This window comes from Citrobacter sp. CK199 (assembly GCF_030333285.1).
GTDB lineage: Bacteria > Pseudomonadota > Gammaproteobacteria > Enterobacterales > Enterobacteriaceae > Citrobacter_B > Citrobacter_B koseri.
Genome location: NZ_JAOWGF010000025.1, coordinates 57,672 through 114,027, shown reverse-complemented (window position 1 = coordinate 114,027; position 56,356 = coordinate 57,672). Strand labels below are relative to the sequence as shown.

Here is a 56,356-nt window from a genome sequence, read left to right as displayed (position 1 = left end):
CAATCAGTACGGAGGTCGGCGTGCCGATCACCTGATAACGTTCCTGGGTAATGTTGAGCTGATCGCGCACCACCGGATAGGTTATCTGATGCTTTGCCAGCAGATCGTTAATCCTGACCGTTTCAGGGTCGGTATTGACCGCCACAACCACCACTTTATCGCCCCATTTTTTGCTCAGCGCTTCCAGCGTGTCCATTTCCGCCAGACACCCCCCGCATCCCGCAGACCAAAAATTCAGGTACACCGCCTTTCCTTGCCAGCGTTCAAGGCCTGACTCCTGGCCTTGCAGATCAAACGCCGCCAGCGCCGGGGCCGGTGCCCCGACCGCCAGCTTTTCTTCTTTACACCCGCTTATCAGGATCGCCGCCGCGAGTAGCAGCACATTATGCCAGCGCATGTTGATTGGCCTCCTCACCCAGATATTTACCATGTTGCAGCCGCAGAATACGATCGGCAAACTGCCCAAGCGCAGGGTTGTGCGTCACCATCACAATCGTGCGCCCCTGACGATGCAGATCGGTGAGCAGATCCAGCACCCGCTGCTCATTCTCTTCATCCAGGTTGCCCGTCGGTTCATCCGCGAAAATAACCGGCGGTTCGTTGACCAGCGCCCGGGCGATACACACACGCTGCTGCTCACCACCGGAAAGCTGGCTCGGCAGGTGCGTCACACGATGCCCAAGCCCTACCTGTTCCAGCACCTTCCTCGCCGCCGCTTCATCCACCACGCTGTGGTAATGCTGGGCAAGCATGATGTTTTCCAGCGCAGTTAAGAACGGGATCAAATGGAACTGCTGAAATACCAGGCCGATTTTCTCGGCGCGAAAGCGACGGCGCCCCTCTTCATCCAGCGCGGCGGCATCGGTGCCGTCAAGAAACACCTGCCCTTCCGTCGCCGTATCAAGGCACGTCAGAATATTCATCAGCGTGGTTTTACCAGAACCAGAAGCGCCCATAATGGCGACAAATTCACCCTGCGCAATGCGCAGATTAATGTCATCCAGGGCGGTAACGTCACCGAACCGTTTGTATAAGTGGCGGGTTTCGATCGCCACCTGAGGGATATGCGTAACGGACATGGCGCTACTCTCCTTTCAGCACTTTAGCAGGCTCGACGCTTACCGCGCGTCGCACCGGAACAATCGCCGCCAGAATGGCGACCAGTAAAGACAACACCAGAGTAATGGGCAACACCGGCAGACGCAGCGAAATGGCGGCATTAAACACCGTTAATCCCAACAGTTGCGCCAGCAAATATCCCAGTACCCAGCCGCACGCCACCGCCGCCAGCGCGATGATGCTGGTTTCCAGCAGAATTTGCCGCACGATATCGCCGTTGCTGGAACCAAGCGCTTTTTGCAGCGCAAACTCGCGCGCCCGCTCGCCGACAATCGCCATCAGCGTGGTATTCACGCACAGCGAAGAGAGCGCCAGAATCACGATCGAGACCAGTCCCATCAGACCTTTAATTTTATCCAGCACCTGCCCTTCGGAAGCAGAGACCTTACGCACCGGACGAATCTCCAGGTCAGGATACTGCGCCTGCAACCGGCTGGCGTAGTTCTCCACCTGGCCGACATCGTTACTGACGCTCAGCAAGCCGTGGCTGATTTTGCCCGGCTGATGCAGCCAGGCCTGCGCCACGTCGAGGCTGACGATCAGCATGTTGTCCGTCGCATCGCCAGACTCCACAATGCCTTTAATCTGCAAATTCTTACGCTGATTGTGATCCACCAGCGTGATGCTGTCGCCCGGCTGCACGTTGAGGCGTTCCGCCAGTTTGACGCCGATCATCGCGTTACGGTCGTCAAAACTGACGCCAATCCAGCTACCGGTGACCTGCCAGTACGGCACCAGTTTTTGCAGCGACTCGAACCACACGCCAACCATCACCACTTTTTCCAGCTCGGTACGCGCCATGCCGTACAACCACGGACTGGCGCCATGCACCAGTCCCTGCGGCGCCTGATCGAGAATGCTCTGCAACTCCTGCTGCGGCATACTGGAACCGTGCCCCGGCCCAATGTAAAAATTCGCGCCGAAGGTGCGCAGTTCTTCGCTCATTTTGGTGTTAATGTCGAACCAGACGGCAGAAAGCGCCGTCACGATGGTCGCCCCCACCATCAGCGCGGCAAACACCACGCTGACCCGCTGAAAACGCAGACGCAGCGCCCGCCACACCAGCAGCCAGAGCATGGTACGTTTAGCGGCCATACAGCACCTCCACAGGATACAGTCGGGCGATCCGCCGGGCCGGGAACCAGGTGCCGATCAACGCAATCAATACCGCAATCACCAGTACGCACGGCACCACAATCCAGGCAAAATTAAGCGGCGCGTCGAAGAGCATGACGCCAATCGCTTTCGCCAGCCCCCACCCGGCAATACATCCCAGCGCGCCGCCCGCCAGCCCGCTGGACGCCGCTTCCAGGTAGAACAGCAGCATGATTTGCCACTGTCGCGCACCCAGCGCCTTCATCAAACCGATCTCTTTGGCGCGCTCCATAATGGTGCTGGTCATCAGCGAGGCGATCCCCATTGCGGAAGCCGCCAGCGCCGCGACGGTAACGACCGCCATCAGCAGCTGAATTTTATCGATCACCACCCCTTCGGACGCCGCGACCTGCCATACCGGGCGCACTTCCGCGCCGGAAATCGCTTCTTCCAGCTGATGCGCGATCGACGACACATAGGCCGTGCAATACCAGAGGTCGTACTCTTCGGCATTGAGCGCGTCCAGGTTTTCCCGCGCGCGGCGGGACAGTTCGTTTTCCGGCACCGTCAGCGCCGAGACGCGAATCGCCTGCACTTTTCCGGGGAGCCCCAGCAGGTGCTGTACCGTGCTTAGCGGCATCACCAGTTGGTTATCTTCATCGCCGCCGCTGGAGAGGATACCGCTGACGGTGACCTGCGCCGCTTCGCCTTCGGTACGTAATGTCAGCTTATCACCAGGTTTCCAGCCCATTTGCCGCGCCAGCGCGTGCCCGACTAAGGTCTGCGGCTCTGCGCCTGCCGGTTCCTGCGGCCAGTCGCCGGTCACCTGCCAGTAAGGGCTGACCGTTTTCTGCCCCGTCTCATATCCCTCTTCATCAGGAATATCCACTGGCTGACTGAAGAAGGTGCCCAGAATCCGCACCGGTTCTCCCTCCACGCTGGCTTCGCCGCCGAGCATCGGCGCAAACCCGACAATGTTGTTTCGCCAGAAGATATCTTTGATGTTCGGCAGTTCGGCTTCATCAAGAAAATCCTGACCGGAAAGCGGATTACTGCTCTCACTAAACAGCGCGGGCAGCGCAGCCTGTCCGGCGGGTTCTATCAAAATGTTCGCGCCATAAGACTTCAGCTCTCTGGACATTTTATCGCCGATATCAATGGACACCGCCAGCAGCGCCGAGATCAGGCTGGAGGCCAGAAAAACGGTGATTATCGCCAGCACTTTGCGGCGTAAATTGCGCCCCCAGGATTGTCGTAACATCCGCCACAGCATGATTATTCCTCCCTCATGTCGGCAGGAACAAACTGCTCCGGCGTTTCACGGAAGCGTTCATAGTTAGCCTCTGACGAGAAGAACCAGGTCTTGCCGCCATAGCTGTATTTGTAATCGGCTGAGGTATTGGTCAACGTTGAACCATCGACCGGATCGGTCACTTTAATAGTCATGACCGTCGAGAAGTAGTTCACCCCTGTCGCCAGTTCTTTACCGGGGATCACCAGCTCTTTTTCATCATTGTGCCAGTTTTCAATCGGCACCGGGTTACAGCCACCGGCCTTGCCGATAGACGGAATAAAAATATGCACTCCGCAGGCGACGCAGATAACCTGATTGCCCTCCATGACATAACCCTGATCGCCGCACAGCAGGCAGGCGTCGAACACCACGCCAAAACGCAGCTTGTCGGGATAGCGGTTAATCACGAAGAAGCGCACCGCTTTGCCATCGTCCGCCACCCAAACGAAACGATGCAGTTTACCGTCACGAAGCTGTTCGACCGGCAGGCGCACCATGCCATCGCTCCCCAGCGTTACGGGCACGGCTTCAGAGAGTTGCGGCGGCTGCGAGGCCACTTTATCCCACCACAGCTGGCCTGCGATAACGACCACCGCGCAACCGATTGTGACCAGCCACAGCCGCAAAGCGTTGCGACGCTGCGCCAGCGCCAGACGGTGAGCGATCGGTTCTTCGGTTTCCCGCGTCTGTCGAAAAGCCCGCAACAGCGCCGGAAGCCAGCACAGCGCCAGGGCCAGCAGCAGCGCGGCTCCCGCCCAGTTATACAGCGCCGTGTTATTTGTGACTTTCGCCACGAAGCTCAGCAGTGATTTTCCCAGCGGAACAACCTGTAATTTCATCAGCAACAACAGCAGGTTGCCGCTCAGCGGCAGCCAGATCATCACCAGCAGAATCAGCGTTAACGGCCAGTACAGGCCGCGAATACGCCGCAGCAGCATCGCGCAGAGTACGCCCGCCAGACAGAGGATCGCAAAAGCGAGAACGACGGCCGTCAGGTTTAACAGCAGGTCAGTATTCAGCACATGCGTACTGGTCAGCCCGCCCAGATTAGGGTCCAGCGCCCAATGGCGGGCAGCGCCGAAAATCAGAATCCCCTGCCACAGATAGCGGATACGCGTTGAAGCCCACCAGAAACTGAGGACAAACAGCAGCGATACCATGACCTCCGCCCCAACCAGCAGCAGTTGTACCGGTTGGCTGCCGTGAATAAACAGTCCCGCCAGCACGCCGGCAATCAGCCCGGTCAGCAGCGTCCAGGTCAGCGGACGTAAAGAGGGAGGATCGTTTCGACTCCAGAGAACACCGGAAAGAAGCGCAATGCAGAAAAAGACCTGTAGCGTCGTGACGAAAAAGTAACTCATAACTTCGACTCTGTACGGCGGGTTGAATTAAGCGACGGGCATATGATCGGTCTGACCAACGCGCCAGAAGGGGGAATCCTCCTGGCGCGTTGGTTAGTCGGTTTTAGTTCAGACCGACATATTTAAACTCGTAGCTCACATCAAACGGTTTCCACCAGCGGCCTACGCCTGTTTCGCTGTCAGTATGGCGATGCATCCCGGCTTTTGACGGCGGTTCAATGTGGTAGGTCACTTTATAGTTGCCCACGCCCATCATTTTGATGTTCGCGCCATAGTGCGGGCCATCGCTGGCAACCATCGGCATGAAGGTGCCTTCCTGTTTTTCGCCCGTGTCGTTGTTGACCAGGGTGTAGCTGATGGTCAGGTACGGGATCCATTCCCCTGCGCCAAAGCCGTTTTTATTGCCTTCTACAGCGTGGATATCCGCTTCAAGGTGAACATCGGCTTTTGCTGCCGGTAAGCCCATGCCGCGCGGTTCCATATCAATCGGTTGCAGGTAAACGGCCGCCAGCTCCATTTCATTCATGGTGACAGGCTCGCCTGCCGGGTACTCTTTAAAAGCAAACGCGGCTGGCGCAGTGAAAATGCTGGCCATCACTGCGCTGGCAATCAGGGTTTTCTTCATGGTCATCAAACGTATCCTCTCGTCTAAAACAACGGCTATACAACGATTATGGGTTATTTTTTATCGTCTCCCCGGGAACCGCGCTTTTGCGCCGCATCACCCACAGCGCCACCAGCGCCGCGAGCAGCAATACGACCTGCGGTAACAACGTTTCCACGTAGGGATAAATCCCCAGCCAGCTGATTTCAGGGAAGCCGTTAATCAACGTAGGCTGGAACAGTTTGCCTTCCACCAGTTCCAGAACGCCTTTGCCCGCAAAGACGAAGGCCATCAGATACATGAAACTGCCGGTAAACATAAAGAAGGGTTTCAGCGGCAGGCGCACCACTGAGTAACGCATCACCAGCCAGGCGAGCAGCAGCACCACGCAGCCAATCACAAAACCGGCGCCAATCGCCATATGGCCGGATACCGTGTTTGCATCGCCAATCAGAGCGTAATAGAACAGCACCGTTTCCGCCCCTTCGCGGTACACCGCCAGGAAGCTGGTCAGCCATAGTCCGACCAGGGAGCCTCGCGACAGGGAATGAGACAGTTTGCCTTCCAGCCAGGCTTTCCAGTGGCGCGCTTCCACTTTGGACAGCAGCCAGTAACTCATAAAGAACAGCATCACGACGGCAATCAGCATCGTTATGCCTTCCAGCAGTTCACGGCTGGCGCCGGAGTTAGTAAACAGCATCTGGAAGATAGCGGCGGTGATGACGCTGGCGATCAGCGCCACAATTACCGACTGACGAATAAGCGGCAGCTTATCCTGATGGTTGTTTTTCACCATGTAGGCCACGATTGCCGCCACAATCAGCAGCGCTTCCAGCCCCTCGCGCACGATGATCATCAGACTATAGAGCAGCAGACTCCACTGGGTTTCTTCGCCTTCGCCCAGCATCGTCACGGCTTTTTGCAGATCCTGCGCCAGCGCGCTGGCCTCCGCATTCAGGCGCTCAACCGGCTGACCGGCCTTCATCAGACTGACCAGGCGGGTAAAATACGCCTCCAGCGTGGTTTTAAATGCCGAATCGCGAGAGCCGATTTTGTTTTCCATGCCGCTGGCTTCGAAGCGGTCGAAGTAGGTATCCTGGATATCCAGAATCGCATTCTTCGCATCGCCGCCCTGATAGCGCGCTATCGCGTCCTGAATGCTTTGGTTAATGCCCGTCGTCACCTCAGCCCAGTCGGTGCGGTTATTTCCCTCGTCCGCCGCCGGAATGTTGTCTGCGCTTTGCGCTGCGGCAACCTGCTGATCGTCACGGGTGGTTGGCAAGCCGGGTAAGATATCCTCGATATCCTGTAGCAGCGTAGTGACCTGATAAGAGACATCGTTGAGATGGTCAGGTTGCGCGGTCAGCGCAATCAGGGATGAGAATTGTTGGTTAATGGCGGCGGCATCTTTTGCAGAACGGTTTTGTCTGAGGGACATCTCCATCTCAGAGTTTTTAAAGCCCTGATAGTGCGCCTGTTGAACGTGCTGACTGGCAACGCTGTAATTCCCGGCCTGATATTCAGTGACCGCCTGCGCCAGCAGATCGTCGATCGTCCTGAAACTCTCCTGCCAGTGAACGGCAATGTCGTCTCTGGACAGCGCGTTGTGCTGCTCTTCGGCCACCAGACGATGTCCGCCATCCAGCACCGGTTCCACTTCGCGCAGTGCGGCTTTCAGCCAGTCAATGCGCGCCTGAACGTCAGCGAGCGGTTTTTTCTCGCCAATCATTCGACGGATCTCGCCGAATGCGCTCTCCATCTCGTAACTTTTGCGCGCGGAAATGTTGATGCGGATCGGCCCTTCCAGGTTCTCGAATACCTCGAAATAGGCCATTTGTACCGTGCGGCGCGCCTCGTCGGTATGCTGTTGCTGATAAAGTTCCGCTGTTTTATCAAGACGTTGTTCGATATCTTCAATCAAAGGCGCATAATTCGTCGACGCCCAGACACTCATGCTTATAAACAAGCCAAAGAGAGTAACCAACAAAGAGTTACGGAAGTTACGCACGTGCACACCGCCAAAGAATACAAATGATAATTATTATCATTATATCTTTTTGTCGCGTTGTACATGACCTGGATCATAAAAATGTCAGCAGACGACAAGTTATGTAAACTTATTTCATCAAATCGTGATGAACACACACATTATGCATTGATAAAAGGGACGTTATCTCCCTGTTTTTCTCATGGAATTAACGGCAAGGCAGGCGCGGTAACAGAGGAATAAATTCCCCTGCCGACAGTGATGTTATTCATTGTCGGCAGGCAGAAATAAAACGCGTTATTGCGTACAGCAATATTCAAAGATTAAGGTTATTTCGATCGCTGGCAAGACGCTGTAAGAATTGACCATATCCCTGCGGCCCCATCCAGTAGTTAATACTTTTCTCAACGCCGGTTGATGTCAACGTCGCACCGGAAATACCGTCAACGGTATATTCATCGGCATGTTCAGGTTTATCCTGTACTATTTTCAATGCAGGATGTCCGCTGTTATCTAATAATCGTTTCCCTGGCCACTGTTTGCGCCAGTTGGCGTCTTCCACCCTAGCCCCCAGAAACGGCGTTTCCCGTTGCTGATAATAATACAGATTTCTCACCGTACGACCGTCCAGCCCCAGAGCAAGAAACGCATGCATCATGGATTTCGCGCCTTTACCGGTAACCGGAATGATAACCTGCTGAATTTCATTATTTTTATCTTTCACAAAGAACACATCCGCCACCGTACAGCGCTGACGAACCTGCGCTGGGTCGCGTTCAGGGGCGAGTTTTTCACATTTCTGGCGCGCGGCGTCCGCGCTGCTTTCAGCCACCAGTTCGCCGGAATCTAAATTGACATGGCGTTGAATAATATAACGATGATAGAGCGTTTCGACTGATTTTTTATCCTGGGTCTCTGATTTCATCAGGCCCGCAGCGTGTAAAATCGCCGCCTGTTTTTCCTCCCCTGTCGGCTCCGTCATTTCTCCCTGGAACAGCATAAACCATGCTGCCGCCGCAACAAAAATAAGGACACAAAGCACCATCATTGATGCAACAATAATTTTACCCTTGCGCATTGAATTGTTATCCCTGTCAAAATGGAAATCGAAAAAATCGCCTGAACGTATCACAGACTTTCATTCAATTAAAACAGATATGCCATTATCAATTCAGGTTTGCAACGTCAGGCAGCGGTAAAAAATAATAACTGGCGTCAGTAAAAAAGCAGTAAAAATAACAAAAAACACGCTCTCCGCTCGTTTTACACATCCTGACAATGGGTTAAAAAATGCCGGGTTTCCCCGGCACGCTATCAAAACATGGCTGCCCGCCACAGACGTAACTTCATGCCCCAGTAGCTGGTCCAGCCGCTGGTCGTGGTTACCACCTGCCCCTTCGACACCACCACCAGCGTTGGCGTGACGCTGATTTCCCAGTTTCGTGATATCTCACCGCCGCTATCATTCACGACGGGGAACGTCACCCCTTTACGCGATAACCAGCGGGAAACCTCCCCGTCATTACCGGAACGCAGCGCGATGGTCATGACGCTCTCCCCTTCCGACTGCAAACGGGCGACATCCGGCGTGGTGAAACGGCAGATACCGCACCAGCTCGCCCAGAAGTAGAGCAGCACCGGGCGCTCTTCACTGATCGACGCCAGCGTTACGGTCTCCCCGTCCAGCGTATGCAGCGGCGTGCTGTCAAACATGGCCGGCATCTGCGGAGAACGCCAGACATCCAGCAGGATTATCACGCCAGCCAGCAGAACCAGTAAGATCGCGCCTTCACGCAGCCAGCGGCGCAGTTTACTGAGCATGGGCCACCGCCAGTTTTTCTTTCACCACCGCCTCAAGGGTCTCCCACGATACCGCGCCGGAGATCATCTCGTCGCCAATGATGGTTGCCGGCGTCCCCTGAACGCCAACCAGCCGGGCGAGTTGCAGATTGGTGCTCAACGTCTCCATGCTTTTCTCATCCAGCGTAACCGGCGTGGCGGCGGACTTTTCCTGCGCCTGTTTAATACTGGCGGCGGTGTGGTAGCCCTTTTTCTGCATCAGTTTCTCATGTAGCGCTAAAAACTGCTGCGGGTGCTCACGCCAGGTGGTTAACGCGGTACGCGCCGACAGTACCGAGCTTTCGCCCTTAAACGGCAGCGGCTTAATCACTACCGCGACCTGCGGATACTTTTGCACGATCTTCTCCAGCAACGGATCGAGCTGCTTGCAGTACGGGCAGTTGTAGTCCGTAAAATTGACGAGCGTCAGCGTCGCCTTCTCCGCGCCTATCCGTGGGCTGGCAGGATCGTTAAACAGCGCTTCCTGGATCAGCGCTTCAATTTGCTTTTCCTGCTCCGGCGTAAACGGCGCGGGTTCTTTCGCCGCGCTCAGACCGGTAAACAGCGCTAACAGCATGATCATCAGATATTTCATGGCGTAACTCCTTTCGCATCGCGCAACGTTTGCAGCACCGCATCGCGCGTCAGCAGCGTGGGCAATGACTGACCCTGCGGTAAACCGGGGCCATAAATCTGGTTAAACGGCACAGCCACCTGACCGCGTTTTTTCAAAAAGTCGGTGATGTCATCCGCAGGCAGCGTCCAGTCACCGCGCAATGCGACAACATCCGGCTGTTGCAGCGCATCCTGTATCTCTTCTCGCTGTAACACGTTGTACTTATTGACCTTGCAGGTAATGCACCACTCAGCGGTAACGTCAATGAATACGCGTTTGTGCTGCGCAAGCGCGTCCTGGATCGCCTGTTCGCTCAACGGCTGCCAGACGACGCGCTCTTTCGCCGGGCTGCTTGTCGCGTATCCCAGATGCGGCAGCAGGAGCGTCGCCAGCCAGATTGCCGAACCGAGCATCATAACGCCCAGTACGCGCCGCAATCCGTTCATCCAGCGTCCGGGACGCGGCAGGCGCAGCGCCAGACCAGGGCGTAGCGCGACAAACAGCCACGGCAGGCTCATCCCCACCCCGAGCGCCAGAAACAGCCCCCATAACACCGGGAAGGAGGCCGTCAACGCCACCGCAACGGCCGTCCCGAGAAACGGCGCGCTGCACGGCGTCGCCAGCAGCGTGGCAAACGCGCCCTGCCAGAAATGACCGGCCATCCCGTTGCCGCCGTGGGTGGCAAGTCGGGTCGTCATCGCGGAAGGCAGACGGAATTCAAACAGCCCGAACAGGCTGGCGCTGAAGATCAACATCACCAGCACCATAAACCCGATAAACCACGGGCTCTGGAACTGAATGCCCCACCCAAGCGCCTGATGGGTCAGCCGCAGAACGGTCATTAGCATCGCCAGCGCCATAAAAGAGGCAATAATCCCGGCAACCGACGCCAGAAACTGCCGCCGTATCCGCTGACGACTTTTCTCTTCGACGAGCAGAATCGAGCCGAGCTTCATCCCCAGTACGGGCAGCACGCAGGGCATCAGGTTGAGAATCAACCCACCCGCCAGCGCCATCAACATCACCTGCCAGAGCGGCAGTTCGGCGCTATCGGCCATTTTTGCCGTCGTACTGCCGATCGCCAGGGTACTTTCCTGAGCCACGCCGTCATTCGCCAGTACCAGCGTGACCGTTTGACCACGCAAATCGGGCGCCCCTTCTCCCCAGCCGTCGCTGACAGGAACCATCGCCAGCAGTTTTTCGCCCTCAACACGCAGTTGCGGCTTGCCAAAATCAGCGTTATCAACGGCGTCGAGAAACAATGCTGGCGATGACCAGCCTCCGGCACGCGTGGCTTCAACCACCAGCTTACCAGGACGAGCGCCCACGCTGAGCGTCTGCGTCAGCCCCCGGGAGAGCGGGATCTGCCCCATCGCCTGGGCATAGTCATGCGCGAACGCCGGGTCATGCGCCGAAGGTTTGAGGGTAAAGGGGTAATCGGTCAACAGGCAGACATTGCTGCAAGTGGACAAGGTCAGCACACCGCTGAGCATCGCGGGTGACGGACCGCGAACCGTCATCGGGAAGGTCACGCGGTGGTGATAACCCTGGGTGGTCATACCGGCGACGTCAAAGCGCGACGGCGTCGGCCAGAACCAGTCAACCGCAGGCATATTTTCTTTCCAGGCAATGGCGGGCGCCACGCCCCCTTCCCCCGGCGAACGCCAGTAGGTTTTCCAGCCGTCCTCCAGTTTTACATCCAACAGTAGCCGGGTTTCGCCTTCCGGGGACGTGTCCGCGCACAGGCGGACGCTGGCATGGTCGTTATCCGGCGAGCGCAGCCAGCCGCTTTCTGCCGCCCACGAGACGGGCAGCCATAGCAATAACAGACAGCACAAAGTCTGCCTGAAAACAGTGATCATATTTTTTCTCCGTGAACAGGTAATTAACAGTCAGCAACGGCCAGACTGTCATTCACGGAATACGCAGAAGCGTAGATGGACTCTTAGTGTGGGAGGCGAGATTGCTCGCGGTGGAAAGAATGGCAGGCGTACGGCGCGTACGGGTGCCAGCAGGGACAACAACAGACACAGCGCGAGAATCGCCCCTTCAAACAGCACGGGCGGCGCGGCAAGCAATGATTTCGCGCTGAGTTCGCATGGCGTCACGGGCGAGGCATCATCAGCAGACGAGCTATCCGCCTGAGTGACGACCGCCGTCGCGGCTGGCGCCATCTGCAAGGCGTGCAGACCCGCCATGCGCTGCGCGGTGCACACTATCACCACAACACATGCCAGGCAGAGGAACCACCATCCCAGTTGTTGACGTTTCGCCATGACATCCTCACTGATTGACGCGAGTTATCTTAGCCACTGACAAGGTTTTAGCAACCTTTGCGCTGTAAAGTTATGTCGGCGCCGCCCCGCTCATTACAGGCGAAACGCATTAGTTTTAATAATGATTTTGCTGTTTTCATACGCATCTTTCGGGTTTACCCTACACTTAACAACGATGACTTTTCCGGGGATTCCCTGCCGTATGTATTGATTTACGCGAGATAACGCTATGGAATTAAAGGATTATTACGCCATTATGGGCGTGAAACCGACGGACGATCTCAAGACTATCAAGACCGCCTACCGCCGACTGGCCCGCAAATACCATCCTGATGTCAGCAAAGAGCCTGATGCCGAAGCCCGCTTTAAAGAGGTGGCGGAAGCATGGGAAGTGCTGAGTGATGAACAGCGCCGCGCCGAATACGACCAGTTGTGGCAACACCGCAACGATCCGCAGTTCAACCAACAGTTCCAGCAGGGCGAAGGCCAGAGTTATAACGCCGAAGATTTTGACGACATTTTCTCGTCCATCTTTGGGCAACACGGCCGACAATCCCGCCAGCGTCAGGCGACGCGCGGCCACGATATTGAGATTGAAGTGGCGGTGTTCCTGGAGGAAACCCTTGCCGAACACAGCCGTACAATCAGCTATAACTTGCCAGTGTATAACGTGTTCGGTCTTGTGGAGCGTGAGATCCCTAAAACGCTGAATGTGAAAATTCCCGCAGGCGTTGGCAACGGCCAGCGCATTCGTCTGAAAGGCCAGGGAACGCCGGGGGAAAACGGCGGGCCGAATGGCGATCTGTGGTTAGTGATTCATATCGCGCCGCATCCTCTGTTTGATATCGTCAATCAGGATCTGGAGATTGTGGTTCCTCTCGCCCCATGGGAGGCCGCGCTGGGCGCGAAGGTCGCCGTACCAACGCTAAAAGAGAAGATTCTGCTGACCATCCCGCCAGGCAGTCAGGCCGGGCAGCGCCTGCGCATCAGAGGCAAAGGCCTGGTCAGTAAAAAACACACGGGCGATCTGTACGCTGTGATCAAAATCGTGATGCCGCCGAAACCCGACGACAGTGCCACAGCCCTGTGGCAGCAACTGGCGGACGCGCAGTCCTCCTTTGATCCACGCAAAGAGTGGGGGAAAGCATAATGGCTAACGTAACCGTCACCTTTACAATTACCGAATTTTGCCTACATACCGGGGTTTCGGAGGAAGAGCTTAACGAAATTGTCGGGCTTGGGGTGATCGAGCCCTGCGAGAACGAAACCGCATCCTGGTTATTTGACGATCATGCGGCGATCGTCGTGCAGCGTGCTTTACGTTTGCGCCAGGAGCTGGCGCTGGACTGGCCGGGCATCGCGATGACGCTGACCTTGCTGGAAGAAAATGACCGGCTACGCCAGGAAAACCGCTTGCTGATACAGCGTCTTTCCCGCTTTATCAAACACCCATAAAATAATAAACGGGGGGTTGGCACACTGCCCGCCCCCTTATTTTTATCACCGCGATACGGTAAAAAATTCACATTAACGTCACAGGGAAGCTGCTGGCCTCAACGGTTAAACCTTGCAGCCTTTTCCATTCTTTCGGCTGGTCACGCGACTTTCTTTTCTTGTTTCTGACGTTCCGCAAGAAAATCGCTCGCCGTAATCACCCTGCTCATCTCTACCTGAAGGCGGGCATTGTTTTCAGTTTCCCATACATCTACAGCAGTCTGTAGGTTCATCCAGAACTCTACAGAGGTATCGAAAACTTTAGACAGGCGAAAAGCCATGTCAGTCGTGAGTTTACGATTGTTGTTAACCAATGCGCTGGCGGTATTACGATGCACCTGCAACATTTCCGCGAGATCATTAATTTTGAGGTCAAGCGGTTCCAGGTATTCATACAGAAGGATATCACCAACTGTCGTGGGTTTTCTGGTTGCCTGGTTCATGAGTTAGTCCATCCATTTTGAGGGCAATTAAGCCGCTGACTCGGCTTAACCTTGTACAAATGGCTAAGCCGATAGTTTCACGCTTGTTTAATACTCATGTGGATCAAGGTAGAGGTCTTGTGCCTTGCCGTTCACCCATTTGAATATCAAACGATATTGCTTGTTAACTCTTATCGAAGAATATTCCTGCAATTTACCTTCCAGTTCTTCGTATCTGTTACCCGGCGGTGACTTCAAATCCTTGTAGCTCACTGCCGCGTTTATGATATCGAGCTTACGGGCCAATGCTGAATGTATATCCGGGGGAACTTTCTTATGTGGTGCAGAGTACATAAAAAAATCATCCAGCCACTGGTCACGGAAGTCTTCAATACTGACAAGTTTCTTTGGCATTCCAGGTTGCCTTCCGTTTCCTCAGGACAGGAACATTGTAACGCACATATGCACTGTGCACAAGTGCATTCATTATAACTCAACTCCAAAAGCAGACGCTCGCAAAACTGCTCCATCGTCATTATTCCGTGGCAAAAGCCGTTAATCCGATATAAATCAAACCCTGCCCCCGGGAACCGCCGTAGCATAGTGGCATTCTGAATACATGTTCACAGGGAAATAAAGATCATGGGTGGGATGAAAAGAACGCGCTGGCAGCGTCGACCAGGCACCATCGGCGGTAAATTGCCGTGGAATGACTGGCGAAATGCATCGACCTGGCGCAGGGCGACACAATTTCTGCTCCTGCTGATCAATATTTATATTGGCATCACATTCTATTTTTGGATCCGGTATTACGAAACTGCCGCCGCCAGCGTTTACGTCCCCAGACCCGGTGGTATTGAAGGCTGGCTTCCTGTCGCCGGTTTGATGAACATCCGATACACCTGGGAAACCGGTTTGCTCCCTCCTGTTCACGCCGCCTCCATGCTGCTTCTGGTTGCATTTATCGTCATCAGCCTGCTGCTAAAAAAATCTTTTTGCTCATGGCTGTGCCCTGTTGGCACGTTGTCAGAGCTGATCGGCAAACTCGGGGAAATGCTCTTTGGGCCGTCGATTACCCTGCCCCGCTGGCTGGATATTCCCCTGCGCGGTCTGAAATATCTGTTATTGAGCTTTTTTCTTTATATCGCGTTATCCATGCCTGCACAGGGTATTCAGATGTTCCTGATGTCAGCTTATGGCATTATTATCGACGTTAAAATGCTCGATTTTTTCCGCAATATTGGAACAACCACGCTTATCTGCGTCATATTTTTCGCCGTCGCCAGCTTATTTATTCGTCATTTCTGGTGTCGTTATCTGTGCCCTTACGGCGCTCTGCTTGGTCTGTTTTCGTTTTTTTCTCCCTTTAAAATCCGCCGCAATGCCGACAGCTGTATTGATTGTGGAAAGTGCGCTCAAAATTGTCCCTCCCGTATCCCGGTAGACAAGCTGATTCAAGTCAGAACCGTTGAATGCACAGGCTGCATGACCTGCGTGGAGTCCTGCCCGGTTGCCTCAACGCTCAACTTTTCACTACGCACGCCTTCTGGCGCGCCGGAAGGAAAACGCGAGGCGATAAAACCGTTATGGCGACAGGCCGCGCTCTCGGGCGTCGCCATGACAATATTGATACTCGGGATACTTTTTGCCGCTATCGCGATTGCGATGTATGCCGGCGCCTGGGATAGCCCGGTGCCGGAGCATCTTTATTTCCGCTTAATTCCCCAGGCGAGGATGATTGGGCATTAGTTAAGAAATAACGCGCCCACGCTGGCGGTGTTTTCATCCTAAATGGCGCTTCGCCTCCTGGCGCACCCGGTGCAGTACGTGATGTTTGATCCCACTGTAAGCCGGGTGTTCAGCCAGGGTTTCGATATCGCGTTCGCGGCCAAAAGGCAGGATGACCTCCTCAACGATTTTTCCGGGCTTCGCCGACATAATCAGAATACGATCGGCCAGGAACAGCGCCTCTTCTACGTCGTGAGTCACAAACAGCAGCGTGGTGCCGGTGGCAAGCCAGGCATCGCGCAGGAGTTCCTGCATCATCAGACGTGTTTGCGCATCCAGCGCGCCGAACGGTTCATCGAGTAGCAACACCTCCGGCTCCGGCAGCCAGGCGCGGGCCAGCGCCACGCGTTGTTTCATCCCGCCGGAGAGTTGCCAGGGCGCATGATGTTCAAAGCCTTTCAGCCCTACCCGCGTCAGCCAGTCCAGCGCCTGGGCGTTGACCTCATCTTTGTGGTATTTCCCCAGCCGTGGGCCAAAGGTGACGTTTTCCAGTACCGACAGCCAGGGAAACAAATTTGGCTGCTGGAAGATCATTCCCCGGTCTGGCCCTGGCAGCTTCACTGTCTTTCCGCCTGCCGCCACGCGCCCGCGATCCGGCTTGTTGAATCCGGCGACCAGATTCAGGATCGTGGACTTCCCGCAGCCGGACGGCCCCAACAGAACAACAAACTCCCCTTTCTCCAGAGACAGGCTGATATCGTCCAGCACCGTGAACGGCTGCGGTTTTGCCGCAAAAGAGAGCGATACGTTTTCCAGTGTGATGGCACTCATTACTCTTTCCCCGCCCAGGGCACAAAAAAGCGTTGCAGCCCCAGCAGCAATAAATCCAGTAAATAGCCGATACCGCCGAGCAGCAGGATCCCCAGCATCACGATATCGGTTCGCAGATACGAGCTGGCGTTAATCACCATCCAGCCGAGACCCGAACTGGCCGCCACCATTTCCGCCGCGATGAGCGATGTCCAGCCGATCCCTATCGACAGCCTGACGGTGGTAAACAGTTCCGGCAGCGCATCCGGCAACACCACGCGCAGAAAAATCTGTTTGCGCGACGCGCCGAGCGTTTGCGCCACACGAATGCGCGAGCGGCCAATACGATCGACCGCAGCAGATGCCCCCACGACCACGCTCAGGAAGGTGGCGATGAAGATCAGAAAGAACTTCGACGCCTCACCGATCCCCAGCCAGACGACCGCCAGCGGAATAAGCGCAATCTTGGGTAGCGGGCGCAAAAACTGCACGAACGGATTCAGTACCGCCGCCAGACCTTCCGACAACCCCATCAGCAACCCCAGGGGGATGCCGATGATAATTGCCACAGAAAAAGCGCTTAAGGCCCGGGCCAGGCTGACTGCGACATGCTCCCACAACGGCACCTGACGATAACCATCAGCCAACAGCTCTTCGGTTGTCAGACCGATATCCTGTAGCGACGGCAGCAGCAGCGGATCCACCCATTGCCGCATCGTCACCACTTGCCAGACGATAAAGAAAATAGCCACCGAAACGACGCTGATGGCGATGTGATAACTCAATCTCATTGCGCTGCTACCGCCGCGTCACGGATGTAGCGGGAGTTAATGGCGCTGTCCCAGTTCGCCGGGATATCACGTTTGCGGATCTCGCCAATCCCCGCCAGGAAGTCAGAGGTTTTGGTCAGCGCTTTACCAATACCGCTGTCAGTCGTCTGGGTTCCATTGCCAAGCCAGTCCGCCGTACCCTGCTGCGTCAGGGTTGGGTATTCCAGCCCACCCAACGTATTCACGGCAGTCGTCACCGGCGCGCCCACCTCTTTCGCCACAATCGCCGCCGCGCGTTCCGGGTCTTTCTTAAACTCATCAACTTTTTCCTGGTGAACGCGCAGGAACGCGCTGACGGTTTGCGGATACTGCTCGGCAAAGGCTTTACGCACGACGTAATTGTTGTAAATCAGGTAGCCGTCCTTTTGCAGATCTTTGGTCGCGAATACCTGATGCCCGCCGGAGGCTTCAAGTTCCTGAGCAAACGGCGCCCAGACATAGCCCGCGTCGATATCGCCGCGTTTCCAGGCCGCGACCATTTCCGCCGGACGCAGCGGCAATAAGGTTATTTTGCTGCGATCGAGATGGTTAACGCTGATGGCGGCTTCAAGCGCATATTGCGCCGTCGAGTTTGGCGGATAAGCTACGCGTTTACCTTCAATATCGTTAATACGGGTAATGCCGTCTTTACCAATTAAACGCTCGTAGCTGGCAATCACCCCGGAGACACCGACAATCTCCACCGGCAGTTTTCTGACAATGCCTGCCGTTGCCGGGCTGGAGCCGAAATTGGCAATATCAATCGCGTTGCTGGCAAAATAATTTAACGCATCCGCACCGGACGCAAATTGCACCCATTTGACCTTGCTGTGTAAAGCGTTATCCAGAGAACCATCGGCTTTTGCCAGCATCAGCACCTGAGAACCGCCGCTGTATGCCACGCGGACTTCTGCGGGGGTTTCGGCAAAGCTGGTATTGACCCACAGGCCACCCGCTGTAAGTAATACGCAGAGACTTTTTTTCATTTAATTTATCCTTTAAATAATAACGTTATTAATGCCATGCTTCGCGCTGCGTTAGCCATAACCGGGCACACTGTTGCGCCAGCGCTTCTGCGGGATCAATCGACACGGTTAAATGCGGGGATGTCACCTCCGCCAGCGCAACCGGCACTTCCGTACAGGCCAGCACCAGCCTCTCTGCGCCGCGATCGCGCAATGCCTGAGCCTGTAAACTCAGCAGCTCACCACCGGTACGCAGTTCGCCGCGTTTTACCGCATAGCACCCCGGCACAAACCACTGCCGTAGCTCCTCTGGCGTCGGCTGCACGCTTTCAATCCCCATAGAGGCGAAACCGTGCTGGAACCAACCGGCATCCAGCGTGCCCTGCGTAGCGATAAGCCCGACCCGGCGGGGCTTCTCTTTCCCTTCAAATACCGCCAGCGTGGCGTCCACAATATGCAGCAACGGCGCGTCGCTGTGCTGCGCCAGCGCCTCATACCAGTGGTGCGCCGTATTACAGGCGATCACAATGTGGCTGGCGCCCGCGCGGTTCAGCTGTTCCACACCGAGCAAGAGCTGCGGCAACGGCGAAGGCCCCGTTCCCGCCAGCGCCTGTTGGCGATCCGCAATTTGCGGCACATTCCACACCACATGGGGAATTTGCTGTTGATCGCTGCTGGCGGGCGTTGCGCGCAGCAATTTATGCATCAAATCAAGCGTCGCCAGCGGCCCCATGCCGCCAAGAATCCCCAGCAAAAAAGGTGTGCTCATGATGACAAAGAATCTGCGATGACCTGACGATAGCCAAACAGACCTGCGCTTCCTCCCGTATGGATAAACACCACATTCTCATCCTTGCGGAAATGGCCTTGACGGATCAGATCAATCAATCCGGCCATACCTTTACCGGAATAGACAGGGTCGAGCAGAATCCCCTCATGCTGCGCCAGCAGTTGCAGCGCTTCAAGCATCCCCTCGGTGGGCAGACCATAGCCTTCGCCCACATAATCACTGTTGGCGACCACCGCCTCACGCGGCAATTCACCCGGCACGCCGAGCAGTTCCCGGGTCTGCTGCGCCAGACGCCAGACGTTGTGTTCCTGTTTATCACGCGGGGCGCGTACGCTAATCCCGAGGAGAGGAATGCCGCTGTGCGTGGCGGTTAAACCCGCAATCAGGCCAGCCTGCGTGCCAGCGCTGCCGGTGGCATGGACGATATGATCGATACGCAGCCGTAACTGGCTGGACTGCCAAAGCAACTCTTCCGCGCAGGATACGTAACCCAGCGCCCCGATTGCGTTCGAACCGCCACCGGGGATGACATAAGGGGTATGGCCCTGCGCACGCAGGCTTTCCGCATGATGCTCCATTGCCTGCTGCATATCCGTACCGCCAGGCAAATGAGCAATAATTTTGCCGCCGAGCAAACCGTCCAGCAGCACATTGCCGGATTGCTGATACTCATCACCCAGCGTCGTGACGCGTTGTTCGAGAAAAACATGCGCTTCCAGACCCAGTCTGGCCGCCGCCGCGACGGTCTGACGCACATGGTTAGACTGCGTGGCGCCCTGGGTAATGATAATATCCGCCTGTTTCGCCTGGGCGTCGCCGAGCAAAAACTCAAGTTTGCGGGTTTTATTGCCGCCAGTGGCAAGGCCGGTGCAATCGTCTCGTTTTATCCAGATATTTGGCCCCCCCAGCAAACGTGAAAGTTGAGTGAGAGGCTCCAGTGGAGTCGGGAAATGGCCAAAATGAAGCCGGGGAAAACGCGCCAGATGCATAATAACTCCTGTAAAGAATAACGACGCCGCACATTAAAATTCGGCAGCGAGAGTAAGAAAGGTTCATGGAATATAAGAATGACTATATTGATTTTCTCACTCGCGGCTTACCAAGTTTTTCAGCTATGGATATGAGGAAAAAAGATAAAACAAAAAACGATCGCTTTATTTATTCACCAGCATTCATTAACTGACCATCATGCCGATCCGTTTAAACAAATAACCAAATATGTCTTTTGGTGCGCAGGCACGCTCAGGTATTTAATGCTTCCAGGGCGACAAACGCCTGCCAGCTGACGTCATCAATCCAGATGCCCTCTTCCTGGCGCCGGGCATACGCGCGCAATTCCGGTTCTCCGGGGATCTGCACATCGTGCCCTTCCTGCCCGCTACGAACCCAGTCAACCTGCGCTAACAGCGCCTGTGAGTAATGTTCCTCCGCGCCCAGTCGCGCGGGGTCAAATAGAATCGACAGCATATTGTTAATGATTCCGGCACGCGGCGGAATCTGCTGGCTTTCGGTCTCGCCGCCGGTCAGCGCAGCGCCGAGTAAGCTACATATTAGCGACAATCCCGCGCCTTTATGGCCGCCAAAAGGCAGCAAAGCGCCGAGCGGCTCAGTCATTAATACGGCAGGGTCGGTCGTGGGTTGCCCGTTCGCATCTACCGCGCATCCTGCCGGGATGGCGCGCCCTTCATTCCAGGCGATGCGCGCTTTATTGCCCGCAATGGCGCTGGTCGCGAAATCAAGGATAACCGGAGGGCGGTTCTGTAGCGGTACGCCCACGCAAAAGGGGTTTGTACCAAGCCTGGCGCGCAGCCCATCGAACGGCAACACGGCCGACGGCGCCGCCACGTTAGCAAAATGGATCGAGACCAGCCCGGCGCTCGCCACCTGCTCTGCCCATGCGCCGATCCGCCCAAGATGGTGGGTATTAGACAAGCCAATTATTGCCACCCCAAACTGGCGCACACGCTCAATACCCACGGTCATGGCCTGTTCGCCCAACGCCTGGCCGAAGCCATGTCCCCCATCAAAAGAGACAATCGGCCCGGCATCAGACAAGGTGGTCAGCGTGGCGCCAGGGTTCAAATCTCCCGCCAGAATGGCCCGTATATAGCGAGGCAACAGGGTCACGCCATGCGAGTCGTGGCCTTTTAATGAGGATTCGACCAGGTTATCCGCTACTTTTTGCGCGATATCAGATCCCGTACCCGCCCGTACCAGATAGCGTTGTAAAAGCGAACGTAAGTGATGATGTGAAAATAATGGCATGATTCTACTCACGGACATTGCCCCTGCAATGGCAAGGGCTATTAAAGAGGTGAGTCCGACTATAGCGAGGATGTATTTGTTACATAACCATGAATAATGACTAAGCTTTTCCGCTTATTAACTAACACGCCATGAATATCGTTATTCATTTTCCTGATATTCATTGCCATTTAAATCATTTCCTTTCCCTCTCGCCTCTGCCCATGATTTTTTGCTGAGAAACACCTTTCTGGGGAACAGATATGAATAAAAGAAACAGGGTATTTGCCTGGACGCTGGCGTTTTCCGCCCTTGGCGGAGTCAGCCAGTCGGCATTTGCGGAAGGGAACATTAGTATCGCGCAGCAATTTGGCATCGGTTATTTAATTCTTGATGTGGTGCGAGACCAGCAGCTTATCGAAAAAGAGGGGCAAAAAGAGGGGCTGGATATCAAGGTAGAGTGGCGCACGATTTCAGGCGCAACCGGGATGAATGAAGCGTTGCTCTCTGGCGCTCTGGACGTTGCGTCAGCAGGCGTTCCCCCGGTACTCACCCTATGGGATCGCACCAAAGGTAAGCAAAATGTGAAAGCGATAGCCTCGCTGGGATCGATGCCCAATTATTTATTGAGTAATAACCCGGCGGTAAAAAGCATTAAAGACCTGACCGAAAAAGACCGTATTGCCGTTCCGGCGGCTGGGGTCGGTTTTCAGTCTCGTACATTACAAATCGAGACGGCGAAATTATATGGCGACCAGGACTTCAAACGCTTCGATAAGATTAGCGTCAGTTTACCGCACCCGGACGCCAGCGCAGCCTTAATTGCTGGTGGCTCGGAAATTACCACGCATTTTTCCAGCCCGCCGTTTCAGTATCAGGCGCTGGAGCACAGCAACGTGCATAAAGTGCTCAGTTCCTATGATGTGCTGGGTGGGCAGGCGACATTTAATGTTCTCTATACCACCCAGAAATTCCATGATGAAAATCCAAAAACCTATAAAGCGTTTTATCGCGCCCTCAGTGAAGCCGCAAATATCATTAACCGTGACAAAAATGCGGCTGCCGAAACGTATATTCGCGTCGAGAAATCACGGCTGCCCTTACCACTGGTACAAAAAATTGTTAACGATCCAGAAATCAGCTTTACGGTTTTCCCTGAGCGTACTGGCGTATATGCCGAAAAACTCCATGAGCTTGGCGTACTGAAAAATAAGGCCGATTCCTGGAAAGACTATTTCTTTAACGAAGCATGGGAAAACCCAGGCAGTTAAACCGCAACACCGGAGGCTCTGATGGTCACTCAGCAAATCGACGGCCCGCTGCTACAGGTCAGTAATGTTGATATTGAATACCGTACCCGTGAACGGCAAGTGCGCGCGACGCATGATGTCAGTTTTGATGTCTGGCCTGGCGACCGCTTTATTTTGCTTGGGCCGTCAGGCTGCGGGAAATCAAGTCTGTTGAAAGCCACTGGCGGTTTTCTCGCCCCGCGCAGCGGCCACATTTCGCTTGCGGGAACGCCGGTTAGCGCTCCCGGCCCGGAACGCATGATGGTATTCCAGGAGTTCGACCAACTGCCGCCGTGGAAAACCGTGCTGGAAAACGTCATGTTTCCTCTGCTGGCCAGCCGGAAAGCCAGTCGTTCACAAGCAAAAGAGACGGCGCTGCATTTTCTCCACAAAGTCGGATTGGCAGAATTTGCCGACGCTATGCCCCATATGCTCTCCGGCGGGATGAAGCAGCGCGTCGCCATTGCGCGGGCGCTGGCGATGAAACCACGCATCCTGCTGATGGACGAGCCCTTTGCCGCGCTGGATGCGCTGACCCGACGCACAATGCAGGAGGAACTGCTTGCGCTCTGGGAAGAAGAGCGCTTTACCCTGCTGTTCGTCACCCATTCGATTGAAGAGGCGCTGGTGGTGGGCAGCCGTATCCTGGTGCTTTCGCCGCATCCAGGGCGCGTCAGGGCGGAGCTTAACTGTCATCAGTTCACGCTTAATGATTTCGGCAGCGAGGCGTTTCAGCACGCTGCGCGCCATATTCACCATCTGTTATTCCCGACAATCGGGAACAGTCCGTCCCACTCATCCGGCGAGGAGCCAGAGTATGTCCCAGCCACCGTACATTCGTCCTGAATTCGAACGCGAATTACCGCCGCTGCGCAATCTGCCGGTGGAAACGCCGCTGCCTTTAAGCCAGCGCCTGTGGAATCAGACGTGGCTGCGCAAGTGTCTGATTGTCGCCCTGGTGCTGGCACTATGGGAGATCGCCGCGCGCATCCAGCAAAACGATCTGATGTTGCCCGGAGTACTTCAGACGTTGCAGGCGTTTAGCGAAGACATGCGCAATGGCGAACTGCCGGAAAAAATCGTCAACTCACTCAGTACCCTGTTGAAAGGGTATCTGGCAGGCAGTGCGCTGGCGCTGATTGCCAGCGCGCTGGCCGTGACCACCCAGTTTGGCCGCGATCTGCTCAGCACATTAACCGCGATGCTAAATCCGCTGCCGGCAATTGCGCTGCTGCCGCTGGCTTTGCTGTGGTTTGGTCTGGGGAATGCCAGCCTGATATTTGTGCTGGTACATTCAGTGATGTGGCCAATCGCGCTGAATACCTGGTCCGGCTTTAGCAGCGTACCGGAAACGCTACGCATGGCGGGGCGCAACTACGGCCTCAGCGGGCCACGCTATGTGATCACGATTCTTATTCCGGCATCGTTGCCCGCTATCCTGTCCGGGCTCAAGATCGGCTGGGCGTTCGCCTGGCGCACGTTGATTGCCGCCGAACTGGTATTTGGCGCGTCCAGCGGCGAAGGAGGCCTGGGCTGGTATATCTTCCAGAATCGCAATGAGCTGTTCACCGACCGGGTATTTGCAGGACTGTTAACGGTAATCGCGATTGGCCTGCTGGTGGAAGGCGTGGTATTCGCCAGTCTGGAAAAGATCACGGTGAAACGCTGGGGGATGCAGCGTTAACCCCTCCCCGCGTTCTTTGCAGCCGGACGTTGTCCGGCTTAGCGCGAAATGGTCTTAGTTCCCTTTTTGCTTTTCACGTAGCCACGGCGTTCTGGCGATCAAGACCTGCTCACACTTTACCGATAGCGGTTTCATGAAAGACGACAGCCTTTCGATGCAAATCAGAATCCCAAAATACAGCATCACCGCCTGGGTCGCATTCAGTACCGACATATCGATATTGGCGCTGACAAATATCACCACCACATGCTGCAACAGCATAATAATGTAGGCCCGCGACGCCAGGCTGGATAACCCCTGCCGAAAGCGATCCAGATTAAACAGAGGATGAATCAGCGGGTATCCCGCCAGCAGAATGAAGAGGAAGGCCGCAGCAAACAGCAGGCTTGAGGGTTTCAGAGGAAACAGCACTTCCCGAACCGGTAGCTGATCGATATGCGCCACAATCACCCCGGTCACCACCAGCAGCAGGCTGACTGACGCCGCCTGAAGACGGTAGCGCGTGAACCACGGCTGAAAGTGTATGAACAGCATCCCGAAGGTAAAATCACTCACCCGAACCTGTGCTGACCAGTAAGGGTTCACGATGCTTTTATCATATGCCAGTAGCGTAACGACGACCGCCGCCAGCATCGTACAAACAGGAAAACGGACAATGGCCCAGTAGATCACCGGAGAAACGGCGTACAGCAGGATAATACAGCCAATAAACCACTCTCCGGTGAAGTACGCGGTATTGATGTCGTAGACACCGTGCAGATAATGGTCAAACCCGAGAACGGAAGGCAGCAGCGAGTGAAATGCACGCTTCCCGGCGAGCACGTCAGCCAGCGGATTGCCTGGATAGAGGAAAAACACGCTCAGGATGAGGAACAGGATCGCCATTGAGAAATAAGCGATGTTGTAGGGAAGCAGGATCGAATAGACGCGTTTCAGGTAATACTCCTGCACAGAGTATTTACGCAGCGACAGGTAAGCCAGCGCGCCGGATATCATGAAGAAGAAAGAGACGCCCAGCCGCCCTATTCCTCCGGTCAGGTATTCGCGCGGGAACGTCAACACGGTACTGGTATCGAACATGTAGCTGTAATGCGAGGTAACAACCAGCAGTACAGCCAGAATGCGGAGAATATCAAAAAAATAATTACGTGTTGTTTGCATACTCTTTCTTGTTAACAAGCCAGCAGACAACATGACAAAGGTCCGGTTGCATACTGGGAAAATGACCAGGCCTGTTCAAGGATAACGTGTAGATTACGCTTGCGTGATACTTTGCAGATCCCTCAGCATCCTTCTGAGGCACTTAAGTTTGTTTTTATCCCGTATAACGCTCCAGAACTTGCTCAGTTGAAAGAGCGTCTTATCCCCAAAGCCATCAATAACTTTGAAGCGGTACTCCTGACGAGCATCGTCCCAGGCATAAACAATATTTTTGCAATGCAGCGAGTTGATAATGACGTCTGTATGAATAAACCACGCTAAAAAAGTGTTGAGCTTACTGAATTTCTCCGCGTCCAGTTCGTTGTGCTTTGCAAGGTCATACAATGTTCTGGCAATGTTGCCCTGTTGGTCATGCTCTTTGACGATAACCTGCCCAATCCCTTTATCTGTCTCCACTAGCCCTTCAATTTTCTGGATGAAGAGCGAGTCAGTTTCGTCGCGCGGCTTGCACTCTTTGACGTCCCGATAGACTTCACGAAGTTTACTTTTATATTTGGGAATGCTCGGGATGACGACTTTGATCAGTAGTTGATGATTGTGCGGATGCTGAAAGACGTAACGATCGTTCCCTCTGGCCAGTAAATCATTTTCGGTCAAGGTAAGCTTTTTCATACAGTGTTGACTCATAAAAGAAAAAAACAGACTGGCCCATGCAAACGAAGAGATGGCGTTACGTCATGTCCTGGTTACAGCCGAGACAGTTTAATGTTAATAACCTAAACGGCAGGTCAATGAGTCATGAAGTCGGCGGACGGTTCACGTCCGCCGGAAGGCTATCAAAACGTCACGTTCACTTTTCCCCAGAATGTTCTTCCCGGTTCATTCACTGACGTATTCGCGGAGTAACCAAAGCTGCTGTTACCGGCAAGGTTCAGATGTTCGCTGTAGGCTTTATCAAACAGGTTATCAACGCCCGCGCTGAGTTTCACAGACTTGTTCAGCCGGTAGGCCGCATTCGCGGAGAAGATGGCAAACCCAGCGCTGCTATCAAAATCTTTACCCACGACGTTCCCTTCGTTAATCGCGACGCGATGCTGGCTGCTGACCAGACGCAGCAGACCGGTACTGCTCCAGTCGCCGCGTTCCCATGTCAGACCCAGGCGCGCTTCAAGCGGCGGTATCTGCGGCAATGGCTGATAGTCGTCGGTATTTCGCCCCCAGGAATAAGCAACGCTGGCATCGGTTTTCCATGTTTCGGTCAATTGATAGCCGATGCCCGCTTCTCCCCCCATGATGGTCGCATTGACGTTATCAACCTGACTTATACGGGGATGATGAGGGTCGTAACGGAACAGAATAAAATCATTAACCCGGCCAATATAGGCAGAAACCCAGCCGTTAAGACGCTTACCGGTATACTGCGCGCCAATATCAAGCTGAGTCGTCTTTTCCGTTTTGACGTTATCGAAAACATCTGCCGACCCGCCAGGGCCATAGGTGGGAGAAAAAAGCTCCCAGTAGTCGGGGAAACGCTCGGTATAGCCGATCCCCGCGTAAAACATCACGGGCATCTCCGCCAGATTATGCTCAACGCGCACAAACCCGGCCGGTAGTAGATCCGTGCGCTGCGAGGAGCCGGTGTCAGTGAAATTGTCCACCAGTACGCGATCAAGACGCGCGCCGCCTGTCACTTTGCTTTGCTCCGTCGCAAGCCAGGTCAATTCACTGAATAAACCATAGTCGTGAAAACGGGCGTCTTTGTCCCAGCGGTCATCGTCTTTACTGCGATGCGTGCTCAGTTGCGTATCAACGCCGCTGCGTAACTCATAGTCTGACCACAACCACGTTCCCATCATCCGCCCACCAACGGTACGGCGATCCAGCTGCATTGCCATTGGCATACTCATCGAATGCATGGCAGAACTGTGTTCCATTGCCGAACCCATGCTTCCTGACATATTCATGCCGGGAGCGCGCAGCGAGTAGTTATCCATAACGTGATTCGCATAGTTGTAGTAGATATTCGCTTCTAACTTATCAAATACCTCGCCGATGCCGGATTTCTCAAACCGCATCCCCAGGCTTTCACGCCTGAACCGGGAACCGTCCATACTGCGCCCGGCATAGCGGGCTTCACCGTCGCCCTTACCCGCCGTCATTTCCAGCAGCGTGTCTTTGTCTGGCGTCCAGCCCAGCGCCATATCGCCGTTCCATTTATCCCATTTCGACGGCACGCGGTCGCCATTGCCATCTTTGTAGTCACCCGCCCGGGATTTGTTGCCGATAAGCCGCAAATAGCCGTCCTCACTTCCCAGACTGATGTCCGCATTTTCATCCCAGCGGTTATTCGAGGCGGCAAGGACGCTGGCCGTCCCCTGAATACCGGGTTTATCAAAACGCGGCTGTTCCCGGTCAAAGCGGAGGGTTCCCGCAGAGTTGCCCGGCCCCCAGAGCACGGTTTCCGGCCCCTTTATCAGGGTCAGCACATCAAAACTTTCCGGGGAGATATAAGAACTCGGCGCATCCATACGTGCCGGGCAGGCTCCCGGCATCTCGCCGTTATCGGTCAAAATTCGCAGACGAGAGCCAAACATCCCGCGAAAGACCGGATCGCCGTTTGTCCCGCCATTGCGAATTTGCGAGAACCCAGGGATCGTTTTCAGATAATCAGAGCCATCGCTGGCGGGAACGGGCTGACGAGGCGTTTTTGGCGACGTGACGATTCCCAGCGGAGAAGCAACCGGCGCGGTCACAATCATTACCGAATCATCCGCTATTTTTGCATGATCGTGCTGTTCGCTTGCCCACGCCGCCTTTGCGGTCAGCGCGATCAGAACCAGAGAAGCCAGAGGAGTAAGCCCGAAGTATTGCCGTTTCATAACATTCCTTACTGTTTTTCAGGCGCAACGACGCATTGCCCGTCAAAAGGGCAAAACGCTACGCAATGTCTGTTTTTTTATTGTTTAAAACGAAAACGGAAATACAGCAGGCGGCGCGCGAGCACGCTGAGGCGCCCACGGGCGGAAGATAACGGAAAGGTGTAATGGCCGTACCGAACAACAGATAACAAACAGCAGCAACAGCCAGAGCAAAAACACCAGCGCAAACTGGACAAACGGCAGATGTACCAGCAACTGGCAGTACCCGCAGACGATCTCTTCCACGGGCGACATCGCTTTGCCAGACATCATCTGGTGAGCGACCGAAAGAGAAGGCTCACACGGCGCAGAAGCCGCCATGTCATGGTGCGAGCCTGACAACATCATCACCATTGAGTGCGACGAGTGCTCACAGTCGGCCTGGCGGGCAATTGATTTTGAAATAACGGGCGCAATAAACAACATGGCGACGGCAAATAATGCCAGCCATGCTGTTATTCGGTTGATTCGCGTTCGCCCGTGCAAAACGTTACCCGGAGTTGAGGTGTTTGTCAGATTGTAACTGATTTACATTCGCAATATCACAACTAATTACAGGGGAACAGGTGATTCATAGCCCCACACATCACATCCCGCTTCCCTGACCTGCGCTAAAACTTATAGTGCTCTTTACTCAGGCCATATTTCTTCATTCTGAGATAGAGCTTTTTACGGGGAATTTGCAGGTACTCTGCCACTTCGTTAATGCGCCCCTGATGGATATTCAGCGCTTCGGTGATGATCTGCCGTTCAACGTCTTCAACCCGCTGGTCAAGCGGCGTCGGCTCCCCGACGTGCATCTGTGGATTCGCCGTTTCCGCGAGCGGCAATACCCCCACGGCAAACAGTTCGGCGGCGTTCGCCAGTTCACGGACGTTGTTCGGCCACACCCGGCGCATCATCCCCTTCAGCAGGTCGTTATCCACCTCCGGCACCGGATGATTCAGCCGTTGACAGGCTTTCTGCAAATAGTGATGGAACAACGGCCCGATATCATCAGGTCGCTGTGACAGGGGCTGACAGGCGATTTGCGTCATAGCGAAACAGTAATAAAGCTCCGCTACAATCTGGTTGCTGGCCGCCAGTTCCACCAGCGAAGCGTTGCCGATACCGATCAGGCGAAAAGGCCGCCGCTCCAGACTCTGCAACTGCACCAGTTGATGCTGCTGTTCGCGGGTCAGATTCTCCGGGTGACTTAATACCAGCGTCCCGCCCTGAACCTGCGCGATAAGCTCATTAAGTTTTTGGGCACTGTCAGGGGTCAGTTCGCAGTAAATAAAAGGGCCCCCGGCGTTACGCCCCAGTTGGTGCAAATAGCGCGCGCCGGTCATGCGGCCGGTTCCCGGTTCGCCGTAAAGCCAGACCGCAATATCCGTCTCTGCCAGTTGCTGTAAGCGCTGACGATACTGATGCGTCCATTGGTTGCGCCCAATTAGCTCAACCTGCAATTTCTGCTGGCAGTACTGGCGACGCGCTATCACCGATTGCCTATGGCGTAACGCCGCCTCAACCAGCGAGAGTAACTTGCCCGGGTCTACCGGCTTTTGCAGGAAATCCCAGGCCCCTTTTTTCACCGCATCCACCGCCATAGGCACGTCGCCATGTCCGGTGATAAGCAGAATCGGCAGTTGCTCGTCATCCTGATGAAACAGCGTCATCAAATCGATGCCGGAGCAGCCAGGCATGCAGACATCGCTCAACACGATACCGGGCCAGTCCTTCTGCACCCACTCCCGCGCATCAAAGGGATTATTGCAGACACAGACGCGATAGCCCGCCTGCTCAAGCAGCTGTGTATAGGCATCAAGCACATCAGCATCATCATCAATCAGCAGAATCGAACATTCATTACTCAACATCTTTTACATCCGTCACATTGAATTGCAGCACCACGCAGGCATTTCGCGTCAACGTGGACGCCAGGCGCAACGCGCCTTCCATTTGCGTCATCAGCGAAACACAAATCGAAAGCCCAATGCCCAGCCCCACATCTTTACTGGTCGTAAACGGCTTCAGTAATGAGGGTAGCAAGGCCGCAGGCCAGCCGGGGCCATTGTCGGCAATCAACACGCACAGCGTGTCGCCCTGAATTTGCCAGCTCACCGTAATTGCCGCCGCGTTCGGGCAGGCGTCGAGCGCATTCGCCAGCACGTTCACCAGCACCTGCTGGATGCGTACTTCATCACCGCTGACCCAAACGGTTTCATCCGGTATCGCGAGCGCCCCCTGCTGAGGCTTATGGCGCATCGCCAGCAGTTCCCACGCCGCCGTAAACGTCTGGCGCAAATCAACCGGATGCAGCGGCGTTTCCAGTTCAGCACGACGGGTAAACTGGCGCAGCGAGCGGATAATCGCGTCAATGCGGTTAATCAGCCCTTCCGCTTTGCTTAACGTCGTTCGCGCCTGCTCCGTCTGCCCCTGTTCAATCGCCCGCCCCGCCGTAAACAGATACATCGACAGCGCATTCAGCGGCTGGTTGATCTCATGCGCCAGCGTGGTCATCGTCTGCCCGACCACCGCCAGTTTTGCCGTCTGGATCAGCTCGTCCTGGGTGGCGCGCAGATCGGCCTCAATCGCTTTTCGCTCGGCGATCTCCTGCTCAAGTTGCTGTTTTTGCGCGTTAAGCTGACCCAGCGTGTGGCGAAGCAAACCCGCAATACGCCCCAGCTCATCCCGCCCATACACCGGAATCGTGGCATCCGTCCGCCCTAAACCAATCTGCACCACCGCCTGATTCAGCGCGGTAAAGCGTTTCACCAGCCGCGAACGGATAAAATAATGGTTCAACACCCACGCCAGCAACAGCGCCAGCAGCGTCGCCACCAGAATCAACCCGCCGCTAACGCGGACAATCTGCTCCATACGCTGATTAAACATCTGCATTTGCTGGTGACTGCTGCCCAGTTGGGCCTCAAGCAGCGTCCTGAAGCGCCCCAGCGTCGCTTCTCTGGCGCGGCTGGCATCCACTAACGCTTTTTGCGCGGCGACATAGTCGCGCATGGTGTCCGGCATTTTATTTTTCACCATGCCGATTTCCAGCAGCTCATCAATGGTTTGTCGCAGGGTGATCGTGCTCGGCCAGTCATTCAGCGCACGAATATTTTCATCCGCCGTTTTTTTCAGGTTTTCGAGATAGCGGATATGCGTCTCAACCAGCATGCCATCATCATTTCCAGACTTCAGTTCATTGAGCCTGTCGCGCAGGTCGTCAACAATTTGATTCTCGATGCGCGCCAGCGTATAGACCTGCTGCTGCTCGTTCTGTACTTCACGGGAGCGTTTCAGATACTGCGCCGCATCGCCTTGCCGGGCTTCAATCTGATCCAGCAGCGTTCCCTGTTGCCAGGTGAAATCCTGCACCAGAGAATTCAGTTCGGTGGTGAAATCGTCGTGAAGCCAGTCAATACGCGCAGACAGCTCACCCACCTTTTCACGTACCAGAAACATGTTGTAGAGCACGCGATCCAGTTCCGACAGCAGCGCGCGGCTGTCCTGCAAAATCACCGCCAGCTGCTGGCGTTCTGCGGGTGACAGCCCTTGGCTCAGCCGCTCGATTTTATCCAGATGCTGAATAATCTGGTTGCGCAGTTGCAGGCGCACTGTAGTGTTCGGCGCCAGCAAAAACTCATTCAACTGATCCACCACCAGATTGAGATTCCCTTCAATCAGAAAAGCAGAATGGATGCGGGGAAAATATTCATCCAGCGAATAGCGTATTTGCGAGCTTTGCTCATGCCATGAATAGAGGCTGACGCTGCTGACTATCAGCGTCAGCAGCGCGCCCATCAGGAAAGCGCCCCGTAAGCTGCTGCTGATGCTGATTTGCCGCAGACGTTGCAGCATTGACCCGCCCTTCATTTCAGTTCTTCCAGTTTATTGATAGCCTGACGCTGGTTGTTGAGAAACCAGATCTGCCACTCCATCATTTGCTGTTCCGCAAAGCTCTTATTGTCGAACTGCGCCAGCCAGGCTTCATCTTCACTGCTTGCCGGATCGACCGGCACACGGGTTAGCAGCGCGCGTATTTCAGGCAACGGGCGCTTAAGGCGGGCTTCCGCGCTGTGCAGCGCTCGCCAGGCATCTTTCAACTGGGCGAGACGAAAGCTGATTGCCGTATCAAACATACGCTGAACCAGACGCTGACGTTTCAGGATCAGCCGATAATTTAACGGCGGTTGATTCATCAGCACCGCCTGTTGCGCTGCCCGTGGGTTTCCTGCCGCCAGCGGCGTAACCGGATATTTCCCCGTATTGGCATCAGCGAGGATCCGCTGCCCTTCCGGGCTTAGCAGATAGCGAATAAAACGCCGCGCTTCGCTGGCATGCTGGCTGTTTTTGAGTACCGCAACATAGGTAGGCGAAACGGCCGACTGCGGAAAGTAGGTAAAGGCCAGATGAGGATCGTTCAGCAACAGATTGGCATAGTTATCAATCACCGGGCCGGCCACGCCCAGCCCGCTTTTTATTTTATCCGCCACGCCAAAGCTGCGTGATGAAATCGTCACGAGGTTTCCCGCACTCGCCAACAACGTTTCCCATCCCTGCGCCCAGCCTTTTTGTTGCAACAGCGCCTCCACCATCAGGTGGTTGGTATCCGAGCGCGATGGGCTGCTCATCAGCAGCGCCCCCTGATATCTGGGGTCGGTCAGGTCGTCCCAGTCCGTTGGCGAAGGCAGATGCCGTGCAGTCAGCGCCGAGCGATTAATCAGCAAACCGAATCCCGATATAGCTACGGCAACGGAGGTTGAACGGATCGATTCCGGCACCAGATGTTGACTGACTGACGGCGCACCGTTGAACGGCGCTAGTTTTTGATGTTCCTGAAGATGCTGAAGCAACATCGGCGACGAGGTCAGAATCAGATCAACGTTTTCTGCATTTGCCGTATCAAGCAACTGTTCCAGCGAGGCGCTGGTGCGATTGAGCGTGCGAATCATCACCGACCCCGGCTCCGTCTGCCAGCGCTGGATAATCCACGCGGTGGCGCTGGGGGAAAATGTTGTCGCCATCACCAGTTCATTGCTTTGCGCCGCACAGGGTCTGAACAACGCGGTCAGCAGCAGCAACGCGAACGTTTTGCTAACCATCCCGCCCCGACGAAGAAACATGTTTGTGATCCCGTTCATAAATATTGAGATATCGAAAAAATAGCGTTGAGACAAAACTTACCCGTTTATGACGATTAGCGGATGAATAACCACTATCGTAAAAATATTCGTGCTGGCATCCGAAAATACCAGTAAAGATTACCAGATAATGAATGTGGAATTTGTTAATATCCGCACAAGCCAGACATAAAATCAGCGTCTGATTAATTACGCCGCATTTCACTCATTCAAAACGTGTCAAAAATAACCTTTCAATTCATCATTTTGAGTCAATTTTGACACATTTCATCGACTTGAGTTTCATGGCCGCTTATTTCACTCTTCATGCCGAATACTCCTGATGTTCATACCAATATAAAATACAGGTGACGACATGTTATCAATATTTAAAACAGGGCCATCGGCGAATAAAGTTCCTGCTGAGAAAATTCAGGCAACTTATGGTCGATACCGTATGCAGGCGCTGCTTAGCGTATTTCTGGGCTATCTGGCGTACTATATTGTGCGCAATAACTTCACATTATCCACGCCTTACCTGAAAGAACAGTTAGACCTGAGCGCCACGCAGATCGGTTTGCTCAGCAGTTGTATGCTCATTGCGTACGGAATCAGCAAAGGCGTCATGAGCAGCCTTGCAGATAAAGCCAGCCCGAAAGTCTTTATGGCCTGCGGCCTGGTGCTGTGCGCTATCGTAAACGTCGGATTGGGGTTCAGTACCGCATTCTGGATCTTCGCTGCGCTGGTTGTCCTGAACGGCCTGTTTCAGGGGATGGGCGTCGGCCCCTCTTTTATCACTATCGCTAACTGGTTCCCGCGTCGGGAGCGTGGACGTGTGGGGGCGTTCTGGAACATTTCGCATAACGTTGGCGGCGGGATTGTCGCCCCGATCGTAGGTGCCGCGTTTGCAATCCTCGGCAGTGAACACTGGCAGAGCGCCAGCTACATTGTTCCGGCCTGCGTGGCGGTGGTTTTCGCCCTGATTGTACTGCTGCTTGGTAAAGGCTCGCCGCGTGAGGAGGGCCTGCCTGCGCTGGAAGAGATGATGCCGGAAGAGAAAGTGGTGCTGAAGACCAGACACGCCGTAAAAGCGCCGGAGAACATGAGCGCATTCCAGATCTTCTGCACGTACGTGCTGCGTAACAAAAACGCCTGGTATGTCTCCCTTGTGGACGTGTTCGTCTATATGGTGCGCTTCGGCATGATCAGCTGGTTGCCTATCTACCTGCTGACGGTGAAACATTTTTCCAAGGAACAGATGAGCGTCGCCTTCCTGTTTTTTGAATGGGCGGCCATTCCTTCTACCCTGCTGGCCGGCTGGCTCTCCGACAAATTGTTCAAAGGGCGTCGGATGCCGTTAGCCATGATCTGTATGGCGCTGATCTTCGTCTGCCTGATCGGTTACTGGAAAAGTGAATCTCTGCTGATGGTGACGGTTTTCGCGGCGATTGTTGGCTGTCTGATTTACGTCCCGCAGTTTCTGGCCTCCGTCCAGACGATGGAAATTGTTCCCAGCTTTGCCGTAGGTTCAGCCGTTGGCTTACGCGGATTTATGAGCTACATCTTTGGCGCCTCGTTAGGCACCAGCCTGTTTGGCGTGATGGTGGATAAAATGGGCTGGCACGGCGGTTTCTATCTGCTGATGGGCGGGATCGTCTGCTGCATTCTGTTCTGCTATCTCTCTCATCGCGGCGCGCTGGAACTTGAGCAACAGCGTAAGAACACTCAGCAGGAAGACGCCTCTTTAACACTGGCCGACGCACAATAATCGCCCACACCAGGGAAAAGAAAACCCCGGATAGCTTTTGTTATCCGGGGTTCGGCATGATCTGAAAGAAGCGGGATACGATATTCTTTGATACAAAAACAAAGGGGCTACCTTTCGGTAACCCCTTGTTTAATCTGGCGGAAGCGCAGAGATTCGAACTCTGGAACCCTTTCGGGTCGCCGGTTTTCAAGACCGGTGCCTTCAACCGCTCGGCCACACTTCCTGAATGAGGCGCACTATAAACATCCCAATGCGCCGTGTAAAGCCCGAATGTGTTCGTTTGCCTGAAAAACAGGCAAAAAGCTGTTAATAGCCTGAAATAACAGCAGATTGACCATTTATTCAGCATAAAAAAGAGGCCCGGCGGCAAATGTTCCGTTGCGCCTCTTTTATTATGTGCTCATCATCAACCTTTACTGCCGCCTCTTCTCCCCCGTCACGTTTTATGTCGGGTAGGTTTCGCGACAACGCCTGAAATAACATGCTTAACCTGTTAGAGATCAAATGCGTAAAGATGGGTAAAACCGCTGTGTGATTATCAGCGGTTTTATTATCCTCTTTCGCTAACTACATCTGTCATAAGAGAGTGACTCATGGATCGTATTATTACTTCTTCACGCGACCGCACATCGCTACTCAGCACCCATAAAGTGCTGCGCAATACCTATTTCCTGCTGAGCCTGACGCTGGCGTTCTCTGCGATCACCGCCACCGCCAGTACGGTGCTGATGCTGCCGTCTCCGGGTCTCATTTTGACGCTGGTAGGCATGTACGGTCTGATGTTCCTGACCTATAAAACGGCGAATAAACCCACCGGTATCCTGTCGGCGTTCGCCTTTACCGGCTTCCTGGGCTACATTCTTGGCCCGATTCTCAACGCCTACCTCTCAGCGGGTATGGGCGATGTTATCGGCATGGCGCTGGGCGGTACGGCACTGGTCTTCTTCTGCTGCTCCGCTTATGTCCTGACAACGCGTAAAGATATGTCCTTCCTGGGCGGTATGCTAATGGCGGGTATCGTTGTGGTGCTGATTGGCATGGTTGCGAATATCTTCCTGCAACTGCCTGCGCTGCATCTGGCCATCAGCGCGGTGTTTATCCTGATCTCTTCCGGGGCAATCCTGTTCGAGACCAGCAACATCATCCGTGGCGGTGAGACGAACTACATTCGCGCAACGGTCAGCCTGTATGTCTCGCTGTACAATATCTTCGTCAGTCTGCTGAGCATTCTGGGCTTCGCCAGCCGCGATTAAGATATAAGAACGCATTAACCAGGCCCCGCTTATGCGGGGCTTTGTTTTTTGGTAAACTGGCGCCAGTTTGACTAACGCTGTGAAGAATTTATGTTGATCTTTGAAGGCAAAGAAATCAGTACGGATAGCGAAGGCTATTTAAAAGAGACGGCGGAATGGAGCGAGCCTCTGGCAGTCGCGATTGCTGAAAAGGAAGGTATTACCCTCTCTCCTGAACACTGGGAAGTGGTGCGTTTTGTGCGTGATTTCTACCTGGAGTTTAATACGTCTCCGGCCATCCGCATGCTGGTGAAAGCAATGGCGAATAAGTTTGGCGAAGAAAAAGGCAACAGCCGCTACCTGTATCGCCTGTTTCCGAAAGGCCCGGCAAAGCAGGCAACGAAGATTGCTGGCCTGCCTAAACCGGTAAAATGTATTTAATAGCGGATACGGAAACCTGTTAACTCCTCGCCAGGGCGATGTGGCTCACTCAGAACCCTGTCTACCCTGGCGCTACGCGGCCCGCCATCCTTCAGCCACTTCATCAGTTTGTCCACCTGTTCACTTTCGCCACAGGCCACCACCTCCACGCTTCCATCATCCAGATTGCGCGCATAGCCCGTCAGCCCCAGGCGCTGCGCTTCATGCTGCGTGGTATAGCGAAAACCAACGCCCTGAACTCGACCGTGTACCCAGGCGATTATGCAAACTTTCGACATTGTTGTGCTCCTTATCATCGCGGGGCGCGTTGCAAATCCTCGCAAAACTCAGGACAATGGCGCCCATTTCTTTGATTCGACAGAATAGCAAATTATGAGTGTACGTTTAGTGTTAGCCAAAGGGCGCGAAAAATCTTTACTTCGTCGCCATCCGTGGGTCTTTTCCGGTGCCGTAGCCCGAATGGAAGGTAAAGCCAGCCTCGGTGAAACCATCGATATTGTTGACCATCAGGGTAAATGGTTAGCGCGCGGCGCCTATTCTCCCACCTCGCAAATTCGTGCACGCGTCTGGACATTCGATCAGGCGGAATCCATCGACATTGCGTTCTTCACTCGTCGTCTGCACCAGGCGCAACAGTGGCGCGACTGGCTGGCGAAAAAAGACGGGCTGGACAGCTACCGTCTGATAGCCGGTGAATCCGATGGCTTGCCGGGCATCACTATCGACCGCTTCGGTAACTTCCTGGTTCTGCAACTATTGAGCGCAGGCGCGGAATATCAACGCGCCGCGCTGATCAGCGCATTGCAAACGCAGTATCCCGAATGTGCGATCTACGACCGCAGCGACGTCGCCGTGCGTAAAAAAGAGGGGATGGAACTCACCCAAGGGCCTGTCACTGGCGAACTGCCGCCTGCCCTGCTGCCCATTGAAGAGCATGGCATGAAGCTGCTGGTGGATATTCAGGGGGGTCATAAGACAGGCTATTACCTCGATCAGCGTGACAGCCGCCTGGCGACGCGTCGCTATGTGGAAAACCAGCGCGTGCTGAACTGCTTCTCCTATACCGGCGGATTTGCCGTGTCGGCACTGATGGGTGGTTGCCGTCAGGTGGTGAGCGTTGATACATCGCAGGAAGCGCTGGATATCGCGAAGCAAAACGTTGAGCTGAACAAACTGGATCTGAGCAAAGCCGAGTTTGTGCGTGACGATGTGTTCAAACTGCTGCGCACCTATCGCGATCGTGGAGAGAAATTCGACGTCATCGTGATGGACCCACCGAAGTTCGTCGAAAATAAAAGCCAGCTGATGGGGGCCTGTCGCGGCTATAAAGATATCAACATGCTGGCTATCCAGTTGTTGAATCCGGGCGGCGTGCTGTTGACGTTCTCCTGTTCCGGCCTGATGACCACAGATTTATTTCAGAAAATCATTGCAGATGCCGCAATAGATGCCGGTCGTGATGTACAATTTATAGAGCAGTTCCGTCAGGCTGCCGATCATCCGGTGATCGCTACCTACCCGGAAGGGCTGTATCTGAAAGGGTTTGCCTGTCGCGTCATGTAACTTGAAAAGTGGAATGTTACCCTCATATTGAGAGTATCTATTTCCCGGGAGGTGACTATGATTGCCAGCAAATTCGGTATCGGCCAGCAGGTCCGCCATTCCCTGTTAGGTTACCTCGGAGTGGTCGTGGATATCGACCCGGAATATTCGCTTGATGAACCGTCACCTGATGAGCTGGCGGTTAACGACGAACTTCGCGCCGCTCCCTGGTATCACGTGGTGATGGAAGATGATGAAGGCCAGCCTGTACATACCTATCTGGCTGAAGCCCAGTTAAGCAGTGAAACGCAAGATGAGCATCCCGAGCAACCCTCGATGGATGAACTGGCGCGCACTATTCGCAAACAGCTGCAAGCGCCGCGTCTGCGCAACTGATTCAACGTAAAATGCCCGATAGCGCGACGACGCTTATCGGGCTTACACGCTATGTCTGAGCCCTTATTTCGCCAGCCCTAAACGCGGAATCTCTATTGCCGGACAGCGATCCATCACGACTTTCAATCCCGCATTTCGCGCCAGCACGGCGGCCTGCTCATTAATTACGCCCAGTTGCATCCATAAGGTCCTCGCGCCAATGGCGATAGCTTCCTGCGCGACGCCCCATGCGGCTTCTGAATTACGGAAGACATCAACCATATCGACCCTTTCCGGTATGTCCGTCAGCTTCGCATAGCCTTTCTGCCCCAACAACGTGGTTCCGGCCACCTTCGGCGAGACAGGAATAACGTGGTAGCCCTGGTCGAGTAAATATTTCATCACACGGTAACTTGGGCGCTCGGGCTTATCACTTGCCCCCACCAGCGCGATGGTACGCGTGGACGTCAAAATGCCAGCGATATCGGTCTCTTTCATCATCTTTCTCCAGGCTGTTTTGCAAAGTGTACGACAAACCTGACATTGCAACCATTCATCCCATACGGACGTATGAGAGCAAAAGCTAAAAATATGTCTATATGTTAGTAAACATGATTAGCGAAAAATTTTGATACATTATTAACCGGGCGGTTTTTGGACAGGAGAACCCTATGAAAACCGGCATTATAACCATGTTATTCGTTCTGTATTTGCCGGTAACCGCCTTTGCCACGACCCTTCGTCTTTCAAATGACATTGACCTTTTAGTGTTAGACGGCAAAAAAGTCTCCAGTTCATTGCTGCGCGGCGCGGACAGCATCGAACTGGACAATGGCCCGCATCAGCTTGTGTTTCGCGTTGAGAAAACCATTCGCCTGTCCAGCCACGAGGAACGACTCTACATTTCTCCCCCGCTGGTGATCAGCTTTAACACGCAACTCATCAGCCAGGTCAATTTTCATCTTCCGCATCTGGAAACCGAACGAGAAGCCGCGCATTTTTCCACCACGCCGCGTCTGGAACTGCTGGACGGCGACGCAATGCCGATTCCGGTCAAACTGGATATTCTGGCAATCACCTCGACCGCCAAAATCATTGATTACGAAACCGAAACCGAGCGCTACAACAAAGCCGATAAACGCGCCTCCTTGCCGCAGTTCGCCACGATGATGGCCGATGACAGCACGCTGCTTTCCGGGATCTCTGAGCTGGACGCCGTTCCGCCGCAGTCTCAGGCACTCACGGAGCAGCGACTCAAATACTGGTTCAAACAAGCCGATCCGCAAACGCGTAATAACTTCCTGCAATGGGCGGAAAAACAACCGCCCTCCTGACATTTTATGTCGACGCTGGCGAGTATGACGAGTCGGCGCGCATTTTTTTCGTCTTTCTCTTGCAGCGTCAAGCGCTTCCAGTACTCTGTAGCAAGGTTAACTACGGAATTGAACTATGGAACTGACGACTCGCACCTTGCCTGCGCGCAAACACATTGCTCTGGTGGCGCACGACCACTGCAAACAGATGTTAATGAGCTGGGTGGAACGCCACCAGCCGCTGCTGGAAAAGCACGAGCTTTATGCCACAGGCACAACCGGAAACTTAATTCAACGCGCCACGGGTATGAACGTTAACGCGATGCTGAGCGGCCCGATGGGCGGCGATCAGCAGGTCGGCGCCCTGATCTCTGAAGGGAAGATTGATGTGCTGATTTTCTTCTGGGACCCGCTCAATGCCGTTCCGCACGATCCAGATGTGAAGGCGCTCCTGCGTCTGGCTACGGTGTGGAACATTCCGGTCGCCACCAACGCGTCTACGGCTGACTTTATTGTCCAGTCTCCCCATTTTAACGATGCCGTGGATATCCTGATCCCGGATTATCAACGTTACCTGGCTGAACGCCTGAAATAACGCTCCCACAGGCGGCACAAGCCGCCTGCTTTTAAGGCTTCCTCGCCACCGGCACGTCCAGATGCTTAAGATCGTCCACAAAGCGCGACGGGTTCTCTTTGTTAAATAACAGCCAGACCCGATGCCGGGCGCGCGTCAGCGCCACATACAGCAGTCGCCGCTCTTCCGCATCCGGGAAATCCTCCACCTGCGGCAGTAATGCTTCTTCCATAATCGACTCGCGCGCAGGCGCCGGGAAACCATCACTGCCTTCCTGTAACCCGACAATAATCACATAGTCAGCCTGCTGACCCTTACTGGCATGGATGGTCATAAAATCCAGTTGCAGCTTAGGCCAGCGGGTCGCCGCTTTTTCAAGACTGGCTGGCTTCAGATGGTGGTAGCGCGCCAGCACCAGAATGCGCTCATCCTCTTTCGCATATCCTGAAAGCTTATCCAGCAAGGCATCCAGCTGGTTTTCATCCAGTAACGTTACCGCTTTCTTATCGCCCGCCGTCAGACTGTTAAGCGGCTTTTTGAGCTGATGCGGATTTTGTTGGATAAAACGATTGGCAATTTCGCCAATGCGCCCGTTAAAACGGTAGGTTGTATCGAGGTCACAGCGATCGCCCTCGCCAAAAGTGTGATGAAACGCGGTCGTTAAAGAGAGCTGCGCCCCGCTGAAACGGTAAATCGCCTGCCAGTCATCGCCAACGGCAAACAGCGTGGTATGCGAATTTTGTTTGCGCAGCGCCGCCAGCAATGCCGCACGCTGCGGGGAGATATCCTGAAATTCGTCCACCAGAATATGTTTCCAGGGACTGATAAAACGCCCCTTTTCCAGGATAACGATCGCCTGGTGGATAAGCCCGGAGAAATCGACGGCGTTTTCCTCTTTCAGCGCGCCTTTCCACGCTTTCAGCAACGGCGCCATCAATTTGATGCGCTTACTGAACAGATCGCGAATCTCTTCAGGCGCGCTGGTGATCATCTCAGCCTGAGCGCCGCCATGCATTCGCATCAGGCTCACCCAACGGTCCAGCCGGGAGGCCAGACGGCGCTGTAGCTTTTCATCATCCCAGAAATTGCCCTCAGGCAGCGGCCATTGCATTTCCTCTTCCAGCCACTGCCGCCACCCTTTCGCCTGCGCTTTTTTCTCGCTGCACTGCTGACGCCAGGTCTTGATGAACAGTTTATGTCGCGCGGCAGCGTCGTTTTCCAGTTTGCTGATGGTCGGGACTTTCTTACTCCCCTGCTGAATGATATGCAGCGCCAGGGCGTGGAACGTACGGGCGGCGATCGCGTCCGTATGCAATCTTTCACGAATGCGTTCGTCCATCTCTTCTGCGGCCTTGCGGCCAAAGGCCAGCAGCAGAATTTGCTCAGCCGCCGCTTCCCCCCTGGCTAACAGCCAGCCTGCGCGCGCGACCAGCACAGACGTCTTACCGCTCCCGGCTCCCGCAAGCACCAGCAAAGAATGTTCACCATTGACCACTGCTCTGGCCTGCGCCAGATTCAGCGGCGAGGACTCAATGTTCTGGAAGAAGTCAGCATATTCCGTCAGCATCACCTCGGTATAGGCCTGGTTATGCTGCTGGCGGCATCCCTCGATATCGTTCAACCATGCCAGACAGCTACGCCAGGCATCGCGGCAGTTCTCGAACTCCTCCAGGCGATTAACCGGCAGCGGTAACGCAGCAAAAGCGCGGCGAATGTGTTGCTGTAATCCTGACGTTTGCTCGCGCGTTAACCACCGTTTTTCTCCGGTTCGCTCGGCAATAAGATCCCGTTGTTCCTGTAAAACCCGGGCCGCCACCTCGCTCATCTCCTGGCTCCAGCGCTGCCAGTGCGCATCCAGGTAGTGATGAAAACGCTGCGTCTCTGCCCATTCAGTACCGTGTAGACGCACCACTTTGTCATCCGGGAGGACAAACTCAAGCTCCCCCCACACCAGTCCCCGTTTACAATGAATAGCCAGTAACTGATTGAATGGAATAAGATACTCGTGGCGATCGCCCGAGACTTTAATACCGGCATTGAGAATAACGGCCCGATCGTACGGGTGTTGCGCCAGACGTTTTCCAAGAGAAGTTGCTTTCAGTTCCATGACTCAGCGAATCCAGACGAAGAGTATTTCTTGTCAGTGTAACCGCCAGAGAAAACGTGCTCCAGCCCAAAAAAACGTTACAATTGCCTGCAATCACAGAAAACCAGAGTTAGCCGAGGGTTTATGCGTACTGTTCTGAATATTTTAAATTTTGTATTGGGTGGTTTTGCCACCACTCTGGCCTGGCTGCTGGCCACACTCGTCAGCATCGTGCTCATTTTCACATTACCGTTAACCCGCTCATGCTGGGAGATTACAAAACTTTCGCTGCTTCCCTACGGCAATGAGGCCGTTCATGTTGACGAGCTGAACCCGGCAGGGAAAAGCACGCTGTTGAATACCGGCGGTACGGTACTCAACGTTTTCTGGCTGATCGTCTTTGGCTGGTGGCTCTGCCTGATGCACATCGCCTCCGGCATTGCGCAATGCATTACGATCATCGGCATTCCCGTCGGCATCGCGAATTTTAAAATCGCCGCCATTGCGCTCTGGCCGGTAGGACGTCGCGTGGTTTCCGTAGAGACAGCTCGCGCGGCACGTGAAGCCAGTGCGCGTCGCCGCTTTGAGTAATCAGGACTGATGGCCTTTATGTTAAGTCCCTTGCTCAAACGCTATACCTGGAACAGCACCTGGCTGTATTACGTTCGCATTTTTATCGCGCTGTGCGGCACAACGGCCCTGCCCTGGTGGCTGGGCGATGTCAAACTCACCATACCGTTAACGCTCGGTATGGTCGCCGCCGCCCTGACCGATCTGGATGACCGTCTCACCGGGCGTCTGCGCAATTTAATCATCACATTAATCTGTTTTTTTATCGCCTCCGCTTCCGTGGAACTGCTCTTTCCCTGGCCGTGGCTGTTCGCGATTGGATTAACGCTCTCTACCAGCGGATTTATTCTGCTCGGCGGTTTAGGGCAGCGTTACGCCACCATTGCTTTCGGGGCGCTGCTTATCGCTATTTACACGATGCTGGGCACCTCGCTTTACGACCAGTGGTATCAACAGCCCATTCTGCTCCTTGCTGGCGCCGTATGGTACAACCTGCTGACGCTGACCGGGCATCTGCTCTTCCCGATTCGCCCCCTACAGGATAATCTGGCGCGCAGCTACGAACAGCTGGCACGCTACCTGGAGTTGAAGTCGCGCTTGTTTGACCCGGATATCGAGGATGAAAGCCAGGCGCCGCTGTATGATTTAGCGCTGGCCAACGGACAACTGATGGCGACGCTGAATCAGACGAAAGTCTCTCTTCTTACCCGCTTACGCGGCGACCGGGGGCAACGGGGAACCCGTCGCACGCTGCACTACTATTTTGTTGCGCAGGATATTCACGAGCGTGCAAGCTCATCGCATATTCAGTATCAGACGTTGCGCGATCATTTCCGCCACAGCGACGTGATGTTCCGTTTCCAGCGCCTGATGTCGATGCAGGGGCAAGCCTGTATGCAGCTCTCACGCTGTATATTACTGCGTACGCCTTATCAGCATGATCCACACTTTGAGCGCGCGTTTACCCATATTGATGCGGCGCTCGAACGTATGCGCGCCGCTGGAGCATCTGCTGACTTACTCAAAACACTGGGCTTTTTGTTGTCCAATCTGCGGGCGATTGATGCGCAACTGGCGACGATTGAATCCGAGCAGGCGCAGGCAATGCCGCGCAGCGAATCAGAAAACCTGCTTGCCGACGACAGTCCTCATGGGTTCAGCGATATCTGGCTACGCCTGAGCCGTAACTTCACTCCCGATTCAGCGCTATTTCGCCACGCGGTGCGTATGTCGCTGGTGCTCTGCGTCGGTTACGCGCTGATCCAGATTACCGGCATGACTCACGGTTACTGGATCCTGCTCACCAGCCTGTTCGTCTGCCAGCCTAACTATAACGCCACGCGGCACCGGCTGGCGCTGAGGGTCATCGGGACGCTGGTCGGCGTCGCCATTGGTATACCAATCTTGTGGTTTGTCCCCTCGCTTGAAGGCCAGTTGATACTGCTGGTCATCACCGGCGTACTGTTTTTTGCTTTTCGAAACGTACAGTATGCCCATGCGACGATGTTCATCACCCTGCTGGTGCTACTCTGTTTTAACCTGCTGGGTGAAGGCTTCGAAGTTGCCTTGCCGCGCGTGATCGATACGCTGATCGGCTGTGCGATCGCGTGGGCCGCCGTCAGCTTTATCTGGCCCGACTGGCGCTTTCGTAACCTGCCGTGTGTCCTGCAACGGGCCACGGATGCGAACTGCCGCTACCTGGACGCGATCCTTGAGCAGTATCATCAGGGGCGGGATAACCGGCTGGCCTACCGCATTGCCCGCCGTGACGCCCACAACCGTGATGCCGAGCTGGCCTCGGTGGTGTCGAATATGTCCAGCGAACCCGACGTCACTGCCGAAACTCGTGAGGCGGCGTTCCGGTTACTCTGCCTCAATCATACCTTTACCAGCTATATCTCTGCTCTGGGCGCGCATCGCGAACAGCTCACCAACCCGGATGTCCTGGCGCTGCTGGATGATGCAGTGTGTTATGTCGATGATGCGCTTCACCATCAACCCGCCGATGAACAGCGCGTTCACCAGGAGCTGGCAAGCCTGAAAGAGCGGATTCAGCACCTGGAGCCAAAACCAGACAGTAAAGAACCCCTGGTGGTGCAACAAGTCGGCCTGCTCATTGCATTACTGCCTGAGATTGGTCGTTTACAGCGGCAAATCACGCCGTCGCCTTCTGGTGCTCCGGCGTAAGCGACTGCGCCCACTCAGCAAGCTCCTGGCGGCGTACCGCCGGGAGCGCCGCTTCATGTACGCCAGCAATCGCCCCTTCTAACGCATAGAGAGTTTTCACCGTCAGCAGCTTATTGCTCTCTCTTAGCCGCAGCCAACACATTTTTGCGCCGAGTATCCGCAATGTGTTTTCATCATTAATTCCGGCCTCATGCAGAAGGTTCTCCAGATGAAACGTCACGTTTGGCAGATTCTTCAATCGACGTTGTGAAAAACGGGTACGTTTTTCTTTTATGGCAGCATCCAGCGAATACTGCGATAAAAGCACCAGCTGTTGTTGATCGCGCCATAAGCTTTCATCCACCCGGTAATAATTCAACATAACGGGACGGCCACGTTTCATAAATGTTAACCAGACGGGGGAATGCTTCACGCAATACGCGACGCTTTGCTCACAGGCGCGCAGGTATAGCTCTCCCTCAGCCACCATCGCAAACACCGTATCCTCGATTGTCAGGCTGTAGCTACCAAACAGCGAACGATAGTGAACCGTGCCCAGAGAGGCTAAATATTCTTGTGATTTATAGATCTTGTCATAGGAACGTAATTTCATAAAATCCCTTTTAAATCATAAAGTAAAAGAATGATTTGCAGTAACAGATCCGTTAATGACGAAAATAGGCAACTTATTCTCAGTGAGCAAGATGAATTTCATTTTTACGGTGACAACAGATAAAAATTGCGAGTCTGTTTCCGAAAATAGGGTTGATCTTTATTGGCGGCAGGGTTACTGTATATCCATACAGTAACTCACAGGGCTGGATTGATTATGTACACTTCAGGCTATGCAAATCGTTCTTCGTTGTTCTCTTCCACTGCGGGCAGCATTGCGCGCGTCTCTTCAGAGAACACCACCGCCGGGCTTATTAGCGAAGTGGTCTATCGCGAGGACCAGCCCATGATGACGCAATTACTGCTTTTACCGCTGCTGCAACAATTAGGTCAGCAATCACGCTGGCAGCTCTGGCTGACGCCGCAACAAAAGCTGAGCCGGGAATGGGTTCAATCTGCGGGGCTGCCTTTAACAAAAGTGATGCAGATCAGCCAACTTTCTCCATGCCATACGCTGGAGTCGATGATTCGCGCATTGCGGACGGGCAACTACAGCGTCGTTATCGGCTGGCTGGCGGATGAGCTTAGCGAAGAAGAACACACCCGGCTTGTGCAAGCGGCAGATGAGGGAAATGCGATGGGATTTATCATGCGTCCTGTGAGCGCACACGCTCATGCCACGAGACACCATTCCGGGCTAAAAATTCACTCAAATTTATATCATTGAGTGAAATTAGGATTTATCCTGGAATTTTTTTTCTGCTCTTTCATCTGCTCTGAAGCTTAATACTTTTTGTGTGTGAATGCTTGTCAGAAGCGGTTTCCGCGATTTTCGCTGAGCGATTTCTCAGCAGGAAATGTTAAATATTATGTATACAAGCCTTTTTTTTTCATATGCCTGACGGAGTTCACACTTGTAAGTTTTCAACTACGTTGTAGACTTTACATCGCCAGGGGTGCTCGGCATAAGCCGCAGATATCGGTAGAGTAACTATTGAGCTGATCCCCCGGTGAAGGATTTAACCGTGTTATCTCGTTGGAGATATTCATGGCGTATTTTGGATGATAACGAGGCGCAAAAAATGAAAAAGACAGCTATCGCGATTGCAGTGGCACTGGCTGGTTTCGCTACCGTAGCGCAGGCCGCTCCGAAAGATAACACCTGGTACACTGGTGCCAAACTGGGCTGGTCTCAGTTCCATGATGTTGGCAACAACCAGATCGACAACAACGGCCCGACCCATGAAAGCCAACTGGGTGCCGGTGCGTTCGGTGGTTATCAGGTAAACCCGTACGTTGGTTTTGAAATGGGTTACGACTGGTTAGGTCGTATGCCATACAAAGGCAACACTCAAAACGGTGCATTCAAAGCTCAGGGCGTTCAGCTGACTGCTAAACTGGGTTATCCGATCACTGACGATCTGGATGTCTACACCCGTCTGGGTGGTATGGTTTGGCGCGCAGACGCTCAGAACAACACTGGCTTCAAAGATCACGATACCGGTGTTTCCCCAGTATTCGCTGGTGGCGTAGAGTACGCTGTAACGCGTGACATCGCTACCCGTCTGGAATACCAGTGGACTAACAACATCGGCGACGCAAACACCGTTGGCGGTCGTCCAGATAACGGCCTGCTGAGCGTTGGTGTTTCCTACCGTTTCGGCCAGCAGGAAGAAGCAGCTCCGGTTGCTCCAGCTCCGGCACCGGCTCCAGAAGTACAGACCAAGCACTTCACTCTGAAGTCTGACGTTCTGTTCAACTTCAACAAAGCAACGCTGAAACCAGAAGGCCAGCAGGCTCTGGATCAGATGTACAGCCAGCTGAGCAACCTGGACCCGAAAGACGGTTCCGTCGTGGTTCTGGGCTTCACTGACCGTATCGGTTCCGACGCTTACAACCAGGGTCTGTCCGAAAAACGTGCTCAGTCTGTTGTTGATTACCTGATCTCCAAAGGTATCCCGGCTGACAAAATCTCCGCACGCGGTATGGGCGAATCCAACCCGGTTACTGGCAACACCTGTGACAACGTGAAAGCTCGCGCTGCACTGATCGACTGCCTGGCCCCGGATCGTCGCGTTGAGATCGAAGTTAAAGGCGTTAAAGACGTTGTAACTCAGCCGCAGGCTTAAGTTTCCGTCTAATAAAAAACCCCGCACTGCGGGGTTTTTTTCGTCTGAAACCAGAAGAAAGAAGAAACGAACCGCTACTCTTTCCCCAGTAATGCCTGCAAATCCTGCTTCAGGGTCGACATCTTGCTGGCGTATTTCTCTTTATGTTCCGCATCTTCAATCAACTGCACAATCGTTTCTGAAAGCGTTTTGCCACGTCGCTGCGCGAGTCCCGCCAGACGCTGCCAGACAATAAACTCCAGATCGATAGACTTCTTGCGCGTATGTTGATGCTCGGCATTAAAGTGTCGTTTACGCCGCGCTCGTATGGTCTGCTTCATACGGTTTAACAGCGCAGGATTCATATGCTCTTCAATCCAGGCATTTACCCGAATCGGTTCATTTTCGAGGGTTAGCAACAAATCAACGGCTTCTTTGGCAGCACTGGCTTCCACGTACCGGGTAATCAACTCCCCTTCGCGGTGCTTCTTCACCAGATACTTCCATTTCCAGCCGCTTTCAAGGTTTTCAAGTTGTTGATATTTCATTGCGCTCTCAACGTTACCGTGTAACTCCTATCAGAATATCAGTTTTTTGGGCATCTGAAGAAAAGAATATCCAGCCTGTGAACTCTCACGCGTCATCCTGCACGTTTACATTCGCTTTCCGCGTGTGCAGCGTTGCCTGTTACGGTATAATCGCGTTTTTTACAACAGACTAAAAAACCTCAACTTTGACCATTACGAAACTTGCATGGCGTGATCTGGTTCCTGATACCGACAGTTATCAGGAAATATTTGCACAGCCACACTTTACTGACGAAAGCGCCACCCTACTCAGCGATACTCAACCGCGACTGCAATTTGCGCTGGAACAACTTCTCCAGCCCTGGGCGTCGTCCTCTTTTATGCTGGCGAAAGCGCCGGAAGAGCCCGAGTATCTCACTCTCCTTTCTGATGCGGCCAGAGCGTTGCAAGCCGATGCCGGTCAGCTGACCGGGGGCCATTACGCAATTTCGGGCCATACCATCCGTTATCGTGCAGCAGAAAAAGCAGAAGACAATTTTGCCACGTTGGCGCAGGTTGTCAGCGCTGACTGGGTTGAAGCCGAACAGCTATTTGGCTGTCTGCGCCAGTTTAACGGCGAAATTACGCTGCAACCGGGTCTGGTGCATCAGGCTAACGGCGGCGTTCTGGTGATTTCCTTACGCACCCTTCTGGCGCAGCCGTTGCTGTGGATGCGTCTGAAGGCGATTGTCAGCCATAACCGATTCGACTGGGTCGCGTTTGACGAGTCGCGTCCGTTGCCGGTCTCTGTGCCGTCTATGCCGCTCAAGCTGAAAGTCGTGTTGGTCGGCGAACGTGAATCGTTAGCCGACTTCCAGGAAATGGAGCCGGAACTGGCTGAACAGGCGATTTACAGCGAATTTGAAGATAATCTGCAAATAGTGGATGCCGAAACCATGACCCAGTGGTGTCAGTGGGTTCAGCACACGCTTAAACGCAATAATCTGCCCTCGCCAACGCCTGATGCCTGGCAAGTGCTGGTACGCGAAGCCGTTCGCTACACGGGAGAACAGGACACGCTTCCACTGTGTCCGCTATGGATCTCCCGCCAGTTCAGAGAAGCTGCGCCGTTGTGCCAGGACGGGACATGCAGCGCCGAACAGCTCGCCCTGATGCTTGCCCAACGCGAATGGCGTGAAGGCTATCTTGCGGAGCGCATGCAGGACGAAATCCTGCAAGAGCAGATCCTGATTGAAACGGAAGGCGAGCGCATTGGTCAGATTAACGCCCTTTCCGTCATTGAATTTCCCGGCCATCCGCGCGCGTTTGGCGAGCCTTCACGTATCAGCTGCGTCGTTCATATTGGCGACGGTGAATTCACGGACATCGAGCGAAAAGCCGAGCTTGGCGGTAACATTCATGCCAAGGGGATGATGATCATGCAGGCTTTCCTGATGTCGGAACTACAGCTTGAACAGCAAATCCCGTTCTCCGCCTCGCTGACCTTTGAACAGTCCTATAGTGAAGTGGATGGCGACAGCGCCTCAATGGCAGAACTGTGCGCATTGATCAGCGCTCTGTCCAACGTGCCGGTTAATCAAAATATCGCGATTACCGGTTCCGTCGATCAGTTTGGACGCGCTCAGCCTGTTGGCGGCCTGAACGAAAAAATTGAAGGCTTTTTCACAATTTGTCAGCAGCGTGAACTGACGGGTAAACAAGGCGTTATTATTCCGGCAGCTAACGTAAGACACCTCAGCCTCCAGCCTGCGCTGTTGCAGGCCGTGGAAGAAGAGAAATTCAGCATCTGGGCAGTAGACGACGTAACAGACGCACTGCCGCTTCTGCTTAATCTGGTGTGGGATGGCGAAGGTCAGACAACATTGATGCAGACCATCCAGGAACGTATTGCCCAGGCTACACAACAGGAAGGACGTCATCGTTTTCCCTGGCCGCTACGTTGGCTAAACTGGTTTATACCGAACTGATCGGACTTGTTCAGCGTACACGTGTTAGCTATCCTGCGTGCTTCAATAAAATAAGGCTTACAGAGAACATGGTAGATAAACGCGAATCCTATACAAAAGAAGACCTTCTTGCCTCTGGTCGCGGTGAACTGTTTGGCGCTAAAGGCCCACAACTGCCGGCACCAAACATGCTGATGATGGACCGTGTCATCAAAATGACAGAGACTGGCGGTAACTTCGACAAAGGTTATGTTGAAGCTGAGCTGGATATCAATCCAGATCTCTGGTTCTTCGGATGCCACTTTATCGGCGATCCGGTTATGCCGGGCTGCCTGGGTCTGGACGCAATGTGGCAGTTGGTTGGATTCTATCTCGGCTGGCTGGGCGGCGAAGGTAAAGGCCGTGCGCTGGGCGTAGGTGAAGTGAAATTTACCGGTCAGGTTCTGCCAAGCGCGAAGAAAGTGACCTACCGTATTCACTTCAAACGTATCGTTAACCGTCGTCTGATCATGGGTCTGGCGGATGGCGAAGTTCTGGTTGATGGCCGTCTGATCTACACCGCCAACGACCTGAAAGTAGGTCTGTTCCAGGACACGTCAGCGTTCTGATCGCGGACATCTCCAGGTCTGATAAGCGTTGCCACAAGCGCGGCGTTATTGCCGGATGGCAGCGTAACCACGTTATCTGACCTGCCTGTAAAAAGGCGAAACCTCCGCACTGCGGAGGTTTCTTTTTTCTAAAGAGACAGAATCAGGCCATTACTACCCTGTCCGCCATGGCTTCTCGCCAACCTCCCAGCCAGTGCGACCTCTGATTCAGCGTCTGATAGGGACACATTTCTTTTGAGCGTCCGGCAATGCCGGCCTGATATCCACGTTGATGTGCCCGTTCCAGGCGATCTCGTTTTTGTCTCTTCATGCCTCGTTTCCCTCATCTTCATGTCTGGTGGAAAAGAAAACAGTGATTACGAAATGTGCAATCACAGTAAACGAATACCGCGAAAAAGTTGTCCCGTCAATGCGCAAAATTCACGCCATTGTCATATTTGTGAGCTACTCAATAAATCATTTGTACAAAAATTGTGAGCCAGAACAGCTATTTTCACCGGGCAGAAAAACAAAAAAACCGCCCCCGGCGACGTGCCGAAAGCGGTTAAATTTACAATATTTTTAACTTATGGTATTTGCTTCAGCGCCTGAGCGATAGCAGCGGCTTCCTGATTCCAGGCGGCTGCCAGCACCTTGACCATTTCGTCATACCCGTCCTGCTGCTGCGCGGTTTCGATGTGGAATGGGCGCTTAATCAACTGCCCCTGATGGTTCAGTAGCCACTCCCCGCTTACGATAACTTTGCCATCATAACGGCCATGAAATCCCGTCACCGTCACGTTAAGCGTATCCTGCACGCTGCCCAGCGGCTGTGAGGCAACCACCCAGCCCGGAAGCTGAGCGCTCAGATTCGCCACCAGCGTATTGCGCAACTGCTGGTCCAGCGGGCTGGCCCAAAGATTGTTACTCGCAATCACGTACTGCACATCACTGGTTTGATACACCACGCCGTTGCCCGCCAGGTAGTCCGGCACCGAAACCTGTTCCACCCACAATAAGCGGTTTCCCTGGCTTGCCGTACTCTGTACGCCCCCTTGCGCGACGGGTAGCTGGTAGTAGCTCTTGTTTTCTCCGCTACTGCTACATGACGTTAACCAGAACGCCATCATCACCACTAGCCACTTTTTCATTGTTTCGCCCTCTTCGGCTCTGGATCTTTCTTGTCCTTCGCTTCAAATACCAGCGCGTTGCTCTTTTCGTTCAGCGTTTTCAATACCGGTTGCAGTTCACGGAGAACCTGATCAAGACGCTGCATATCCGCCACCATCTTGTTATACGCCGCGGAGCCTGGCTGGAAGCCCTGCATGCTGCGGTTCAGTTCGCGCAAGGTGTTCTGCATATCCGCCGGAAGCTGCTGCATCGACTGGCTGGAGGTAATCTTGTTCATATTATCCAGCGTGGTTTGCAGATGCTTCATCGTCCGCTGGCTTTCCGACAGCGTATTGGTCGCCTGTTGAATCATCGGGTTCAGCGGCAGGTTATTAATTTTATCCAGCGCTTCCATCAGACGCTGCTGGATTTGCGCCAGACCGCCGCTTACCGTCGGGATGATCTGATAACCGTTAAACTCATGAATGCCCGTAATTGGCGGCTCTTTCGGATAGAAGTCCAGATCAACATACAGCGCGCCGGTCACCAGATTGCCCGTTTTCAGTGAACCGCGCAGGCCGCGTTTGAGCAGTTCGGCCAGATGCGCGCCGACATCCGTCTCTTCACCCAATTGTGCTTTCAGGCGTTCCGGCTCAATGCGTACCAGCACCGGAATACGGTAGTCAGTGTTAAACACCTGACGCATATTCGGCGCAAAGAAAGGCACTTTGCTGACCGTACCCAGGCGAATCCCGCGAAACTCCAGCGGTGCGCCCGGTTGCAGGCCGCGAATCGAATCTTTGAAGAACATCAGATAGTCGATGTGGTCGGTATACAGCGAATCCTGAATGCTTCGCTGATCGTCATACAGGCTGAAAGCGGTTTTTTCCGCAACCGGCTGCCCCAGTTCAAGCCCTTCCGGCACGTCAAAGCTCACGCCACCGCCAAACAGCGTGCTTAGCGATCCCATTTCAACCCGCATACCGGCGGAAGTCAGATCCACCGCGATACCGCTGTCCTTCCAGAAACGGACGTTGCTGGTCACCAGGCGATCGTTTGGCGCATTAATGAAGAGTTGATAACTGATGGAGCGTTTTTGCGGATCGAAGGTGCTGGTTTCAACCGAGCCAACGCGGTAGCCGCGGAAAAGCACCGGATCGCCCGGACTGAGCTGCCCGGCTTTTTTGCTGTCAAGAATAACGCGGATACCTTTCGCATCTGGCGGCGCCAGAGGTGGGGAATCCAGCAACTGGTAATCCTCCAGCCTGTTACCTTTCGTCCCCGGCTGCAACTCAATATAAGCCCCGGACAGCAACGTGCCTAAGCCGCTGATCCCTTCACGCCCGACCTGCGGTTTCACCACCCAAAAGACCGAATCTTTGTGCAGCAGTTTTTCCATGCCGGAATGCAGTCTGGCTTTGATCTCTACATGCGTAAGATCGTCGGTCAGCGTCGCGCTTTCCACCACCCCCACATCCACGCTACGGCTCTTGATGGTGGTCTTACCGCCTTCAATACCTTCGGCATTCGTGGTGATCAAGGTGACTTCAGGCCCCTGATGGCTGTAGTGATAAAACAGCACCCATGCCCCAATCAGCGCAGTGACGATAGGGAATATCCACACGGGAGACCAGTTTTTTACCTTCTGCACTTTGGCTTCCCCATTTTTAGATTCCATACTGTCAGGACTCCTCATGGCCTGGTTCAGGTTCACGATCCCACGACAGACGCGGATCAAAGGTCATCGCAGAAAACATTGTCATAATGACGACTAAAGCAAACATCAATGCACCCATCGCTGGATAAATATTCATTAACCCCCCCATGCGCACCAGCGCAGAGAGTACGGCAATTACAAACACATCAATCATTGACCAACGTCCAACAAATTCCACCACCTCATAAATCAGGTGCATTCTTTCACTGTCGCGTTTGCCATGCCCTTTCGCATCCCAGCACAGCCAGGCAATCGCAATCATTTTTAGCGTTGGCACCATAATACTGGCAATAAAAATAACCGCCGCCACCGGATAAGACCCTTCACTCCAGAGCAAAACGACCCCGGCGAGGATCGTAGAAGGCATCTTTGATCCCAATAAATCGGTGATCATGATCGGCATGATATTCGCGGGCAGATAAAGCATGATCGACGTAAATAACAGGGCCAGCGTCCATTGCAGGCTGTTTTTGCGTCGCACATGACCCTTTGCATGACAGCGCGGACACACTAATTCATTTTCCGGGAGAATGGCCGTACAGCAGGAGCAGGAACGCAGTCCCTGGCGGATGCCGGTAACGCCAGGTTTCAGCGGCTGCGCCAGCACAGGCATCGGCGTAATATCGTCCCATAACCAACGGCGATCGACGCACTGAAACGCGCGTAATTGCAGGATGCAGAAAAAGCACCACGGAATAAAACTGCTTCCAACCCCGATATCCCCGTAAGCCATCAGCTTAACAAAACTGACCAGCACGCCTGCGAGGAAGATCTCCGCCATTCCCCAGGTTTTTAGCTGGAACAGCACGCGCGCCAGAACCTTTTTCACACGTAGCGGCAATTCGACGCGATTCACAAGCAATAATATCGTCACCAGACAAAAAGCCGGAACCAGCTGGACAAACAGCAAAAAGAAGGTGCCAAGGCTGGCGTAATTTTCCGAAAACATGACGCCGGGGATTTCAAGCAGCGTAACTTCGCTCCTCACACCCGCGACGTTCATATTCACGAAAGGGAAAAGATTGGAAAGCAGCAGCATAAACAACGCCACTAACGAATAGGCGGTAGGACGCTGCCTTGGCGCGTCCCACTCGGTCGTCAGCGTTGTGCCACATCTTGGACATGCCGCTTTCTGCCCATGCTCAAGGTGGGGCAACGCCACCAGCATGTCACATTGCGAGCATAAAATGTGCTTCGCAGCATGATGATGTTCGCACATATGCGCTCCTTTAATTATGCGCCATTCTTCAAGGCTTCAAGATACTCCCAGCGCTCAAAGGCTTGTTCAAGTTCCTGCTCTGCGTGGCTCAAATCGGCCAGAACTTTTTGCGTATGATCATGCGGTTGGCTGAAAAAGGCGGCATCCGCCACCTGCGCCTGCAACGCTTCCAGTTTGGCCTCCAGCTCTTCCAGTAACTGGGGGAGCTGTTCCAGTTCGCGTTGCAGTTTATAGCTTAGTTTGTTACTGCCGCGCTTTACAATTTCTGCTTTCGGGGCAACCACTTCCTCAGTTTTCTTGACGACGGGTTGTTTAAACGCCAGATGCTGTTCCTGCTGACCACGCGCATCATGATATCCGCCGACATAGCGACCAATCTTACCGCCGCCCTCGAAGATCCAGCACTCGGTCACGGTGTTATCCACAAACTGACGGTCATGGCTCACCAGCAGGACAGTTCCCTGATAGCCGTCAATCAACTCTTCCAGCAGTTCCAGCGTTTCAACGTCCAGATCGTTGGTCGGTTCATCGAGAATCAGCAAATTGCTGGGTTTCAGGAACAAACGCGCCAGTAAGAGGCGGTTACGTTCTCCGCCAGACAGGGCGCGAACCGGCGTCATGGCGCGCTTAGGATGGAACAGGAAGTCCTGAAGATAGCCCAGCACATGACGCGGCTTACCGTTAACCAGCACCTCTTGCTTACCTTCAGCAAGGTTATCCATTACGGTTTTATCGGGATCCAGTTCCGCGCGATGCTGATCGAAATAAGCCACTTCCAGCTTCGTGCCGACATGAATACGTCCGCTGTCTGCCTGAAGCTGACCCAGCATCAGTTTCAGCAACGTGGTTTTCC

56 protein-coding genes and 1 tRNA gene (2 of these 57 only partly in view) are annotated in these 56,356 nt (G+C 54.1%); 19 read left to right on the top strand and 38 right to left on the bottom strand.

Annotated elements, in window-relative coordinates; all coding sequences use genetic code 11:
- The 12 genes from OGX75_RS09370 to OGX75_RS09315 form a co-directional block, all read right to left on the bottom strand.
- On the bottom strand, window positions 1–397 hold the 5' portion of the coding sequence (locus OGX75_RS09370; protein WP_012132911.1) for a TlpA family protein disulfide reductase. Its footprint begins 89 nt before the window's first position; 397 of the gene's 486 nt are visible here — the first part of the coding sequence; its start codon is at window positions 395–397; its stop codon lies off the left edge, out of view.
- On the bottom strand, window positions 384–1,079 hold the full coding sequence (locus OGX75_RS09365) for an ABC transporter ATP-binding protein (protein WP_000117262.1): 696 nt from the start codon (window positions 1,077–1,079) through the stop codon (window positions 384–386). Before OGX75_RS09365 ends, OGX75_RS09370 begins: the two co-directional genes overlap by 14 nt.
- Before the next feature lie 4 nt (window positions 1,080–1,083).
- Complete coding sequence (locus OGX75_RS09360) at window positions 1,084–2,214, bottom strand: ABC transporter permease (protein ID WP_000729219.1); 1,131 nt, start codon at window positions 2,212–2,214, stop codon at window positions 1,084–1,086.
- The gene (locus tag OGX75_RS09355) at window positions 2,204–3,487 is read right to left on the bottom strand and encodes an ABC transporter permease (RefSeq protein ID WP_110494356.1); all 1,284 of its coding nucleotides are present in this window, start codon (window positions 3,485–3,487) and stop codon (window positions 2,204–2,206) included. The genes OGX75_RS09360 and OGX75_RS09355 overlap by 11 nt, the downstream gene beginning before the upstream one ends.
- 2 nt (window positions 3,488–3,489) lie before the next feature.
- The gene (locus OGX75_RS09350; protein WP_000119836.1) at window positions 3,490–4,869 is read right to left on the bottom strand and encodes a Fe-S-containing protein; all 1,380 of its coding nucleotides are present in this window, start codon (window positions 4,867–4,869) and stop codon (window positions 3,490–3,492) included.
- A gap of 103 nt (window positions 4,870–4,972) precedes the next feature.
- Complete coding sequence (locus tag OGX75_RS09345; RefSeq protein WP_012132914.1) at window positions 4,973–5,500, bottom strand: iron transporter; 528 nt, start codon at window positions 5,498–5,500, stop codon at window positions 4,973–4,975.
- Window positions 5,501–5,540: 40 nt separating this feature from the next.
- A complete protein-coding gene (locus OGX75_RS09340; RefSeq protein WP_012132915.1) occupies window positions 5,541–7,427 on the bottom strand; it encodes an FTR1 family iron permease in 1,887 nt (628 codons plus the stop codon).
- A gap of 349 nt (window positions 7,428–7,776) precedes the next feature.
- Window positions 7,777–8,592 (bottom strand): Na(+)-translocating NADH-quinone reductase subunit C, encoded by an 816-nt coding sequence (locus tag OGX75_RS09335; protein ID WP_072271897.1) that lies wholly within the window; start codon window positions 8,590–8,592, stop codon window positions 7,777–7,779.
- A 182-nt stretch (window positions 8,593–8,774) separates the two neighbouring features.
- A complete protein-coding gene (locus OGX75_RS09330; protein ID WP_058668985.1) occupies window positions 8,775–9,281 on the bottom strand; it encodes a protein disulfide oxidoreductase in 507 nt (168 codons plus the stop codon).
- Window positions 9,271–9,894: a DsbA family protein gene (locus OGX75_RS09325; protein ID WP_060816116.1), complete on the bottom strand. Its 624-nt coding sequence runs from the start codon at window positions 9,892–9,894 to the stop codon at window positions 9,271–9,273. Before OGX75_RS09325 ends, OGX75_RS09330 begins: the two co-directional genes overlap by 11 nt.
- Window positions 9,891–11,777, bottom strand: a complete 1,887-nt coding sequence (locus OGX75_RS09320; RefSeq protein WP_286451623.1) for a cytochrome c biogenesis protein CcdA — start codon at window positions 11,775–11,777, stop codon at window positions 9,891–9,893. The genes OGX75_RS09325 and OGX75_RS09320 overlap by 4 nt, the downstream gene beginning before the upstream one ends.
- A 48-nt stretch (window positions 11,778–11,825) precedes the next feature.
- Window positions 11,826–12,191: a hypothetical protein gene (locus OGX75_RS09315; RefSeq protein WP_047457658.1), complete on the bottom strand. Its 366-nt coding sequence runs from the start codon at window positions 12,189–12,191 to the stop codon at window positions 11,826–11,828.
- A 229-nt stretch (window positions 12,192–12,420) separates the two neighbouring features.
- Here OGX75_RS09315 and cbpA point away from each other — a divergent pair, with 229 nt between their 5' ends.
- Together cbpA and cbpM are read left to right on the top strand one after the other, a co-directional pair.
- Window positions 12,421–13,341, top strand: a complete 921-nt coding sequence (gene cbpA / locus OGX75_RS09310; protein ID WP_286451624.1) for a curved DNA-binding protein — start codon at window positions 12,421–12,423, stop codon at window positions 13,339–13,341.
- Complete coding sequence (gene cbpM / locus OGX75_RS09305) at window positions 13,341–13,646, top strand: chaperone modulator CbpM (RefSeq protein WP_047457663.1); 306 nt, start codon at window positions 13,341–13,343, stop codon at window positions 13,644–13,646. The genes cbpA and cbpM overlap by 1 nt, the downstream gene beginning before the upstream one ends.
- A 140-nt stretch (window positions 13,647–13,786) precedes the next feature.
- Here cbpM and OGX75_RS09300 read toward each other — a convergent pair whose 3' ends face one another.
- Window positions 13,787–14,128: a HigA family addiction module antitoxin gene (locus tag OGX75_RS09300; RefSeq protein ID WP_012132926.1), complete on the bottom strand. Its 342-nt coding sequence runs from the start codon at window positions 14,126–14,128 to the stop codon at window positions 13,787–13,789.
- Window positions 14,129–14,215: 87 nt separating this feature from the next.
- Complete coding sequence (locus OGX75_RS09295; protein WP_058668984.1) at window positions 14,216–14,521, bottom strand: type II toxin-antitoxin system RelE/ParE family toxin; 306 nt, start codon at window positions 14,519–14,521, stop codon at window positions 14,216–14,218.
- A 228-nt stretch (window positions 14,522–14,749) separates the two neighbouring features.
- Between OGX75_RS09295 and OGX75_RS09290 the strand changes: the two genes are divergently transcribed.
- Window positions 14,750–15,856, top strand: coding sequence for a 4Fe-4S binding protein (locus OGX75_RS09290; protein WP_286451626.1), 1,107 nt, complete (start codon window positions 14,750–14,752; stop codon window positions 15,854–15,856).
- A gap of 33 nt (window positions 15,857–15,889) precedes the next feature.
- On the opposite strand, the gene OGX75_RS09285 is transcribed toward OGX75_RS09290, so the two are convergent.
- The 6 genes from OGX75_RS09285 to OGX75_RS09260 all read right to left on the bottom strand — a co-directional run bounded on the left by OGX75_RS09285 (window position 15,890) and on the right by OGX75_RS09260 (window position 21,474).
- Window positions 15,890–16,666 (bottom strand): ABC transporter ATP-binding protein, encoded by a 777-nt coding sequence (locus OGX75_RS09285; protein ID WP_012132930.1) that lies wholly within the window; start codon window positions 16,664–16,666, stop codon window positions 15,890–15,892.
- On the bottom strand, window positions 16,666–17,436 hold the full coding sequence (locus tag OGX75_RS09280) for an ABC transporter permease (protein WP_286451628.1): 771 nt from the start codon (window positions 17,434–17,436) through the stop codon (window positions 16,666–16,668). The genes OGX75_RS09285 and OGX75_RS09280 overlap by 1 nt, the downstream gene beginning before the upstream one ends.
- Window positions 17,433–18,440, bottom strand: a complete 1,008-nt coding sequence (locus tag OGX75_RS09275; protein ID WP_199971442.1) for a taurine ABC transporter substrate-binding protein — start codon at window positions 18,438–18,440, stop codon at window positions 17,433–17,435. Before OGX75_RS09275 ends, OGX75_RS09280 begins: the two co-directional genes overlap by 4 nt.
- Before the next feature lie 28 nt (window positions 18,441–18,468).
- Window positions 18,469–19,188, bottom strand: a complete 720-nt coding sequence (cuyB, locus tag OGX75_RS09270; RefSeq protein ID WP_199971441.1) for a cysteate racemase — start codon at window positions 19,186–19,188, stop codon at window positions 18,469–18,471.
- Window positions 19,185–20,198 (bottom strand): D-cysteate sulfo-lyase, encoded by a 1,014-nt coding sequence (gene cuyA / locus OGX75_RS09265; protein ID WP_199977566.1) that lies wholly within the window; start codon window positions 20,196–20,198, stop codon window positions 19,185–19,187. Before cuyA ends, cuyB begins: the two co-directional genes overlap by 4 nt.
- Before the next feature lie 253 nt (window positions 20,199–20,451).
- Window positions 20,452–21,474: a malate/lactate/ureidoglycolate dehydrogenase gene (locus OGX75_RS09260; RefSeq protein ID WP_286451630.1), complete on the bottom strand. Its 1,023-nt coding sequence runs from the start codon at window positions 21,472–21,474 to the stop codon at window positions 20,452–20,454.
- Between the two features lie 242 nt (window positions 21,475–21,716).
- Between OGX75_RS09260 and OGX75_RS09255 the strand changes: the two genes are divergently transcribed.
- The 3 genes from OGX75_RS09255 to OGX75_RS09245 are packed head-to-tail and all read left to right on the top strand — an operon-like array spanning window position 21,717 to window position 24,426.
- Window positions 21,717–22,724 carry an ABC transporter substrate-binding protein gene (locus OGX75_RS09255; protein WP_012132938.1) on the top strand — a complete coding sequence of 336 codons (1,008 nt, stop codon included), beginning with the start codon at window positions 21,717–21,719 and terminating at the stop codon, window positions 22,722–22,724.
- 21 nt (window positions 22,725–22,745) lie between these two features.
- Window positions 22,746–23,588 carry an ABC transporter ATP-binding protein gene (locus OGX75_RS09250; RefSeq protein WP_101744364.1) on the top strand — a complete coding sequence of 281 codons (843 nt, stop codon included), beginning with the start codon at window positions 22,746–22,748 and terminating at the stop codon, window positions 23,586–23,588.
- Window positions 23,560–24,426: an ABC transporter permease gene (locus OGX75_RS09245; RefSeq protein ID WP_286451631.1), complete on the top strand. Its 867-nt coding sequence runs from the start codon at window positions 23,560–23,562 to the stop codon at window positions 24,424–24,426. Before OGX75_RS09250 ends, OGX75_RS09245 begins: the two co-directional genes overlap by 29 nt.
- Before the next feature lie 54 nt (window positions 24,427–24,480).
- On the opposite strand, the gene OGX75_RS09240 is transcribed toward OGX75_RS09245, so the two are convergent.
- The 7 genes from OGX75_RS09240 to pgtC all read right to left on the bottom strand — a co-directional run bounded on the left by OGX75_RS09240 (window position 24,481) and on the right by pgtC (window position 33,592).
- On the bottom strand, window positions 24,481–25,587 hold the full coding sequence (locus OGX75_RS09240; RefSeq protein ID WP_012132941.1) for an acyltransferase family protein: 1,107 nt from the start codon (window positions 25,585–25,587) through the stop codon (window positions 24,481–24,483).
- Between the two features lie 93 nt (window positions 25,588–25,680).
- Window positions 25,681–26,259 carry a PhoP regulatory network YrbL family protein gene (locus OGX75_RS09235; protein WP_286451632.1) on the bottom strand — a complete coding sequence of 193 codons (579 nt, stop codon included), beginning with the start codon at window positions 26,257–26,259 and terminating at the stop codon, window positions 25,681–25,683.
- Window positions 26,260–26,423: 164 nt separating this feature from the next.
- Window positions 26,424–28,466 carry a TonB-dependent copper receptor gene (locus OGX75_RS09230; protein ID WP_286451634.1) on the bottom strand — a complete coding sequence of 681 codons (2,043 nt, stop codon included), beginning with the start codon at window positions 28,464–28,466 and terminating at the stop codon, window positions 26,424–26,426.
- 84 nt (window positions 28,467–28,550) lie between these two features.
- A complete protein-coding gene (locus OGX75_RS09225; protein WP_219935644.1) occupies window positions 28,551–28,991 on the bottom strand; it encodes a DUF2946 domain-containing protein in 441 nt (146 codons plus the stop codon).
- A 125-nt stretch (window positions 28,992–29,116) separates the two neighbouring features.
- Window positions 29,117–30,364: a two-component system response regulator PgtA gene (gene pgtA / locus OGX75_RS09220; RefSeq protein WP_286451635.1), complete on the bottom strand. Its 1,248-nt coding sequence runs from the start codon at window positions 30,362–30,364 to the stop codon at window positions 29,117–29,119.
- Window positions 30,354–32,348 carry a two-component system sensor histidine kinase PgtB gene (gene pgtB / locus OGX75_RS09215; protein WP_371320446.1) on the bottom strand — a complete coding sequence of 665 codons (1,995 nt, stop codon included), beginning with the start codon at window positions 32,346–32,348 and terminating at the stop codon, window positions 30,354–30,356. Before pgtB ends, pgtA begins: the two co-directional genes overlap by 11 nt.
- An 11-nt stretch (window positions 32,349–32,359) precedes the next feature.
- Window positions 32,360–33,592 (bottom strand): phosphoglycerate transport regulator PgtC, encoded by a 1,233-nt coding sequence (pgtC, locus tag OGX75_RS09210; protein ID WP_172962719.1) that lies wholly within the window; start codon window positions 33,590–33,592, stop codon window positions 32,360–32,362.
- Window positions 33,593–33,986: 394 nt separating this feature from the next.
- On the opposite strand from pgtC, the gene pgtP reads away from it, so the two are divergent.
- Window positions 33,987–35,378 carry a phosphoglycerate transporter PgtP gene (gene pgtP, locus OGX75_RS09205; RefSeq protein ID WP_024130464.1) on the top strand — a complete coding sequence of 464 codons (1,392 nt, stop codon included), beginning with the start codon at window positions 33,987–33,989 and terminating at the stop codon, window positions 35,376–35,378.
- Window positions 35,379–35,513: 135 nt separating this feature from the next.
- On the opposite strand, the gene OGX75_RS09200 is transcribed toward pgtP, so the two are convergent.
- A tRNA-Ser gene (locus tag OGX75_RS09200) sits at window positions 35,514–35,601 on the bottom strand.
- A 370-nt stretch (window positions 35,602–35,971) separates the two neighbouring features.
- Between OGX75_RS09200 and yccA the strand changes: the two genes are divergently transcribed.
- Together yccA and tusE are read left to right on the top strand one after the other, a co-directional pair.
- Window positions 35,972–36,631: an FtsH protease modulator YccA gene (gene yccA / locus OGX75_RS09195; RefSeq protein WP_012132952.1), complete on the top strand. Its 660-nt coding sequence runs from the start codon at window positions 35,972–35,974 to the stop codon at window positions 36,629–36,631.
- Between the two features lie 90 nt (window positions 36,632–36,721).
- Window positions 36,722–37,051 carry a sulfurtransferase TusE gene (gene tusE / locus OGX75_RS09190; RefSeq protein WP_012132953.1) on the top strand — a complete coding sequence of 110 codons (330 nt, stop codon included), beginning with the start codon at window positions 36,722–36,724 and terminating at the stop codon, window positions 37,049–37,051.
- Here the strand turns inward: tusE and yccX are convergent.
- On the bottom strand, window positions 37,048–37,329 hold the full coding sequence (yccX, locus tag OGX75_RS09185) for an acylphosphatase (protein ID WP_012132954.1): 282 nt from the start codon (window positions 37,327–37,329) through the stop codon (window positions 37,048–37,050). The two genes, tusE and yccX, sit on opposite strands and share 4 nt — an antisense overlap.
- A 94-nt stretch (window positions 37,330–37,423) precedes the next feature.
- On the opposite strand from yccX, the gene rlmI reads away from it, so the two are divergent.
- Together rlmI and hspQ are read left to right on the top strand one after the other, a co-directional pair.
- Entirely contained in the window at window positions 37,424–38,614 is a 1,191-nt protein-coding gene (rlmI, locus tag OGX75_RS09180; RefSeq protein WP_198448285.1) for a 23S rRNA (cytosine(1962)-C(5))-methyltransferase RlmI, read from the top strand.
- Window positions 38,615–38,671: 57 nt separating this feature from the next.
- Window positions 38,672–38,989: a heat shock protein HspQ gene (gene hspQ / locus OGX75_RS09175; protein WP_012132956.1), complete on the top strand. Its 318-nt coding sequence runs from the start codon at window positions 38,672–38,674 to the stop codon at window positions 38,987–38,989.
- 63 nt (window positions 38,990–39,052) lie between these two features.
- Here the strand turns inward: hspQ and OGX75_RS09170 are convergent, their stop codons facing one another.
- A complete protein-coding gene (locus OGX75_RS09170) occupies window positions 39,053–39,466 on the bottom strand; it encodes a CoA-binding protein (protein ID WP_049008447.1) in 414 nt (137 codons plus the stop codon).
- 173 nt (window positions 39,467–39,639) lie between these two features.
- Here OGX75_RS09170 and OGX75_RS09165 point away from each other — a divergent pair, with 173 nt between their 5' ends.
- Together OGX75_RS09165 and mgsA are read left to right on the top strand one after the other, a co-directional pair.
- Window positions 39,640–40,302: a DUF2057 family protein gene (locus OGX75_RS09165; RefSeq protein ID WP_012132958.1), complete on the top strand. Its 663-nt coding sequence runs from the start codon at window positions 39,640–39,642 to the stop codon at window positions 40,300–40,302.
- Between the two features lie 115 nt (window positions 40,303–40,417).
- On the top strand, window positions 40,418–40,876 hold the full coding sequence (gene mgsA, locus OGX75_RS09160; RefSeq protein ID WP_012132960.1) for a methylglyoxal synthase: 459 nt from the start codon (window positions 40,418–40,420) through the stop codon (window positions 40,874–40,876).
- 31 nt (window positions 40,877–40,907) lie between these two features.
- On the opposite strand, the gene helD is transcribed toward mgsA, so the two are convergent.
- Window positions 40,908–42,962 (bottom strand): DNA helicase IV, encoded by a 2,055-nt coding sequence (gene helD / locus OGX75_RS09155; protein WP_286451639.1) that lies wholly within the window; start codon window positions 42,960–42,962, stop codon window positions 40,908–40,910.
- 123 nt (window positions 42,963–43,085) lie between these two features.
- Here helD and OGX75_RS09150 point away from each other — a divergent pair, with 123 nt between their 5' ends.
- A complete protein-coding gene (locus OGX75_RS09150) occupies window positions 43,086–43,532 on the top strand; it encodes a YccF domain-containing protein (protein WP_012132963.1) in 447 nt (148 codons plus the stop codon).
- Window positions 43,533–43,550: 18 nt separating this feature from the next.
- Window positions 43,551–45,698, top strand: a complete 2,148-nt coding sequence (yccS, locus tag OGX75_RS09145; protein ID WP_024130467.1) for a YccS family putative transporter — start codon at window positions 43,551–43,553, stop codon at window positions 45,696–45,698.
- On the opposite strand, the gene OGX75_RS09140 is transcribed toward yccS, so the two are convergent.
- On the bottom strand, window positions 45,667–46,290 hold the full coding sequence (locus tag OGX75_RS09140) for a TfoX/Sxy family DNA transformation protein (RefSeq protein ID WP_071258272.1): 624 nt from the start codon (window positions 46,288–46,290) through the stop codon (window positions 45,667–45,669). The genes yccS and OGX75_RS09140 overlap by 32 nt on opposite strands.
- A gap of 216 nt (window positions 46,291–46,506) precedes the next feature.
- Between OGX75_RS09140 and sulA the strand changes: the two genes are divergently transcribed.
- On the top strand, window positions 46,507–47,016 hold the full coding sequence (sulA, locus tag OGX75_RS09135) for an SOS-induced cell division inhibitor SulA (protein ID WP_049008471.1): 510 nt from the start codon (window positions 46,507–46,509) through the stop codon (window positions 47,014–47,016).
- Between the two features lie 355 nt (window positions 47,017–47,371).
- Window positions 47,372–48,418, top strand: coding sequence for a porin OmpA (gene ompA / locus OGX75_RS09130; RefSeq protein WP_047463714.1), 1,047 nt, complete (start codon window positions 47,372–47,374; stop codon window positions 48,416–48,418).
- Between the two features lie 74 nt (window positions 48,419–48,492).
- On the opposite strand, the gene matP is transcribed toward ompA, so the two are convergent.
- Window positions 48,493–48,945 carry a macrodomain Ter protein MatP gene (matP, locus tag OGX75_RS09125; RefSeq protein WP_286451640.1) on the bottom strand — a complete coding sequence of 151 codons (453 nt, stop codon included), beginning with the start codon at window positions 48,943–48,945 and terminating at the stop codon, window positions 48,493–48,495.
- Window positions 48,946–49,130: 185 nt separating this feature from the next.
- On the opposite strand from matP, the gene OGX75_RS09120 reads away from it, so the two are divergent.
- Window positions 49,131–50,891 (top strand): AAA family ATPase, encoded by a 1,761-nt coding sequence (locus OGX75_RS09120; RefSeq protein ID WP_286451641.1) that lies wholly within the window; start codon window positions 49,131–49,133, stop codon window positions 50,889–50,891.
- A gap of 68 nt (window positions 50,892–50,959) precedes the next feature.
- Window positions 50,960–51,478 carry a bifunctional 3-hydroxydecanoyl-ACP dehydratase/trans-2-decenoyl-ACP isomerase gene (fabA, locus tag OGX75_RS09115; RefSeq protein ID WP_012132970.1) on the top strand — a complete coding sequence of 173 codons (519 nt, stop codon included), beginning with the start codon at window positions 50,960–50,962 and terminating at the stop codon, window positions 51,476–51,478.
- Between the two features lie 142 nt (window positions 51,479–51,620).
- Here fabA and rmf read toward each other — a convergent pair whose 3' ends face one another.
- From rmf to OGX75_RS09090, 5 genes are all read right to left on the bottom strand, one after another.
- Window positions 51,621–51,788 (bottom strand): ribosome modulation factor, encoded by a 168-nt coding sequence (rmf, locus tag OGX75_RS09110; RefSeq protein WP_012905338.1) that lies wholly within the window; start codon window positions 51,786–51,788, stop codon window positions 51,621–51,623.
- 256 nt (window positions 51,789–52,044) lie between these two features.
- Window positions 52,045–52,608, bottom strand: a complete 564-nt coding sequence (gene pqiC / locus OGX75_RS09105; RefSeq protein ID WP_012132972.1) for a membrane integrity-associated transporter subunit PqiC — start codon at window positions 52,606–52,608, stop codon at window positions 52,045–52,047.
- Window positions 52,605–54,245, bottom strand: coding sequence for an intermembrane transport protein PqiB (gene pqiB / locus OGX75_RS09100; protein WP_047457720.1), 1,641 nt, complete (start codon window positions 54,243–54,245; stop codon window positions 52,605–52,607). Before pqiB ends, pqiC begins: the two co-directional genes overlap by 4 nt.
- A 4-nt stretch (window positions 54,246–54,249) precedes the next feature.
- Window positions 54,250–55,503, bottom strand: a complete 1,254-nt coding sequence (pqiA, locus tag OGX75_RS09095; RefSeq protein ID WP_024130471.1) for a membrane integrity-associated transporter subunit PqiA — start codon at window positions 55,501–55,503, stop codon at window positions 54,250–54,252.
- 14 nt (window positions 55,504–55,517) lie between these two features.
- Window positions 55,518–56,356 carry the 3' end of an ABC transporter ATP-binding protein gene (locus OGX75_RS09090; RefSeq protein WP_130029225.1) on the bottom strand. It continues 1,069 nt past the right edge of the window, so the window shows 839 of its 1,908 coding nt (coding positions 1,070–1,908); the start codon falls outside the window, past its right edge; its stop codon occupies window positions 55,518–55,520.

What these genes read in the sequence shown, in the direction of transcription:
- OGX75_RS09365 (WP_000117262.1), bottom strand. Translation starts at nt 1,079, where the DNA reads ATGTCCGTTACGCATATCCCTCAGGTGGCGATCGAAACCCGCCACTTA.
- OGX75_RS09325 (WP_060816116.1), bottom strand. Translation starts at nt 9,894, where the DNA reads ATGAAATATCTGATGATCATGCTGTTAGCGCTGTTTACCGGTCTGAGC.
- OGX75_RS09360 (WP_000729219.1), bottom strand. Translation starts at nt 2,214, where the DNA reads ATGGCCGCTAAACGTACCATGCTCTGGCTGCTGGTGTGGCGGGCGCTG.
- OGX75_RS09315 (WP_047457658.1), bottom strand. Translation starts at nt 12,191, where the DNA reads ATGGCGAAACGTCAACAACTGGGATGGTGGTTCCTCTGCCTGGCATGT.
- OGX75_RS09285 (WP_012132930.1), bottom strand. Translation starts at nt 16,666, where the DNA reads ATGAGTGCCATCACACTGGAAAACGTATCGCTCTCTTTTGCGGCAAAA.
- helD (WP_286451639.1), bottom strand. Translation starts at nt 42,962, where the DNA reads ATGGAACTGAAAGCAACTTCTCTTGGAAAACGTCTGGCGCAACACCCG.
- OGX75_RS09290 (WP_286451626.1), top strand. Translation starts at nt 14,750, where the DNA reads ATGGGTGGGATGAAAAGAACGCGCTGGCAGCGTCGACCAGGCACCATC.
- cbpA (WP_286451624.1), top strand. Translation starts at nt 12,421, where the DNA reads ATGGAATTAAAGGATTATTACGCCATTATGGGCGTGAAACCGACGGAC.
- tusE (WP_012132953.1), top strand. Translation starts at nt 36,722, where the DNA reads ATGTTGATCTTTGAAGGCAAAGAAATCAGTACGGATAGCGAAGGCTAT.
- cuyA (WP_199977566.1), bottom strand. Translation starts at nt 20,198, where the DNA reads ATGCATCTGGCGCGTTTTCCCCGGCTTCATTTTGGCCATTTCCCGACT.
- OGX75_RS09165 (WP_012132958.1), top strand. Translation starts at nt 39,640, where the DNA reads ATGAAAACCGGCATTATAACCATGTTATTCGTTCTGTATTTGCCGGTA.
- OGX75_RS09275 (WP_199971442.1), bottom strand. Translation starts at nt 18,440, where the DNA reads ATGAAAAAAAGTCTCTGCGTATTACTTACAGCGGGTGGCCTGTGGGTC.
- pqiB (WP_047457720.1), bottom strand. Translation starts at nt 54,245, where the DNA reads ATGGAATCTAAAAATGGGGAAGCCAAAGTGCAGAAGGTAAAAAACTGG.
- OGX75_RS09255 (WP_012132938.1), top strand. Translation starts at nt 21,717, where the DNA reads ATGAATAAAAGAAACAGGGTATTTGCCTGGACGCTGGCGTTTTCCGCC.
- rmf (WP_012905338.1), bottom strand. Translation starts at nt 51,788, where the DNA reads ATGAAGAGACAAAAACGAGATCGCCTGGAACGGGCACATCAACGTGGA.
- fabA (WP_012132970.1), top strand. Translation starts at nt 50,960, where the DNA reads ATGGTAGATAAACGCGAATCCTATACAAAAGAAGACCTTCTTGCCTCT.
- pqiA (WP_024130471.1), bottom strand. Translation starts at nt 55,503, where the DNA reads ATGTGCGAACATCATCATGCTGCGAAGCACATTTTATGCTCGCAATGT.
- OGX75_RS09245 (WP_286451631.1), top strand. Translation starts at nt 23,560, where the DNA reads ATGTCCCAGCCACCGTACATTCGTCCTGAATTCGAACGCGAATTACCG.
- ompA (WP_047463714.1), top strand. Translation starts at nt 47,372, where the DNA reads ATGAAAAAGACAGCTATCGCGATTGCAGTGGCACTGGCTGGTTTCGCT.
- pgtB (WP_371320446.1), bottom strand. Translation starts at nt 32,348, where the DNA reads ATGCTGCAACGTCTGCGGCAAATCAGCATCAGCAGCAGCTTACGGGGC.
- rlmI (WP_198448285.1), top strand. Translation starts at nt 37,424, where the DNA reads ATGAGTGTACGTTTAGTGTTAGCCAAAGGGCGCGAAAAATCTTTACTT.
- OGX75_RS09260 (WP_286451630.1), bottom strand. Translation starts at nt 21,474, where the DNA reads ATGCCATTATTTTCACATCATCACTTACGTTCGCTTTTACAACGCTAT.
- cuyB (WP_199971441.1), bottom strand. Translation starts at nt 19,188, where the DNA reads ATGAGCACACCTTTTTTGCTGGGGATTCTTGGCGGCATGGGGCCGCTG.
- OGX75_RS09345 (WP_012132914.1), bottom strand. Translation starts at nt 5,500, where the DNA reads ATGACCATGAAGAAAACCCTGATTGCCAGCGCAGTGATGGCCAGCATT.
- OGX75_RS09295 (WP_058668984.1), bottom strand. Translation starts at nt 14,521, where the DNA reads ATGCCAAAGAAACTTGTCAGTATTGAAGACTTCCGTGACCAGTGGCTG.
- OGX75_RS09230 (WP_286451634.1), bottom strand. Translation starts at nt 28,466, where the DNA reads ATGAAACGGCAATACTTCGGGCTTACTCCTCTGGCTTCTCTGGTTCTG.
- cbpM (WP_047457663.1), top strand. Translation starts at nt 13,341, where the DNA reads ATGGCTAACGTAACCGTCACCTTTACAATTACCGAATTTTGCCTACAT.
- hspQ (WP_012132956.1), top strand. Translation starts at nt 38,672, where the DNA reads ATGATTGCCAGCAAATTCGGTATCGGCCAGCAGGTCCGCCATTCCCTG.
- OGX75_RS09340 (WP_012132915.1), bottom strand. Translation starts at nt 7,427, where the DNA reads ATGAGTGTCTGGGCGTCGACGAATTATGCGCCTTTGATTGAAGATATC.
- yccS (WP_024130467.1), top strand. Translation starts at nt 43,551, where the DNA reads ATGTTAAGTCCCTTGCTCAAACGCTATACCTGGAACAGCACCTGGCTG.
- OGX75_RS09170 (WP_049008447.1), bottom strand. Translation starts at nt 39,466, where the DNA reads ATGAAAGAGACCGATATCGCTGGCATTTTGACGTCCACGCGTACCATC.
- OGX75_RS09355 (WP_110494356.1), bottom strand. Translation starts at nt 3,487, where the DNA reads ATGCTGTGGCGGATGTTACGACAATCCTGGGGGCGCAATTTACGCCGC.
- OGX75_RS09250 (WP_101744364.1), top strand. Translation starts at nt 22,746, where the DNA reads ATGGTCACTCAGCAAATCGACGGCCCGCTGCTACAGGTCAGTAATGTT.
- OGX75_RS09140 (WP_071258272.1), bottom strand. Translation starts at nt 46,290, where the DNA reads ATGAAATTACGTTCCTATGACAAGATCTATAAATCACAAGAATATTTA.
- pgtA (WP_286451635.1), bottom strand. Translation starts at nt 30,364, where the DNA reads ATGTTGAGTAATGAATGTTCGATTCTGCTGATTGATGATGATGCTGAT.
- pgtP (WP_024130464.1), top strand. Translation starts at nt 33,987, where the DNA reads ATGTTATCAATATTTAAAACAGGGCCATCGGCGAATAAAGTTCCTGCT.
- yccA (WP_012132952.1), top strand. Translation starts at nt 35,972, where the DNA reads ATGGATCGTATTATTACTTCTTCACGCGACCGCACATCGCTACTCAGC.
- OGX75_RS09235 (WP_286451632.1), bottom strand. Translation starts at nt 26,259, where the DNA reads ATGAAAAAGCTTACCTTGACCGAAAATGATTTACTGGCCAGAGGGAAC.
- mgsA (WP_012132960.1), top strand. Translation starts at nt 40,418, where the DNA reads ATGGAACTGACGACTCGCACCTTGCCTGCGCGCAAACACATTGCTCTG.
- OGX75_RS09350 (WP_000119836.1), bottom strand. Translation starts at nt 4,869, where the DNA reads ATGAGTTACTTTTTCGTCACGACGCTACAGGTCTTTTTCTGCATTGCG.
- sulA (WP_049008471.1), top strand. Translation starts at nt 46,507, where the DNA reads ATGTACACTTCAGGCTATGCAAATCGTTCTTCGTTGTTCTCTTCCACT.
- OGX75_RS09280 (WP_286451628.1), bottom strand. Translation starts at nt 17,436, where the DNA reads ATGAGATTGAGTTATCACATCGCCATCAGCGTCGTTTCGGTGGCTATT.
- OGX75_RS09320 (WP_286451623.1), bottom strand. Translation starts at nt 11,777, where the DNA reads ATGATCACTGTTTTCAGGCAGACTTTGTGCTGTCTGTTATTGCTATGG.
- OGX75_RS09330 (WP_058668985.1), bottom strand. Translation starts at nt 9,281, where the DNA reads ATGCTCAGTAAACTGCGCCGCTGGCTGCGTGAAGGCGCGATCTTACTG.
- pqiC (WP_012132972.1), bottom strand. Translation starts at nt 52,608, where the DNA reads ATGAAAAAGTGGCTAGTGGTGATGATGGCGTTCTGGTTAACGTCATGT.
- OGX75_RS09240 (WP_012132941.1), bottom strand. Translation starts at nt 25,587, where the DNA reads ATGCAAACAACACGTAATTATTTTTTTGATATTCTCCGCATTCTGGCT.
- OGX75_RS09150 (WP_012132963.1), top strand. Translation starts at nt 43,086, where the DNA reads ATGCGTACTGTTCTGAATATTTTAAATTTTGTATTGGGTGGTTTTGCC.
- OGX75_RS09300 (WP_012132926.1), bottom strand. Translation starts at nt 14,128, where the DNA reads ATGAACCAGGCAACCAGAAAACCCACGACAGTTGGTGATATCCTTCTG.
- matP (WP_286451640.1), bottom strand. Translation starts at nt 48,945, where the DNA reads ATGAAATATCAACAACTTGAAAACCTTGAAAGCGGCTGGAAATGGAAG.
- pgtC (WP_172962719.1), bottom strand. Translation starts at nt 33,592, where the DNA reads ATGGTTAGCAAAACGTTCGCGTTGCTGCTGCTGACCGCGTTGTTCAGA.
- yccX (WP_012132954.1), bottom strand. Translation starts at nt 37,329, where the DNA reads ATGTCGAAAGTTTGCATAATCGCCTGGGTACACGGTCGAGTTCAGGGC.